Genomic DNA, 51,221 nt, shown 5'->3' with positions numbered 1-51,221 from the left:
AATCCTTAGTTTCAATTCCTCATAGGTAAGATAAAAACCCCAACAAACGCTAATATATCAAGGTTGGAGAATAATGGATATATAAAGTATACGCCAGTTTGAAAATTGCGTCAATATCAAAAAAGTGCTGATGGCTGTAGGAGAAAACGGGAAAATAAACATGTCGTCGATCCCCTGGGGTTTGTGCGCTATTAGGGATCGACGACAAAAGTATATGCCGCTATTCAATGAATTCGAACATGCCGAAACCTTGGGAATTTTTCGAACCGATACCGACGTCATACATAAATTTCACGTAAGGGAGTGGTGCTTGAATTTCATATATACCATTCCATGCGTTAATGCGGAATCCTTTGAACACGGTAATCACCTTATCCCTTTTCGTTACGTTGATTGGTCTTATTGCCACCTTCTTTGTCGGTGCTTGCTGAAAATATGCTTGAAATTTGTTATAAAAATTTTTTTCTATCAAATTAGAAAATACAACGTCAAATGGCGAAAAGAAATGCGTCCGCTTTTCTCCATATTGATTTTCGTAAGTGCTGTAAACCGTAAGCGGAGATAGCATTCGAATTTGATAAGAACGTTTTTCAGGAATTTCTAATCGTTTCACAGCAGTTTCTTCAATATGAATCGGCTGTCCATTTAACATAAATTGTTCTTGTAATAAATAATTTTGCGCTAAATTAACAATCAGCGAATCTAATACAGAAGAAATGTACCATGTTACTTGATCAAAAAATTCAATTTTTTTCTCGTAACGATAGATACGGTATGTTCCATACAAACGGCTAAAGGTAAACATCTTAAACCGCCGCTTTTCTTTCGTATATCCAACATCATGCAAAAAACGCGCCAGTTCAAAATCTTGAATCGAGCGGTATAAAAATCCTTGCAATACTTCTTCATAATTGATCGGCAGAAGAAGTGTACCGTTTTTCGGTCTGAACTGAATGGTCATCCTCATATATTGTGCTCTCCTAACTTTGTTTCTATTTAAAATGAACTTATAAGAAGTCATTGCTTTTGGCTCGATCTTTGGGACGTTCGACGATAATTTAAAATGAACTTATGAGAAGTTAACAGATGGCAGGTTGTTGCGGCATTTCCCTCGCGATCAACATTTAAAATTAACTACACCCTTCACGATGTTGACTCTGAAACCGCCCATCCGTGTATTAGGTGATTTCCAGTTCTATTCTTATAATACCTAAACATATCGAAAATTTACTTTTTCAATACTCACCACAAGATTAATATCCCAACCAAATATGTGATCACAAAATCGCGCATCTGACGATTGATTCTTTTATGCCTACCTACAAAATGTTATCTTCCCCGCCTTTGCGCAGTCCCATTTCTTCTCGCTTTGAATATTTTTGCGTGCGGAAAGTATAGAAAACAACAGAATCCACATCCGGATCCATAATACTGGCCAGTTCCATTTTCAATTTAACATAGTTTGCTTCAGAAATTTCCCCTTCAAACACCGAGTTTTGCACCCAGTATAAATATTTTCTGGCGATCTTTAACGCTTTCGCGACACGCTTTTTCTCAAAATCATAGACTAGGATCACAAACATAGCGACCACCTACCATAACGAGCGATATGGCTCATATTCTTTTTCGCCGAGAAGATGTTTTTGAATTTTATAAAGTTCAAGGCGTATGAGACGGCGGTAGGAAACGGACTTGCCAAGATGCCGGTGGTTTACTGTTGTTTTCATGCGCTTGTCCAATTCCCCGATAAATTTTTTCCGCCCCTCTTCTGATAGCAAAATCCCTTCCATATGTTTGTCAAAATCTTTTTTCGTAATCATCTTTTTATTTACAAGAGTAAAAATGAGACGATCGACCATAATTGGCTTAAATATTTCCGCAACATCCAAGTTCAACGAAAAACGCCGAAAATTCGTCGCATGCAAAAATCCGATGCGCGGGTCTAAATATGTTTTGTAAATTTCGCTTAAAACCATCGTATAGCAAATCTGGTTCCCAAAACTAATCATCGCATTTAGACGATTGAGCGGTGGCCGCTTCGAACGCTTCTCAAATAAAAAGTCTGGGTTATGGTTTAAAATGTCATCAAACATGCTGTAATATTTCTCGCGTACATGTCCTTCTGTCGACATCATTTCCTCGACGCTTGTCCATTGGTCCAGTTTCGCTCGGCTTGATTGGAAATCCAAAATCATTTCCTTAAACTTATCGTTATTGGTCTTTACACGATTTTGATAATATTTCAGCACTTGTATCATTTGCCCGATCGCACCTTCGACGAACTTCCTTGCTAAAGCAAGGCGTTTTTTCGGATCTAAATACGCTTCTGCCTGTTTTAAAATGACGTGCCCTGCGTTTAAATGCTCGCGCGGATAAAACGTACCCGTATAATAGCCATAATGATTGAAATAGTGAATACAAATATGTTTTTGCGCCATAAGTTCCAAAAACTTCTTCGTGACATTTACTTCGCCGAAAATGTAAATATCATTGACATCTTCAACAGGCAGTACCCTTTTTCGTTCTGCTGTCTCAAAACAAATGCTGTTGTCTTGGCGGACCAGCTCACCGCTTTGAAAAATATAGAGCGTTTTTTTCATGGTTATTCCTCCGCAAAGCAATATTCACGATAGGCGCAGCTTCGGCAAAACCCGTTTTTTTTCGGCTCTGGCGGGACAGGCATACGGGCAATGCGGCGGATGTCAGCAATCGCCTCTTCCAATACCCGTTTTCCTTCTTCTGTCCATTCCACTTTCGTTACTTTCTTTTCCTTTGGAAACAAAAGTTCCCCTTTGGCCTCAATTCCCATTTTCCGCAATGTATCAAGATAGTACAACAATTGATAATAAGCGCTTTTTTCGTATGTTGACGATTTCTTCACTTCGCCGACAACAAGCGTATCCCCTTCGCGACGAATCCGGTCCACTTTAATATTGCCGATAAGCATCTCTTTTTTCTGGCGCTGATAGCTTGTTTCCGAAATAAAACGTCCTATTTCGAGATTGTCATCCTCTTGGTCGGCGGCAATTTGATGGGCAATCAGCCAAACCTCACGCTTGCAGATGAAGTAGTACCAAATATGCGTTCCATTGACATCCATTACATAATCCATGCATCCACCATCTCGCTTGTGCGAATAAGTCCATATTCGCTGTTGTAATATTGGTTTAATATATCGTTGGATAAATGAATCATTCGCGTTTTTTCGTATAAATCCCTGCCCAAATTCTTTACAAGTTTGATCGGGGCGGAAATGACATATTGGCGCAGGTCTTTTTTCAAGCGCAAATAGTTCTCGAACCGAGTTTCGAAATCTTTTTCTTCGACCACTTTCTCAATATATTGCTGCCAAATGTCCATCGCGTGATCATCTACTTCGACAAATACATCCACCGCCTGATGCGCGTCTTCAATCAGCCGAAATTCGGATATATATTTCGGGTCGTTTTTGCTTCTCTGCTTATCTTTTGCATCAAATTTTAACTCCTCCATTGCTTTTATAATTCCATCGGAGGCCGTAAATGCTTTATTACTCTGTACACTCGTAAAATATTGAGTGATGATTTCAAAAAACTGATGCTCGGACACCGCTGTTTTCGGCAGTACTTCTTTCGCTATCTTTGTATGAACAGTCCCATATACATACTGTGACTCTAACTTTCCATCTCTTTCAATTGGTGTTATATACACCTTACCGAGTTCATGTAATTTTCCGTTGCGATTGCAGCGCCCCGCTGCTTGGACAATGGAATCAATTGGTCCTAGGTCACGATACACCACATCAAAATCAACATCGACTCCTGCTTCGACAACTTGTGTTGAAATAACAACGACTTTCTTCTTCTCTTTTAAAAGCTGCTGTCTGATTCGTTCAATGCGGCGTTTCCGCTCACAAGGCACAATGTTCGTTGAAAGGTAGATGACAGCATATCCGCGTTCTTTTAGCCATTCTTTGATTCCTTCATAAATTTCAATCGATGTTTTAATCGTGTTGAAAATTGCCAAATAAGTTCTTCCATCTTCAAAATGGTTTTGAAACAGTTCAATCCATTCTGCGGGGCTGTATGCGCCTTTATCCCCTCCTAGCCAATGAAGTTCGACTCGTTCCATTTCTTTAAAAAAGTCCATTGGCTTCACCAATTCTGACTCTAAAAGTTCCACCGTTTCCCCTTCCGGAAAAATAAGCGGTTGCGTCGCCGTTAACAGCAAAATTTTGCAGGAAAATAATTTTGCCATTTTGTACAAGACCGAACGCAACAATGGCCAATACTCCATCGGCACGTTTTGAATTTCGTCGAGAATGATAATGCTTCCGGCAATTTGATGAAATTTTTTTAACGCGCGGTTTTCATAGCCAATCAACGTATGAAACAATTGCACAAACGTCGTGACAATGAGCTCGGCCTCCCAGCTCTCCGTCAGCAACAGCGCTTGCCGCAAAGGCAATTCTTCGTTTTCCGTCCTGTACTGAAAAGCAGATAAATGATGGTGTTTCACTAAATACCGTTGTTCATTTGCGTGAAAATCATCCAACTGGCTTAACAAATCACGGATCACTTTTTCGTTTTGATCGATGACACTTGTAAACGGCAAAGCGTAAATAATTTTTGGCGAATAGCCATACTTCCTTTCCGCTTGTGCGCGCCATTTTAATGCAACAGAAAGAGACAGCAGCGTTTTTCCCGCTCCAGTCGGCGCCGTTAGTGTGAACAACCGCTGTTCTGGTTTTGTTTTAAAAAGTTCCTCTATTCGTTCCATTACTACGTTGTACATCCGATTGCGCCATCCGTTCGTCCCTTCTGTCGCTTTCACATCAAAATTCGCTTCGCGGTACTGGTCGACAAGATGTGCTGGAATGTGAATGCGCGGTTTTCGTTCGATGTTTGCCGCCGATAATTTGTCGGCATCAATAAGCACGGAATATAACAACAACGCATAATAGTAAAGCTCCCTCGTCAATTCCGGTTTTCTTCGTTTACTAATCAAGTAATATTGGCGATACACCTCATCAAATGCTTTTTCATAGTCTTGAAGAAAGTGATAAAGTTCATCAGAAAGTGACAACGGGATAGAAAGCTCGTTCCATAAAGAAGATAAATCGCTAATAATCGAAGAAGCATGTTGCTTTATATCTGTTATTTGATGCTTTAAAGTTTTGACTCGGTAATATAGTGAATCTTGTACGGTATTTTCCGCAATATGGCTCGATTTTGTTACATCCAAAGAAATATCGCGCAAATTCCCATGATGATGCATAACGACGAAATAGCCTAATAACGGGGCAAATTCAGACCACGACGCATTTAAGTTCGCTGGATGGCGCAAAAGATGGGCTGCAAATACGGCGGAAATAAAAGAGTGATGATGCAAGTCGCCATTTGTCTCTCCAGTCCGTAAATAATCCTGAAAGTATGATAAATATTTGCCGAAATCGTGCGCCACCGCAATGATTTTACTAATATACTCGAGCATATCCCGGTTTTCGTCAGACAGTGGCACATGCTGAAGCATATCTCGCGAATATTCATACACTTCCTTTAAATGCACTGTTAATTTCTTGTCTGGATTATTATGAGACAAATACATACTGCTTCACCCCCTAAAAAAAGCAGCGGTAAAACCGCCGCTGCCTACATCCATAAAATGTTTTCTTTTGCTTCACCATAAGCAACGGCTATATATGGTACAGCCGGAACAGCGATTAATTGCCGCGATTGCTCAAACAAGTAATAGTCTGTTTCTTGAATCATTCGCTCAATCGTAAACTGGCGTGTCATGAATTCCTTTAAAAAGCGAGTATCGCTCGTAAATTGAATAGATCGCTCGCGCAAATCAGAGATTCGCACAACAGAATGAATCGACACCAAATCATTACTTTCTTTTAACATTCCCTCTGCTTCGGCGACCCATTGCAACTGCCCGAGCAATTCAGAAAGCCCTAAATACGGCGGATAAACGTATCGATTCGATTGAATTCGCTGTTTCACATTTTCATAAACAGAGCGGTCGGAGTGGGAAAAATAAATGCGATACCGCAAATTGGCTTCTTCTCCTCCGGGAAACACAAATTCAAGCGGAATTTGCGTATGTCCTCCGCTATTGTTTAAATGGGCTTTTGATTTTACAAGCATATAGTTAACCGTTTGCATCACTTTGCGAATCGGCGTGCGCACAGATATCGCAATTTGGCATTGGTCCGGTGAAAATACTTCATAATAACTGTCGCGCTCCATTCCTAAAATGCCAGCGATCATTCCAACAATCGTCGTTCTCGGGGGAAAAGCATATGATAAGGAAGAGGAGTTCGTATCGATTTTCCGGAAATGCCCCATCTTCCCAATAAGGTCAAAAATAAGCATCTTCATAAACGTCACCCTTTTTACAATACAGGAACGAGTTTATCCGCCAGCTCGGATGGAAGAAGATCTGCCAATAAACCTTTTTGTCCTTCATAATTCAGCACTAAATTAGAATCTTGCCAGTAATGGATGCGGGCAATTTCACCGTTTACTTCCAGCAATTTATTTACAAGTGCATCAACATGCAAACTTACTTCGGAAATGCTGCGCAGTCCTTCTGTTTCTTCTAAACGAACTAAATCTCGCAAATCGCCGGCAATGAATTCAGGAGAGTGATATTCGACACGCATATACAAACGCGGATACTGCCCGACTTTGCTGCGGGTTGCGCTCAATGGAATCGCTTTAACAACCGCCTGATCAAACAAGCGAACATCTTCTTCCGTCAATCTCGTATGTGCCGCACGGTGACCGCTTATAACGCCATGAAACGCTAAAAATGAATAATATACGCGATAGTCTTTACCGATGTTGCCTCCCTCATTTTTATCATCGGAACCGAAATGCGATGTAATGCTTGCCGATTCAACAAGCGTTACTTTATTTAACGAATACCCCCAGTTAAACTGAATCGGACCGGTAAACGTCATGGAGCTTCCTTTATCTTCCGATTTAATCGGCATCGTCGCACCGAACATGCGAACATCGATAAACTGATCGAGCATCCAGTTTTGTTCCTCTTTGGATAATTTATTAAGATTCACTTTTCCATTATATTTTTTCTCAAATAAACGCTTAATGCGTTCTGTCGCATTCACTGTTTCTCCGTCAACTTTACCTACAAAAATTTCATTTCCGAGCTGTTCCAAATAATCACGAATGTATCGTTTTAAACGAACATCGCTCACTAAGTTTAACGAGCGTTCATAATCCATGCGCGGGCGGTTTTCTTCGTCAATATCGCCGTTTGGATTTGTCAACTTCGCATCGTAAAGAAATAAAATATCGCTATTATTCATTTTCATTCCCCCCATATAATGTTTTTTTAAAAATTTTACAGTTTATTTAGAAGGAAGAGTTCCCCTTATTATAATTTTTCATGATACTCCTTAAGCACAAATTTTGGGGAATCTCTTCTTCCTTTCCATTCGTCATGGTTTATTCTTCATTGTCAAAATCAGGATTATCCTTTTTGCTGCCGTTTAAAATCCGTTTTGTGCCATATGCATAGCCTGACAACAAATAAAAAACGCTTTCACGATCGGATAAATTCCATTTTTCCTGCAACGCCGAATCAAAGAGACGTTTATGTTCCGCATAAACAGCTTCATTTTGCAAAGAAGCGATTTTTAGTTGTCTCAGCTTGTCAAATACTTCGTTTGAAAGCAACACCAACTTTTGCCTATTCATGCCATGATAATTAATCTTTGATAAAATCGGCTTGTTTGCCGTTTTGCCGCTCCGGGCTTGTCCAAGCGCTTCTGCACGTTCTTTTGTTCGCCGAACTTGTTCAGCGCCAATTTTCGCAATTAAATAGCCAAGCAAAAATAAAGAACTTTGCGCGACATTATAATTCATTGTCTCCATATACTCGACCATATCGGCATCAAGCAAATCATACGTAACCTTTGCCATCTCCCTTTCCTCCCTGATTAAGTTAAGGTTTTGCAACAGTTTTAAGAATAGTTGCGCTTGCACCATCGCATTCACTAATTGAAAATCATTTTGAAAATCATTGTATTCTTTCTTGGCGCTACGATATTGATAAAGGCTATAGTGAGCATACATATGCACTTTGGCAAGCTGTACAAACTGCGTGATTAGCCATTGATATGAAAGCGGTTTATTTGTCAAAAGCGACTCGTATACTTGCAAAATTTTGCGTTTTTCAAAGTTTTCCCCGCGCTGAACGCGCATCGGAATTAAGTAGTAGATCGGTTCCAAGCCGAGATTGAATGTTTCGTTGCCAAAAAATCGTTGTCCGATTTCCCCTGCTTTCCTCATTTCTAAACTTAGTCTACGCAAATGAGTAAGTGGAACATCGGATAACAACTTATTCACCTTTAAAGCAGACTGCGCTTTTGTGTAAAAAAGAAAATGCAACGAAATATGGTTGTCCATTTGATTATCGAATTCTTTGTAATCTTCAATTTCCCGATGCAAATCTTCCGCTGTTTCAACCGTTTTGACAGTGCGGACAAACTGGTGGATGCGCTCGCTAATATCGTGAAGCGGAACATTTTCAAACGGCACGTCGTATAGAAAGTCTGGGATGATATAACAAGGAAGGCCGCTAAAACGAGTATTGAAGTTGCGGAGAACGTATGCTTCTCCGGCCATAATGGCTTGATAGGCTTCTTTGCTGATGGATAAGTTTTTGACAAACGATTTTTTCTCGAGGTCGCTCGCAAAGCTGATTTTGTCGTTAATATAATAATTGAACTTCAATTTTGTTGTTTCTCCAGTAACTAAATCGCGTTTGTTTGTAAGAGCGCATACTCCCATTTTCGCATCCTCAAACACGCTTAGCTTTTCAGCAATGACTAACCGTTCATACTCCGGCTGAGCCACGACAAGTTTTCCATCAATGGCGAGGGAATACAAAAGGACATCTTTTATATTGACATTCGCTTCTTTTTCAATAAAAGCTTGAAATTGTTTTGCTACTTCCTTAACAGCTTTTTTCGCATCTGTTTCTGTCAGCTCACCGTCGACATATGACGGATTGAAAACATAACGGTATCGTTCATCCGATTTTTTTGCCGCACCTAGATCCAGAAAAAAAACATCGCGTGCTTCCTTAAGGAGGGAATAGTAGGAATCTTCCTGATCCCAGCGTTCTAGGAGATTTGGAATTGTTTGACTAAGCAAATATTCGACATTGCTCACCGTTCCATACCATTGTGGACTCGCGGCTCCATCCGCCGTACCAATCCATAACAACTCCAAAGATGTTGACTCACCTATTTCTTTCGGTGTTAGCCTTACTCTTTTCTCTGCAATAGAAAAATCAATAATAATCACATATTTAACTGCATCATCTGACCTTGCGATCGGCAAGGTGATCGCTTGAATCACAGATGGGTTTTCCTCTGTTAAATATTTATTGCCAAGAGTGTAGATTGTTTTAATCACCGCTTGCACCTCCTTTACAAAAGGAAAAAGCATAAGTTGTCCAACTTTGCTGCAATCGTAAAAACTCCACATCCACAGATTCAATTTCACTTTTGGGTAAATAGATGAAAAGAACCGCAAAATCATCGATTTAGTTCTTGCTCTAATATTCGCCACATATTTAAATTCATTTTATCAAAATTAACTGATATTTCAATATTTTACACATAATTAACACTTTGTTCAAAAATACAACTTTTGTCATCACATTATCTTCTAAAAAGCTAACGCTTCTTGTTACGCAATATTTCTTCACCATACCATTCCCCTTTTGTCATCGTTGTGATGATTTCTAAACATTTTCGCACCTCCCTTTCCAAAAATGCCAATTTTATAATAACATTATTAATTAATTTAATTCAATAAAAAACAAAAAATTTTTAATTTTTTTACTTAATCCTCAATAGGTAAGATAATAATCACATTATTAATGTTTCAATTCTTTAATAAGTAAGATATGTTCCGATAATCCATATTAAACATTATAAAAGATACATGCAAAATTGGACAAGCAGAATGCGTTTCCTGATTAACATGTTTCGACCATAGGTAGAATAAAAATTCACATTGATGGTAATATCGCGTTCGTGTCCCGATGGGTTCAATCCCTCATAGGTAAGATAAAAACATATTTTTCGCCAATGACATCGATGTCGATCATCGGCGTTTCAATCCCTCATAGGTAAGATGAAAACATATTGTCCCGGCGCTAAATCTTTTGCAAAGTGTTGTTTCAATTCCTCATAGGTAAGATAAAAACTTTAGACAGACGCTGGCGCTTAGCTTCGAATCTCTCCAGTTTCAATTCCTCATAGGTAAGATAAAAACGGAGGTTCCGGTGATAATGGAATTGGTGGAGATTCTGAGTTTCAATTCCTCATAGGTAAGATAAAAACATGATAGCATTTCTAATATGAAAAGGATTTGTTGTGTAGTTTCAATTCCTCATAGGTAAGATAAAAACGTGTCTTTTTATTTTTTGAAAAAATCGCAAAAAATTTGTTTCAATTCCTCATAGGTAAGATAAAAACAGAAGAAGAGGGCTTCGTGTCGATTCTACCTGCCGAGTTTCAATTCCTCATAGGTAAGATAAAAACGCAAAACAAAAGTTCACGCCAAAGAAATACCGTCAAGTTTCAATTCCTCATAGGTAAGATAAAAACCGCAATCCGATCCCAAAAGAGGATTTATTCGCAAAGATGTTTCAATTCCTCATAGGTAAGATAAAAACGTCATGGCATCGGCTTTCGCTCCGCGTACATCGCGCCGGTTTCAATTCCTCATAGGTAAGATAAAAACGGATCAAGCTGGACGTTGACCACTTTTTTCAATCCTTGTTTCAATTCCTCATAGGTAAGATAAAAACTCCTTATGGAGGGCGGCAAAAACTCCTCTTAAAATGTTTCAATTCCTCATAGGTAAGATAAAAACTTTTGTAGAAAGGTATTCCTCGCAGTCTTTCCAGTCTTTGTTTCAATTCCTCATAGGTAAGATAAAAACTGTTGCCTTTTGGTTTTTGAGACGTGAATATCGTCTCGTTTCAATTCCTCATAGGTAAGATAAAAACCGCGCGCATCAAACCCTAGACGATGAACGAATCGAGTTTCAATTCCTCATAGGTAAGATAAAAACTTTGCATAAATCACATCGTCTCCCATGTTCAAACCAGCAGTTTCAATTCCTCATAGGTAAGATAAAAACGTGTTGGAGAAACACGGATTATCTTGATAGGAGGGTGAGTTTCAATTCCTCATAGGTAAGATAAAAACTTTGCATAAATCACATCGTCTCCCATGTTCAAACCAGCAGTTTCAATTCCTCATAGGTAAGATAAAAACGTGTTGGAGAAACACGGATTATCTTGATAGGAGGGTGAGTTTCAATTCCTCATAGGTAAGATAAAAACCCCAAAAAACGCTGATAAATCAATATTTTTAAAAATGATTAAGTACAGTATAAAACATGTTATAAAATTCTGTCAATAAAACAAATCCATGTTGGCTGTAATAGAGATCAAAAAAAAGAACCTGTCGTCGATCCCCCGGACTTTTTGCACGATTGGAGGTCGACGACAGGTTTCGCCATGGATAGCAATACGATCGCGTTATCGGCCATATTTCCATGTTGATGATCTGGAAACGTGAAAACATGAAAATATATTCATCTTTTTACCTGCAGCAACTTCGGAGATACGGAAACGAGAATCAATATTACAACCGCACATAATAGAAATGAGCCAAGCCAAGCTGGACCGTTGACAGTTAAGGAATAATAGGCTGGGGACATTCCTTTTGGCGCATAACTGCCCCAAAACACAATTCCTGCAATATAATGCCATATATAGCGGGCGAAACTGCCGACAAATATGGCAATGACAATGTACACCATGCCTTTTCCTTTTTGACCGTTTTGGAAACTGTTTTGAATTTGCCGGACGAACAGCCCCGCTAAGCCAACACAAGCAAAGGCAATAAAATATTCGACAATAAATTGGATCATTTGCAAGTAGTAAAAGTCACCTGTGATTACTTGCAATAATCCCCATAAAAATCCTGACAACAATCCCGCTTTCACTCCCCAGCGAAACGCGACCAAAAACACCGGCACCATCGCGAACGAAATCGAAATCCATGGACCGAGTCGAATCGAAGGCAGCAAATCCAAAATAAGGGCAAGCGCAGCTAAAATTGCGGCTTCGATCCATGGCTGAAGCCGTCTAGAACTCATGAAAAATCCCCCCTATGTGCGTGCACAAGAACACGTTCCATCAAAAAGGATCGTCAGCAAGTCACCCTAATTGACCCGCGTTTATAAGGATGGCAACCCTACGTCAACTACCCAACGGCTAAAGCCGTGGGCTTCCGGCGGATGTTCTCGTGAACAGAATCACCCGCAATTGCTGCACTAGATTAATAAACTTGTTTTCTCTCGATGGCAACGCTTCCATTACAGATCCATTTTTGATCATTATAAACTACAATATTAAAAAAATCTATCATTTTCCAATGTTGCGACTCTGTCCTAGCTAACCGCTTATTTTCGCGGTGCTTTTCTTATATCTTCCTGAAGTTTTGGCAATATTGCCTGTTGATCCCCCACCTTCTTGCATCACTCGATCTCCTATTGTAGCTTGAAGATGAAGACCGATTGCAGTTTTGCCAGCCGCTCCGCAAGCAGCAACACGGTTAGATTGGAGACAAGATAATCTTCGTAATCCATCCACCAAAGGGATAGCTTTTCCCCATACCTTTCAGCAAACCGATCTCCATTTTAATTCTTTCTGAAATCAAATTTTCCTGAGTATAAAGACAGACTCCTGACTTCACCGCAAATCAAAAAACTATCGTAGTCAATCTCAAACTATTACTCCACAAAAAGTTTGCTCCATTCGACATGGCATTTGTCGGAATGTTTAATGTATAATGAAGAATATAAAGGAGGTGAACGCATGGTAGAGGCGCTGCTGCAAGAAATTCTCCAAGAGGTAAAACTCACGCGCAACGATATCCAAACGTTAAGCAATCGTGTCGACAAATTGGAAAAGCGGATAACCCGTGTCGAAGAGCGGTTGACTGCCGTCGAAGAGCGGACGGCTGCCGTTGAAGAACGGTTGACCACTGTTGAAGAGCGGATGGTTGCCGTTGAAGAACGGCTGACCACTGTTGAAGAGCGGATGGTTGCCGTTGAAGAACGGTTGATCACCGTTGAAAAGCGGGTGACTGCCGTTGAAGAACGGTTGATCACCGTTGAAAAGCGGGTATCTACCGTTGAAGAACGACTGTCTTCCTTGGAAGAAGACATGGCCAGTGTGAAAGAACGCTTAAAAAACGTAGAAAACTCCATCGTTGTCCTCGATGAAAAAGTCAATGAAACAAAAGCAATCAGCGAAGCTGTCCGCCATGGTCAGGAAGTCCTCATCGCAAAGTATGACTCACTCTCACTTGATGTCCACGAATTGAAAGGAAAAGTCACTCACCTCACTAACGTGCTCGAAAACAAAGTTCTGCCTCTCCTCCATGACCATGAATCCGGCATTCAAGTTCTCAACAACCGCGTTTTTAAAGTCGAAAGCACGTTGCAACGGTTAGTCAGCCCATAAACGTTGTAAGCGGTATGACGCTGCTAGGCGCCATACCGCTTGATTTTACATAAATGTGCGTCAATCTTTAGCTTGATTGGATTGTTGTCATGATAATAACTTGCCGGCGTTAATAATGTAAGAATTTATTTAAAAAACGACTTGATTTCTGCTCTTCTAAAAGCCAAGGAACAATGACTTCAACTGTTGCCAAAGGCATTTCACAAAACGACACGGATTGATCAACAAGCGCAAGACTTTGTTAGCCAACGCTCTAGCGACACCTTCAATCGTATAGAAGAATACTGGAAAATGTTATTAAAAGACAAATAGTATTCTTTACAGAAGAGGGTGTCCTAAAAGCGGATCACTTTTGGGACACCCTCTCAAGATACATATATTAATTACAGAAAAGTTTACTTCACAATCGAAGTGACAGTTTGGCTAGCTTTGATTGCTTGTTTTAGATCATATAGAATATCATCAATTGCTTCTGTACCAACAGATAAACGAATAAGTCCTGGCGTAACGCCAGCAGCTAATTGTTCCTCACTGCTTAATTGCTGATGCGTAGTGCTAGCAGGATGAATAATTAATGATTTGGAATCGCCAATATTGGCTAAGTGAGAGAATAGTTGAACAGAATTAATTAATTTTTTCCCTGCTTCAACGCCGCCTTTTATTTCAAAGGTTACGATGGCACCTTGCCCTTTTGGCAAATACTTTTTCGCTAACTCATAAGAAGGATGGCTTTCTAAACCAGGATAGCTTACGGATTCAACAGCTGCCTCTTTTTCTAAGAACTTCGCTACCTCTAAAGCGTTTTGGCTATGACGTTCTAAACGTAAATGTAAAGTTTCAAGCCCCTGTAAAAATAAAAATGAATTGAATGGCGACAATGCCGCACCAAGATCTCGAAGCAGTTGAACGCGTGCTTTCGTAATGTAGGCAGCTTCCCCGGCAGCTTCTGTATAAATGAGGCCATGATAGCTTGGATCTGGTTCGGTGAATTCTGGGAACTTTCCGCTCTTCTCCCAGTCAAACTTTCCGCTGTCGACAATAATTCCACCGATCGAATTGCCATGCCCTCCGATAAACTTTGTTGCAGAATGTACAACAATATCCGCGCCAAAATCAATTGGACGAAGTAAATACGGGCTAGGAATGGTGTTATCAACAATTAGTGGAATAGAGTGATGATGAGCAATTTCCGCAACGGCTTCAATATCTAATACGTCACATTTTGGATTCCCGATCGCTTCAGCAAACAAAGCTTTTGTTTTGCTTGTAATCGCCCGTTCAAAGTTTTTCGGATCGGTGGAATCCACAAATTTAACGGTAATTCCGAATTTAGGCAGCGTATGAGCAAACAAATTATACGTTCCGCCATAAATGCTTGACGAAGAAACAATTTCATCTCCAGCTGAAGCAATATTGATGATGGAATAAAACACAGCTGCTTGGCCGGATGAAAGCGCAAGCGCCCCGACACCGCCTTCAAGAGCAGCAACCCGTTTTTCAAACACATCGTTCGTTGGATTAATGATTCTCGAATAAATATAGCCTTCTTCTTTTAAGCTAAACAAATCGGCAGCATGTTGGCTATCATTAAATACAAACGAACTCGTTTGATAGATTGGTACTGCCCTCGACAAAGTTGTAGGATCTGGCACTTGCCCTGCGTGCACTGCTAACGTTTCAGGCTGAAGCTTTCTTTCATTTGTCATAATTATTTTTCTCCTTTCGAATTTAATCTTGATAAAAACTTCAAAAAATACTTATCTCCTTGTCATAAGAGAAAAAGATAACTTTCATTGATTAATATGTAAGTTTTTACAGTAAAAAATTTAATTTAACCAATTAAATATATCTGTTTAGTTTTATATACAAAAATTTACTCCTAAAATCTATAAATGTCAATTTTCTTTTCTAAATTTTCTAAAATATAAAATTAAACACATGTTGGAATTTCAAACGAAATTCAAAATAAAAGCTGGCTTGATGTAGCCAGCTTTTACTTGTTTATCGTTTATTGATTTCTTCTACGAGCAACTTATTGACAAGCGGCGGATTTGCTTGTCCTTTTGTCGCTTTCATCACTTGTCCGACTAAGAAGCCAAGCGCGCGGTCTTTTCCGTTTTTATAGTCTTCGACCGATTGCGGATTGGCGTCAAGCACTTCGAGAACGATTTTGCGCAATGTCGCCTCATCGGAAATTTGCACAAGCCCTTTTTCTTTGACGATTTTCTCTGGATCTCCGCCTTTTTCGACGAGTTCTTTAAACACTTTTTTCGCGATTTTCGACGAAATCGTGCCATTTTGAATAAGTTTAATCATGCCTGCCAAGCTTTCTGGCGTCAAGGCGATCTCATGCAGCTCTTTTTGTTCGGCGTTTAAATAGCCGGACACTTCGACCATGAGCCAGTTGGACGCCAATTTTGGATCGGCTCCGTTGGCGACCGTCGCTTCGAAGAAATCGGCCATTTCTTTTGTCAGTGTCAACACTTTCGCGTCATATTCCGGCAAGCCAAGCTCTTCGACGTAGCGTTTTTTGCGCGCGTCTGGAAGTTCTGGAATCGAAGCGCGGACGCGTTCTTTCCATTCATCGTCAATATATAGCATAACAAGGTCTGGTTCCGGGAAGTAGCGGTAGTCTTCCGAACCTTCTTTGACGCGCATGAGCACCGTTGTTTTCGTCGCTTCGTCAAAGCGCCGCGTTTCTTGCCGGATGACGCCACCGGAAAGCAAAATTTTCTCTTGCCGCTTCGCTTCGTATTCTAATCCCATACGCACGAAGTTAAACGAGTTTAAGTTTTTCAGTTCCGTCTTTGTACCAAACTCGGTCGAACCGATCGGGCGAAGGGAAATGTTCGCGTCACAGCGAAGCGAACCTTCTTCCATTTTGCAATCGGAGACGCCCGTATATTGGATGATCGATTTTAATTTTTCTAAATACGCATACGCTTCTTCCGGAGAGCGAATGTCCGGTTCTGATACAATCTCGATTAACGGAGTGCCTTGGCGGTTAAAATCAACAAGTGAGTGGCCGTCGCCAGTATGCATCAGTTTTCCTGCGTCTTCTTCCAAATGAATGCGAGTGATGCCGATTTTTTTCTTTTTGCCGTTCACTTCGATTTCAACCCAGCCGTTTCGGCCGAGCGGCTGATCGTATTGCGAGATTTGGTACGCTTTTGGGTTGTCCGGATAAAAATAGTTTTTTCGGTCAAATTTCGTTTCTGTCGCGATTTCGCAGTTTAGCGCCATCGCCGCTTTCATCGCGAATTCAACCGCTTGTCTGTTCAACACCGGAAGAACTCCCGGATAGCCTAAATCGATCACGTTCGTCTGCGTGTTTGGGGGCGCTCCGAACGCATTTGGGCTACTCGAGAAAATTTTTGATTTTGTCTTTAGCTCGACGTGAACTTCAAGACCGATGACCGTTTCAAAATTCATCATGTTTCCCCCCTTATAGCGCTGGTTTTTGTTTATGGTAGTCTGTCGCTTGCTCGAACGCGTGGGCAACGCGGTAAATCGTGCTCTCATCAAAATGTTTACCGATGATTTGCAAGCCGACCGGCAAGCCGTTCACAAAACCGCACGGCACGGAAATGCCAGGAACGCCGGCAAGGTTGACCGGAATCGTTAAAATGTCGTTTGCGTACATCGTTAACGGATCGTGTGTTTTTTCACCGATTTTAAACGCTGGCGTCGGTGTCGTCGGTCCAACAATGACATCGTATTTTTCAAATACTTTTTCGAAGTCTTGTTTGATTAATGTCCGCACTTTTTGCGCTTTTTTGTAATACGCATCATAATATCCGGCACTTAACGCGAACGTACCAAGCATGATGCGGCGTTTTACTTCGTTGCCGAAGCCTTCGCTGCGCGTTTGTTTATACATATCGATTAAGTTTTTCGCGTTATCCGCACGATAGCCGTAACGCACTCCGTCAAAACGGGCAAGGTTCGCCGACGCTTCCGAAGAAGAAAGCAAATAGTAAGTCGCTAGCGCATACTTCGAGTGCGGAAGCGATACTTCTTCCCATGCCGCTCCTAGTTTTTCCAACACTTTTAATGCATCAAGCACAGATTGGCGAACTTCTTTCGCTACGCCTTCGCCTAAATATTCTTTCGGCACGGCAATTTTTAATCCTTTAATATCGCCGGTAAGCGCCGCAACATAATTTGGCACTTCCACGTTTGCCGATGTCGAATCCATTGGATCTAAACCAGCGATCACCTGCAATAAATAGGCGTTGTCTTCAACAGTACGCGTAATTGGTCCGATTTGATCAAGCGAAGAGGCAAACGCGACAAGCCCGAAGCGCGATACGCGTCCATACGTTGGCTTCAAGCCAACAACGCCGCAGAACGCCGCTGGCTGGCGAATCGAACCCCCTGTATCCGAACCTAAGGCAAACGGCACTTCTCCTGCCGCTACCGCCGCAGCGGAACCGCCGCTCGAGCCACCTGGTACGCGCTCCAAATCCCAAGGGTTGCGAGTGAGTCGAAAACCGGAGTTTTCCGTGGAAGACCCCATCGCAAACTCGTCCATGTTCAATTTTCCAACTGTAATCGTGCCAGCTTCGTTCAAGCGCTCCATGACTGTTGCGTCATAAATCGGGTCAAAGTTGTACAAAATTTTGCTTGCGCATGTCGTGCGAAGTCCTTTCGTGACAATGTTGTCTTTAATGCCGATCGGTATGCCAAAAAGCATCCCAAAATCGTTTTCTTCCTTCGCCAGCTTGTCATCTAACTCTTTCGCTTTCGCGCGCGCGTTTTCTTCATTTAGCGTCAAAAACGCTTGCACTTTGTCTTCCACTTCGCCAATGCGGCGGAACGATTCATCGACTAAATCTGATACCGAAATTTCTTTTTTTTGTAAAAGGGTATGTAATTCGGAAATTTTATGGTCAAATAATGACATTGCTTCCCCCTCCTTACTCTAAAATCGCTGGTACGCGGAATTGCCCGCCTTGGTGGTCCGGAGCGTTTTTCAACACTTCTTCGCGCGGAAGCCCCGGTGTCGGCACATCTTCGCGCATGACGTTTTTCATATCCAAGACGTGCGAGGTTGGCGGAACGTTTTCTGTATCGAGCTCATTTAATTGTTCAGCAAACGTAATAATCGCGTCTAACTGTTTTGTAAACATTTCCGCTTCTTCGTCGGTAATCGCCAAACGCGCCAAATGCGCCACATGTTTGACTTGTTCGATGGAAATTCTCGACATCTTTTTCACCTCCAATGAGTTCGACCTATCACAATACTATGATGATACCAAACTTTCATTGAATGAAGCAACATTTGCCGTATGTTCTGTACAAGATATAAAATTGGCTTTCGTCTATATTATTGATAAAAACGAACATATGTGCTATGATTACTTCAAATAGCTAAATCAGGCGTGAAATGGAGGATTTTTATGAACGAAGCGATTCTCCTGCAAGTGCTTGACAGGCTTGGCAATATCGAAGGCACGCTGCATTATCTTGTCGAAGGGCAAAAACGGTTAGAGGAAGAACAGCTGACTATCCGAAAAGAACAAGAATCTATCCGAAAAGAACAACAAACAATTCGGCAAGAGCAGCAAGCTATCCGGCAAGAACAACAAACAATTCGCCAAGAACAGCAGGCTATCCGGCAAGAACAGCAAACAATTCGCCAAGAACAGCAAGCTATCCGACAAGAACAGCAAACAATTCGTCAAGAACAACAAGCTATCCGACAAGAACAACGAATGTTGCTCCAAGGGCAAAAACGATTAGAAGAAGAACAAACTTATTTGAAATCCGGACTAAAGGAACTGAACGAACTAATGACGGCACTTCTTCACCGCCAAGATGAAACAGATGCCAAACTCGAAGCCCTCGCAACGGACGTACACAGCATCCACGGTGAAATCGCTTCTCTCAAACAAAGCCTTCATGAACTCGAGGAAAAAGTAGATTCCCATTACCAGCAACTGAACGAACGGTTAGACAACATTCAGCTTGATGTCGATTTTGCCGTTCATAAAACGGCGGCGAACGAGCGAGAGCTATATAAAATAAAAAACAGGCTGTTTTAAGATTTTTGTTAAAAAGGTGAAACAAACATGAATGTCACATTTGATCATATCGTTCACTATACGGAAAAACCAGAAGAAGCGAAAACCGCGTTTCAGCTTATTGGATTTCATGCTATAAACGGAGGAAATCATCCTTCTTGGGGGACGTATAACTGTCTAAACCACTTTACCGGACTGCGGTACATTGAATGGATCGGCTTTACGGACTTTGATAAAGCGAAAGCTTCCGACAACGTATTAATCCAACAAATCGTCGCGGACTCCCATAAAGGAGAAGGCTTTTCGCAATTGGCATTCCGCACGGACGATATCGATGCTGCCATCGCCCACATTCAGGCAAAAGGACTAAAGCCGATTGGGCCGTTTTCCGGAAGCCGAAAACGTGAGGATGGCAAAATATTAAGCTGGTCGATGCTGTTTATCGAGGACGAACAAGATAACACATGCCGCTATCCGTTTTTTATCCAATGGAGCGAACCGGAAGAAGTCCGCGCTAACGAAATCGCCCCTCTCATGCAACACAGCATCGGAACCCCGTCCCTTTCATATATTGGGATGAATGCAAGCGACCTTGACAAGTCACTGCAAAAATATCGCCATTTATTCGATATACCCCGCCATGTTATAACGGAAAGTAGCGATGAATTTGGCACCTATTCCGAACTTCCGATCGGAAACATAGCGATCCGCTTGTATGAGGAAAAAAGCCTCACCGCCGTCGACAGCGCGCTCATCAACCGTCCGTTTTTATGTGGAATCACCGGAATGCCGGAAAATAAAATTGTCCATATAAAAAACGCGATCTATCACTTTGTATAACATTTCATTAATCAAAACGGCTTCCATGTTTGACAAAAGCGAATATTACATCACATGAAAGGAAAAATGATAAGCCTCGATATGATTAAGAAAATAATAAGCGGATTCATTGCAACGATGCTAATGACGAGGTACTTCGCGATTTGCTTTACGCTGATGCAGCGGTTTTCTGCTAACAACCAAAGGAAATATACCATATAAGGAATCATCAGCAGCACCGCAGAAATCAACCCCGGGACATAACTGCTATATAAGAAAAACTGGCCGACATGGACTATTCCGTTTACAAGAAGCAAACATGCGCAAAATACAGTGCAATGAAGCGTGATGCGATGGCGTTTCTTATATTCCATCCAGACGACAATGCTGACCGTCAATGTAAGCAAAAGCATGGCAACCGCTAAATTAGGAAGCTCGTACAACCTCACAAAAAACTTCCATGAACGGCCAGCGAACACCTCTTTTGCCCATTCCTCAAGAAAAAGGAGTTTCTCCATATTATGAATGGCAAATACGATTGGAAGGAAACATAAAATTTTGTAAATATTTACTTTGCTGTTTCCTTTTTTTGCGTCATCATTTCCTTTGTGTCTATCGTGTACTATCTCTTTTTCATTCATTTACATATTCCTCCATATTTTTATGCACATCGCGCAGCATGGAAAAACAATATCGCTAAACGAATGAAAAGGAGAACATTATATTTCCTATTACCAATTTCATCTTCAATGTTTTTATGGAAAACTTCTTTAGTTTAGATTGATGTACTTTGGAGAAGATGTTTTCGCACAAACGACAAGCCCGTCATAACAAGCGCTAGGTTTGATAAGACTTAATTGCTTTCCTTCATGCATTGTGTAAGTATGCTTGAAAAGCCAACGGTTTTGGGGCACTTTTCTTTGCTGCGAGATATCTAAAAAGCCAATTTCATGTCCTACTTGCTTGATTCGAAACTCGATGCTGTCTTGATCAGGTTGCTGTACTTCATATACACTGCGATTATTTTCCGCTGCTTGTCCACTATACATAAAGAAGCCAATGGTATAGGAGAATTCCTTGATTTCGGGAGGTAAATAAGAAAATGTCGATAGAAACCCTAGTAATCTCCTAGATTGCTTCATTATATGCCCATTGTGCGCCCATATTATTATCTTTTCATTAGGAAACATCTCTTGTGCCAGCCACAAAATATTTTCAGCCATTGCCTTATTTCGGATTTTTATCGCTTTCATGAAGTGGGAAGAGATCATCTGCATGAGGGACATTCGGTTTTGCAAAATTCTGTTCACAAGCAAAAAAACGTCTTTTCCAAACTTATTTTGTAATTCAAGACTGTTTTCATCCAATAAAAGAAGGAATTCTTGATAAAGCTTCATCAATTCTTTGCATTTTCGCTTACGTTCCTTTTTGGAAATTGACGGATTACGGGAATTTACATATTGGTAAAGCATTTCTTGTTCCAACTCTACTATTTTCTCTCCAAAGGCCTTATCCATATTTGAAAACATTTTTGACAAAAACTTGCCAGTAATATGATCGTTCGAGGTGGGCTGAATATCCAATCCTGTTAGGATGAGAGGTTGATCAGATAATTGTGTTTCCTTCATATAATGAAAGAGCGTCTCTACTTCCACCGTATGCCAGACTTTAAACAACGAATGTTTCATCCATTGCCTTATATCCAGTTGATCTTGTTGATAAAAGCATAAGCTGCAGTCACTGAAGCTGCTTTCGAATGCTAAAACTCGAAACCCCAATTCTTTATGTAAGTACTTAATCATCTTTGTTTTAATCTGGCTATGCTCTGCCACACCGTGGCCATTCTCTCCCAAAAAAACGATCCGTTTATTCTGCAGTAAAGTTTTTAAAAAATTCAAATCGGAATGATCATCGAATTCATGCAATTGTATACTGTACGTGTGATCTTTTAGCCAATCGATTTCAGAAGAAATATTATTTTTACGGTGAAACATGTGTTTATCCCCCTGCTTTCATAATATTCCGCAGCATTACTACCCCAAAGCCTGTAAAACGGTCAGACAAACATTTTAAACATTTTTTCATTTGTCACCGTCCCTCTCGCTTTTTTAACGGAAGACCCGTTACCAAAATCAAACTGTACGCCCATAATAACCAAGAACCAAAATACCGATCGGATTGCACAGGTAAATTCGTAAACACATCTGGAAAGATAACTAACACAACCGTATCAATGAACATGCCGGGAAGCACAATAAACATAGCGGCTTTTAAACGTTCCTCTTTTGTCAAGTCTTTAAGCTTGTATAGCGGATAGGTTAATAAAAAAATAAACGGAACAACAAGCAGATAGGACAGAAGAAGAAGTAAAGCGTTTTCCGGATGGAAGAAAAAATGTCCAAAAAACCGGAAAATGAGGGTTGCTCCTAACCAGACAAGAAAGCCCCAAATAAGAAAATACACGATCAACACTCCCTATACTCAATTATATTTATGATCCCTTGTTCCTTCACCGCCAACATCGTGTCGGAACCCCGCCATTTTTTGACGGAGTATCGACACGAAATGACAGGATATTGTAAATCAAATCACAATAATTGTTGCTCCGCTAAAATAGAGGGGCTTTAAAAAATAAATACCCTCCCTACGTATTGTGGGAAGAATTCAAATTATCTTTCACGTTGTTGAACTTCTTCAAAAAAGAGATGAAGTCTCGATTTTGCCATTTCATGCACTTCATTGCGATCTCTCGGTCCGATCGCGATAATCTGCATTTCTACAATCCCGTCTTTTTCAACCGGACGATAAATGTTTCGTAAACTCATCGCGAAGTCGCACCCGTCACGCCCCAAAAAAATTTATTTTTTGTTTACTCTGACATTGTTTGTAGTTGTTGTTCGGCCAGTTCTCTGTAGAGCGGATGGGTTTGCAGCAATTCGCTGTGTGTTCCAATCCCAGTGACGGTCCCATTCTCTAATACAACGATTTGGTCTGCGTTAACAACGGTCGAAAGCCGATGAGCAATGACAAGTGTTGTTCTTCCTTCCATTAGCCGCTGCAAGGCCTTTTGAACAAGAACTTCCGATGAGCTGTCTAGGTTTGAGGTTGCTTCATCAAGGAGAAGAATTTTTGGATTGCGGATAAGAGCGCGGGCAATGGCGATTCTCTGCCGCTGTCCGCCTGACAATTTGATTCCCCGTTCCCCGACTTCCGTCAAATATCGGTTTGGAAGCCGCTCGATAAATTCCGCTGCATTTGCCAGTTTGGCTGCCCGTTCTATCTCTTCATCGGACACGTCTCTATTTAGCCCATAGCAAATGTTGTCGCGTATCGTTCCTGACATCATTGGGCTTTCTTGGGAGACATAACCGATTTGACTGCGCCACGAATGTAAATGAAAATCTTCAATATTAGTTTCCCCAAACAATATTTCGCCTTCATCGGGAGTGTAAAATCGCTCTAGCAAAGCAAACAATGTCGTTTTTCCACTGCCGCTCGGACCAACGATAGCTGTAGTTTTTCCGGAAGGGATAGTGAGCGTTATTTGTTTGAGGACAGGTTCTCCCTTTTTATAAGAAAAGGAAACATTGCGAAAATGGATGTCTTGCTTATAGTTTGGCACCGCAGGCAAACTGCCGCTTGGTTCTCTCTCTAAGGACAAAATGCGCTGGATTCGCTCTGTTGCGCCCATCGCTTTTTGAAATGAAGTGAAAAATGCAGCCATCTGACTAAACGGAACAACAATTTGAACCATGTAAATAATGATGGCGACAAGAGAGCCGGATGAAAGCGTACCTGAGGCCACACGAACGCCGCCATACCCCATTAAAATGACTAAAACGAGCATCATCACAAATGTCATAAACGGGGAAATGACAGCTTGGATTCTCGCTTCTTTCAGCCCAAATTGAAACAAATGAAAAATCCCTAGTTCCCCGTTTTTTTGCTCCTCTTTTTCCGCGCAATAAGCTTTAACAAGACGAATATCGGATAACACTCTGCCAAGATTCGCTGAAAAACTGGCCATTTCATCTTGGGTGGCTTTTGAAATTTTGTACATTTTTTGCCCAAGCGGCCAGAGAATCAGGATGGAAACTGGGACAGCCGTCACCATCATAAGGGTCATTTTCCAGTCGATAATAAGCAGGATGCTAACAGCCCCTGCAACTGAAATAAATCCGGTCAGAAATGTAACTAAATGTTGAGTGATCAGCATTTTCACCGTGTTGGTATCCTGAATGATCCGGCTCATCGTCTCTCCAGATTGGTGCTTATCAAAAAAAGGGACAGGCAATAATAAAACTTGATTCCAAAGCTTTTTACGAATCGCCGCCACCACATATTCCCCAATATAAGTGAGGAAGTAGTAAGAAAAGCCGGAAGTGATCGTTTGCGCAATAAATGAAGCAGCAAGTAAAATAATGATGGATGGTTCTATCGCAGATGCAGCAATCTGGTCAACAAGAGATTTCGTAAACCATGGTACAATGAGCCCAACCCCTGTCTCAATCAAACTAAGAATAATAGCAGTAACAAAAATCCATTTTGGCGGATTCGTGCTCTTGATTAACTCCCAGAAAGGCTTCCAATTGTCTAAAGGCATGCTATGATTCTTCTTCACGCAAATCTACTCCTTCTTTCTCTAGAAATATTTCCACCGCTTTTGCCACCCATTCCTCTTCTTCTTTGAAAAGCAAGCGATTCTTTTAAATCCCATTTCTCTTCTTGCATAAAACGTTTAATTTCTTCAAGGGAAAAGCCAAGAAACTTCAAGGCCACAATCTTTTGTAATGTAATGATCTCATCTTCGCTATAAAATCGGCGTCCAGAACTCGATACATGCGACGGCTTCAAAATCCCTATTTCGTCATAATAGTGAAGCGTCCGTATTGTTTGGCCCGTTTTTTTCGCAAACTCGCCGATTGAATATACCTTTTTCATTGTTCTCACCCCCTTCTGGCACTATCATAAAACTTCACGTAACGTTAGAATCAATAAAAATGTGGAAGCGGTTATCATTTTTTTATAACAAATCCCCGCAACATTTTATCGCTCCCCCAATATTTATGATAATCAACCGGAAAATCCAAGAAAACTTGCCAACAAAAAACCCTCCCTGCCAGCACAGAGAGGGTTTTCCATTTAAAACATTTCCGATACCGTTTTCGCTTGCATATGCAAAATTAAGTAGTCAGGGCCGCCCGCCTTCGAATCGGTGCCGGACATGTTGAAGCCGCCGAACGGCTGATAGCCGACGATCGCGCCTGTGCAGCCGCGGTTGAAGTAAAGGTTTCCGACATGGAATTCTTCCCGCGCTTTTTCGAGGTTGGCGCGGTTGCGGGAGATGACGGCGCCGGTTAAGCCGTATTCCGTGTTGTTGGCGATTTCCAGCGCATGATCGAAATCCTTTGCTTTCGCAAACGCCAAAACTGGACCGAAAATTTCTTCCTGCATGATGCGCGCGTTTGCATCAACATCGGCAAACACCGTCGGTTGAATGAAGAAGCCTTTCGAATCGTCTCCTGCGCCGCCGGTCATGAGACGACCTTCTTGTTTGCCGATTTCGATATACTCCATAATTTTGTTATACGCTGATTGGTCGATGACTGGCCCCATAAACGTGCTTTGTTCCGCTGGATCGCCAACTTTTAATTGCTTTGTCAGTTCGACGACGCGGTTTAATACTTGGTCGTACACATCTTCTAGCACAATCGCGCGCGAGCAAGCCGAACATTTTTGCCCAGAGAAGCCGAATGCGGACGCGACGATCGATTGCGCGGCTAATTCTAAATCGGCTTCTTTGTCGACGACAATCGCGTCTTTTCCTCCCATCTCGGCGATGACACGTTTGAGCCAAATTTGCCCAGGATGCACTTTTGCCGCGCGCTCATAAATGCGGATGCCGACATCGCGCGAACCAGTAAAGCTGATAAAGCGGGTGCGCGGATGGTCAACGAGGTAGTCTCCCACTTCCGAACCGCTTCCCGGGATGTAGTTTAATACTCCAGCCGGAAGTCCTGCTTCTTCCAATACTTCCGCGAATTTATATGCAACCACTGGTGTAGCGCTTGCTGGCTTTAGCAGCACCGTATTGCCGGTAACAAGCGATGCGACCGTTGTTCCTGCCATGATCGCAAACGGGAAGTTCCATGGCGAAATGACGACGCCGACGCCGAGCGGAATATAGAAGAACCGGTTCGTTTCACCCGGTCTGCTTTCAACCGGAATGCCGTCTTTTAATTTCAGCATTTGCCGCGCGTAATATTCCATAAAATCAATCGCTTCCGCCGTATCCGCATCCGCTTCTTTCCACGGCTTTCCTGCTTCTTTTACCATCCATGCGGAAAATTCATGTTTGCGGCGGCGCACAATCGCAGCGGCGCGCAACAAAATATCGGCGCGCGCCTCTGGTCTTGTTTTGCTCCACCATCGAAACGCTTCGTCGGCAACTTTCATCGCCTTTTCCGCAATGTCTTTATTCGCTTTCGACACGCGGCCGATGACTTCCGTTTTGTTTGCCGGGTTAATCGAGACGATTTTTTCTTCCGTCGAAACCCTTTCGCCGCCGATTGTTAAAGGGTAGTCTTTACCAAACTCTGCTTCCACTTTTTTTAACGCATCTTCAAACGCTTTTTTATTCGCTTCTACGGTAAAGTCCGTCAGCGGTTCATGTTTATAGGGTGGCACCATCAGTGATCTTCCCTTCTTCATCAAATTACAGAAAAAGCGTTTACATTCTATACCTATCATTCTAACAGATAAAGCAATGTTATTCAATTTTTTACAAAAGCAAAAAAATTATTGATAAATATGAACGAACGGTTTATCCGCTTTCGCTTGGCGGACAATAATGCTTTCCGGCCCTCCCGTGGAAGAAATATAGACATTTACATTAATATAATCCGGAAACTTTTCCATCACCAAACCGGTGACATATTGCGTAAATCCAACCACTTCCGCTTTTCCATAAAAAGGCAATGAAATGTTGATCGTTAACTGTTGCAGTTGGTCATCGCGGTATAAAGCTTTGCCAACAACTCCTGTGTAGTTTGGGAAAAACTCCTCAATATCCGACTTAAAATTGTTAAACTTTAACCAGTCGTCCCGATGGTTTTTTTGTGCTTCGTCTGACGGAAATAAATAGTACTCTTCATTAACGGATTGCCATTCGTCAATCGTATTGCTTCCTTCATCGACATGCGTAATAGCGAAAAAGTTGCCCGGAATCACTGAAGATTTTGGCGCTTGTTTGAATAGCGCGATCGTAATTGGAACATCTTTCAGCTTCTTCATATCGCGGATACGAGAAAGCACTTCAGCGGCAATTCGCTTTCCTTCCCTTTCGATTACTTTATCTGAAATTTTCACTTCGCGCGGGTAGCCTTGTTCCGTTTCATAATAATGAACCGAATTCAGCGCCAACCCTAGCACTACCCCGCCTAATTTCACTTTGTTGTCACTTGTTTTCACTAGATAATCATGCTCTAAAATGCTCGCTAAATAAATCGGGCTTTTTTTATTTTTTTCTTCATTCGTTCCGTTGTCGCTAATAGGCGGATTTAAGCCGACGTTTTCGGACGGTTTCATCTTTTCTTTTTTTAGTTGGCTAGGAGTCCGTTTTCTTTCAAGCCAACGTTTCACCGTTTTTTTATCTAAATATTGCCCTTCTTGGAATAAATATTCTTCCGGAGAAAAGCGGTCTTGCGCTAACCGCATCAGTCCAGTTTCAAATTCGTCCACATCTAGGCGCGTATTTAAGTCTTCCACTACTTCGCCGCGAGCGCCCGATACTTTAAACGGCAGCACAATGCGGTAATAAGAATCGGAAATATTGTATTTCGGGATCACCGCTTTTTGCTCTTTATTATCTTTCTCCTGTACTACTTCTTCCCCGCCAAAATTCGGCGCGCAGGAAGAAAGGAAAAGGAGAAGTGCAGCGAATAGGATCATTTTTCTTTTCATTGTTCCAACACCTACTTACTTTGTTCAATTTCTTGAAGAAATCTCGCTTCGTCCCAAATCTCGATGTTGAGTTGTTGCGCTTTTGCGAGTTTCGAGCCTGCATCTGCCCCAGCGATGACTAAATCCGTATTTTTGCTCACGCTGCCGGTCACTTTTCCGCCAAGCTGTTCAATTTTTTCTTTTGCCTCATTGCGCGATAATGATTCGAGTTTTCCCGTTAATACAACGGTTTTCCCGGCAAAATATGAATGGACATCGCCTAGTTTCGGCGTCTTTGGCCCCTTGTATTCCATGTTAACGCCGTAAGCGCGCAGTTCGTTTAAAAGCTCTTTTACTTCCGGTTTGGCAAAATACGTGACAATCGAATCGGCCATTTTTTCGCCGACCTCGTGAATCTCCATTAGCTCTTCTTTTGTCGCTGCTTGCAGGCGATCCATCGTTTCGAAATGTTCCGCCAATACTTTGGCTGCTTTTGCGCCGACATGGCGGATGCCAAGGCCGAAGAGAAGGCGCTCTAACGAGTTTTGCTTCGATGCTTCAATGGCATTCAACAAATTGGTCGCCGATTTTTCTCCCATTCGTTCTAAACCGATAAGCTGCTCCTTCGTCAAGCGATAAATGTCGGCAACATCATGGATGAGCCCTTCGCGGAACAGCTGGGAAATAACCTTTTCGCCAAGCCCCTCGATGTTCATCGCTTGGCGCGATACGAAGTGGATCAATCCTTCGCGGATTTGCGCCGGACATTTTGGATTAATGCAGCGAAGCGCCACTTCGCCTTCTAGCCGGACTAATTCGCTGCCGCATTCCGGGCAATGCGTCGGCATGACAAACGGCACTTCTTCTCCCGTCCGCCGGTCCGGCACGACATTTACGACTTCCGGAATAATGTCTCCCGCCTTTTTGATGATGACCGAGTCGCCAATGCGGATATCTTTCTCACGAATAAAATCCTCGTTATGAAGGGTGGCGCGTTGTACCGTTGTCCCCGCCACACGCACCGGCTCCAAAATCGCTGTCGGCGTCACGACTCCTGTGCGCCCGACGTTTAATTCGATGTCAATCAGCTTCGTTACCACTTCTTCGGCTGGGAATTTATAGGCGATGGCCCAACGTGGGCTTTTCGCGGTCGCGCCTAGTCGTTCTTGTTGCGTAAACGAGTCGACTTTTATGACAATCCCGTCAATTTCATAAGGAAGATGTGGGCGTTTCTCGTGCCATTCTTTCACAAATTGCATCACTTCGTCGATATTAGCGCAGCGGCGGCGCTCCGGATTTACTTTAAATCCAAGCCGCTGCAAATAATCGAGCGCCGCGCTATGGGAAGTGATCCCTAATTCTTCCGCGTTCGCAAGACCATAAACAAATAAATCAAGATGGCGCGATGCCGCGATTTTCGGATCAAGCTGGCGCAAAGAGCCCGCGGCAGCGTTGCGCGGATTGGCAAACAGCTCTTCCCCGCGCTCGCGTCGCTGTTCGTTCAACCGTTCAAACGACGCTTTCGGCATGTACGCTTCGCCGCGCGCTTCTAGCGTCACCGGTTCATTCAGGCGAAGCGGCAAAGAGCGGATCGTTTTTAAGTTTTCGGTAATGTCCTCCCCGGTCACCCCGTCGCCGCGCGTCGCCCCTTGAACGAAATAGCCGTCTTCGTAGCGGACAGAAACAGCAAGCCCGTCGATTTTTAGCTCGCAAACATAAGCGACATCATCGCCGACTTCTTGGCGCACGCGGCGGTCAAAATCGCGCAAATCCCCTTCGTTAAACGCGTTTGCGAGACTTAGCATCGGCGTGCGATGCTCCACTTTTCGAAACGCGTCTAACGCCTCGCCGCCAACGCGTTGCGACGGCGAATCTTTCGTTTTTAAATCCGGATATTGTTCTTCTAGCGCGATAAGTTCCTGCATAAGCCGGTCGTATTCCGCATCCGGCACAGACGGACGGTCAAGCACATAATATTCATAATTGTATTTATTCAAAAGCTCGCGAAGCTCTTCGATTCGCTTTATCGCAGCTTGTCGGTCCATATTCGTTTCTCCTTTCTTCACACCTTTGTAATTGGAGCGAATTTCGCAAGCAGCCGTTTAATTCCGATCGGGCTTGGAAACGCGATATCCAGCTCTTTGTCATCCCCTTCTCCGCGAACGCTAACGACGGTGCCGATTCCCCATTTTTTATGTTCGACTTTATCGCCGACTTTCCAAACAATCGCTTCTCCGCCAGTAGAAGAAGCAACCGTGATTTTACGGACCGTCGTTTGTTTTCCTGCCGCGGCTGATGCCCATGCCGTTCGTTTGCTCACTCGTTCCACCAGCTCTTCCGGAATTTCGCGGATAAAACGGGATACCGCGTTCATATTCGTATATCCGAACAACGTCCGCATTTGCGCGCTTGTTAAAAACAGTTCTTCTTCCGCGCGGGTAATCCCGACGTAAGCGAGGCGGCGCTCTTCTTCCATCTCGTCTTCATCGTCCAGTGAGCGGCTATGCGGAAAAATTCCTTCTTCCATCCCGATTAAAAAGACGACTGGAAATTCCAATCCTTTGGCCGAATGGAGCGTCATTAGCACGACCGCGTCCCCGTCTTCGCCGTTCGCGTCATTTAGCTGGTCAATGTCGGAAATTAATGCCAAGTCGGTTAAAAACGCAATTAATGACTTATCTTCGCTTACGTTTTCAAAATGCTTCGTCACCGATAAAAACTCATCGATGTTTTCCAAACGGCTTTGCGCCTCCAGCGTGTTTTCCGCTTTCAACATCTCGCGGTAGCCAGACTTGTCCAACACTTCTTCCACTAATTCCGTTACGGAAACGTATTCTTGCAGCTGTCCCCATTGTTCCAGCAGGCGGCGGAATTCGAGCAAAGAAGCGGCAATTCGCGCAGAAAGCCCGATATGTTCGAGTTCGCCGAGCGCTTCGAACACCGATAATTCGTTTTCGGAAGCATAGCTTACGATTTTATCGAGCGAAGAAGCGCCGATGCCACGTTTCGGCACGTTAATGATGCGCAGCAAACTAATGTCATCATTCGGGTTTGCGATTACCCGCAAATATGCCAAAATATCTTTAATTTCTTTGCGGTCATAGAACTTCAGTCCACCGACGATTTGGTAAGGAATGTTCGACTTGAGCAGCACTTCTTCCATCACCCGCGATTGGGCGTTCGTGCGGTATAAAATCGCAAAATCGGAATATCGGCGTTTTCCGCTTTCCACATATTCTTTGATTTTGCCGGCGACAAATTGCGCTTCATCTGCTTCGTTCATCGCTTCATAATATACGATTTTTTGTCCTTCTGGGTTTTCCGTCCATAGTTTTTTCGGCTTGCGGTTGACGTTGTTTTCAATGACTTCGTTTGCCGCTTGCAAAATCCGCTTCGTTGAGCGATAGTTTTGCTCAAGCAGGATCACTTTCGCGTTCGGGTAATCTTTTTCAAACGATAAAATGTTTTGGATATCCGCCCCGCGCCAGCGATAAATCGACTGATCGGCATCGCCGACAACGCATATGTTTTGAAAACGCGACGCCAGCATCTTTACAAGCATATATTGCGCCCGGTTTGTATCTTGATACTCGTCAATATGAATGTATTGAAATTTATATTGATAATGTTCGAGCACTTCCGGCACACGCTCAAACAATTGAATCGTCGTCATAATTAAGTCGTCAAAATCAAGCGCATGGTTGCGCAAAAGCCGCTTTTGATATTCTTCATATACGTCGCTGACGATTTTTTCGTAGTAGTTTCCGGCTTTTTTCGCGAACTTTTCAGGGGAGAGCAATTCGTTTTTCGCGCTGCTGATCGTACCGAGTATCGAGCGAGGGTCAAACTTTTTCGGATCGATGTTTTTTTCTTTTAAAATGTTTTTTAAAACAGAAAGTTGGTCGGTCGTGTCTAAAATGGAAAAATTGCGGTCAATGCCGATGCGATCAATATCGCGGCGCAAAATGCGAACACACATGGAGTGAAACGTGGAAATCCAAATTTCCTCGGCCGCTCCGCCAAGAAGCGCTTGCACGCGTTCCTTCATTTCACGCGCCGCCTTATTGGTAAACGTAATCGCTAAAATGTTCCACGGCGCAACATGCTTTTCCGCCAGCAAATAGGCGATTCGGTGCGTTAACACGCGCGTTTTTCCGCTTCCCGCCCCCGCCATGATGAGAAGCGGTCCTTCCGTCGTTTTAACGGCCGCTTGCTGCTGTTCATTTAAGTTAGCGAGTAATTTTTCCGACAAAAAATTCACATTGATCACCACCATAAAACATATGTTCTATTTTACACCACTTTTTTGGCGCCGACAAATTATCGTTTCGCTGCTTTTACAGTAGCGAGCGCCTTGTGGATATCTTCGTAAATGACATTGCCCACGACGATTGTATCAGCGCATTGCGCCATTTCTGCCGCTTGCGCTTCCGTTGCGATTCCACCGCCGTAAAACAGCTGCGTCTGTTTTAACGCTTGCTTTACGCGCTGGACGAGCCGAGGATTTCCGTATGAACCGCTATATTCTAAATAAAAAATTGGCAGCCGGTACATATGCTCCGCTATGAGCGCGTACGCAACGACATCATCCTCTTCTAGCTCCGTATTCGCATCCGTAAGCATTGCCGCTTTGCAATCTTTATGTAAAATGCAATACCCTTCCATGCAAATCTCATCCCAATTCATCATGTCGCCAAATTGCTTTATCGCTCCATGATGCAAGTCGATGATCCATTTTTTATCGCGGCTGTTTAATACCGTAGGGATAAAATAAAAATCAAATCCCGGCGTGACTGACTCAAGATTCGATATTTCAAGGACGCACGGAACTTGGAAGCGGCGGATCCGCGCCAAAAGTTCGAGGACGTTCTCCAATGTGACGCCGTCCGTTCCGCCGACGATGACCGCGTCCGTCCCTGATTCACAAATGAGTTCCAAGTGCTCGTCGCTGATTTCTTTGTTCGGGTCTAACTTAAACACATGGCGCCATTGGCGAATATCGTACATATCGAAAAACCTCCATGAATTTATCCATTTTTTCATTATAACAAATCGCCAAAAAGAAAAGGAGTTCCTTTTCTTTGAAAGGAATCTCCTTTTTCCGTTATGCGTTACGCGCCTCTTTCGCATGTTGCTTTTCTTCTTCTTTAATGCGATCCAGCGCCATCGCATAAGCGTCGTTTCCATAGTTTAAACAGCGTTTCACGCGTGAAATCGTCGCGGTGCTCGCTCCCGTTTCCGTCTCGATTTTATGATACGTATATCCTTCGCGGAGCATGCGCGCTACTTCTAGGCGCTGCGCCAGCGATTGAATTTCATTGACCGTGCATAAATCGTCAAAAAAGCGATAACACTCTTCTAAATCGCGCAGGGAAAGAATCGCTTTAAACAGCTGATCTACTTGCCTGCCGCGCAATTTATCGATTTGCATGTGTTCCTTTCCTCCTTCACCATTGTACTATGTTTAAATCCGGAACGACATTGATCCACGTTTTCCCCGGCATCAAGCCGGCCGGTGCCCCATTTTCATATGGCAAAATGCGTCCGTCTACATTTTTCCATTCGACTTGCTTTACGATTCCATTTTGAAACAAATATCCGCTTCCGGAAGAAGATAGATCAATGCTGCGGCGCCCAGCCGAATCGATAACAAGATGCTTCGCAGCAATGACCAACACGTTTTGAATTTTAACAGGTTCACGCGTGTCATAATCCACTGTTTGTTCCCCTGCGCTATAGCGGAAATAGCTTTTTTGATCCGCTACATATTTGTACCGCACTTGAGCATAGCTGCGGTGCGAATAAATAATGTCTATTTGGTCCGCTCGTTCTCCTTTCGGGGCATCAGCACGGAACGGAAGCGGAGCCACGTTGTCTTGAAGCGAATAGCCTTCCATGGCCGCCCCTTTTTCGATATTCGCAAACGTAATATACGAATTATGCGGCGCTTTTCGAAAAGACACGCGCTTAAACAACGTGCCATCGTAAAACAAACCGTTTAAGTAATCGGACATTCCTGTTTCCAACATCGCTTTTGCCTCTGGACTCCAGCCGTGGCAAACGTAAAGCGCATGATAACCATTGCTTAACTCGATGTAATAGTCGCGCGCGCTGCGCACGGGACCTACTTTTTCTGGAAATTCGCTTTGATATAGCGCTAAAAAGCGCGTAATATCTCCTTCCGCGAGCACCTCATAAACGATATCTGCTTTTTGCAATCCGGACTGTGGCCGCGCTTTTGGATGATTGTTCACCATTACCGCAATAACGCGACGATTCACCGCTCCTTCCGCCGGCAGCCCCGTCAGTGGAAAAACTTGCCTCTGCTTTGGGGCTTCCTGTTGTTTTGGCGTTTCCACTGAGATCGATTTCGGCTCGGGTGCTTGTTGCTTATTTTCATGCATGCAACCGGCGATGAAAAGACATACTGCGCTCATTGCAATAAGACACCGTTTCAATGATCACACAACCTTTTTTCTTTTCTATTTTAACGCATTATCGATGGAAAGAGTACTGTTTTGTTCATCACATCATAAATTCCGCGTTGTGTAATACGTACATATGGTAAATGAGTCGATTGCAAAAATAATAAAGAATAAATTGGATCGATAAAATGATATCCCCTTTGTTTCAATAGTTCCACAAGTCTTTTTTCTTGACGAATAAGTTCTTCTACGCTTTCTTCCGACATCATGCCGTTAAGCGGTAGAGGAATTTCGTGAACGATTTTCCCGTTTTCTGTCAACACGATCCCCCCGCCGATTTCGCACATTCGCTCGAACGCAAGAAGCATGTCCCGCTTGCTTTTGCCAATTAAAACAATATCCCCCGTCGTCGAATAGGAGCTAACGAGCCCGCGGACACCAGTGGAAAATCCTTTTAATATCGTATTGACACGCCATTTTCCATGGCGATCCAGCAACACTAAAAAGCTTTCATCATGATCAACAGGCAATTCGTCGCGAGAAGTATCAATCGAGATAGAGTACGGCTTCATAATCACCGAGTTTTCCATATACATTCCCATCGGCATTGAAAATTGCAAATCATCCATCGATAAACTCCACGATAGACGAAGCGGTCCGATTCCATAGTCGCTCCACGAAATCGATGGCCACGCGATCGATTGATCTCCCTCTCGTCTTACCCATTGTCCTTTCGCAATCACTCGCACAGGAGTTGGGTCTTCTTTCGCGCGTAAAAAGTTAATGTTCGCCACTCTTCCTGTCGCAATGCTGCCGTGCAGGTGCTCTATTCCGTAATGGCGGGCGACGTTCACCGTAGCCATATTGTAAGCGTCAATAATCGGGACGCCGTGCTCTAACGCAATGCGAATCAAGCGGTCAATGATACCATTTTCATAAAACGATGGCGGCGAACCGTCTGTTGTGAAAAGGAACCGATCATACTGGTGAATGCCAAATTCCTTTATTTCTCGAAGAAGCGCCGGCAAATCCGGGCGAATGGACGAATGGCGCAATGACACAGTATATCCATGCAAAAGGCGCATATATACTTCTTTTCCTGTCATCGCTTCATGATCGCAATCTGCGCCAAGAAGCATCATTTTTGCAAGCGTTTTCTCAGAAGCCCCGGGAAAATGGCCTTCAATTTTTCGTTTCATCCGCTTTGCTTCTTGAATCCAATGAAGGATCAGATCGTCCCCAGCAAGAAGCTTCGGCCAACTCGTTAGCTCCCCGCCCTGCAGCACCGTTTCTTGTTCGAGCCACCGCTTTACCCGAGCGTTCGATAATTGTTCTTCTTCCCTCTCCAGCTCTGTCTGCCCATCAAACCGGCACCACCAGTACATCGACGATGGAAGCGCATTCATTTTCTTTAAAAAAGAAAACGCTTTATCATCCGACAAATGCAAAACAAAAATTAAATTGTCATTGATCAATGTCGTTGTCCCACATTTGGCCGCATAGTGTGCGAGCGAATGGGGATTATATAACTGAAACGGATGCGCATGTGGTTCAATATAACCAGGCACTAACACATAGCCGCTGCAATCAATGATTTCGCATTGCTCATCGACTTGATCAGGGAACCGTTCTCCAACGTACACGATCCGGTCATGATATATCCAAATGTTTCCTTGCAACCATTCGCGCAAATACGAATGCAAATATGTCGCATTTGTTAACACTTTTGTCGGCGATTTTTTTCCATCGATAACCGCCGCATGTTCTCGCAGTTCGTAGCTTTTCCAGCGATAACGTTGTTCGCTCATATACACCCCGTCCTCTTTTTCACAATGTGACACATAATCATTTTACCGCATTAAAGTCATTTTCACAATGAAAAAGGAGGGAAAAAATGGTGATGGCTAATATTAACATCATCAATGCGCTTATTCGCATTACTTTTGGCCTTACAGCGCTTGCATGGGCGACGGCAAACATGGCAAGAAAGCCTTGGTGCACTTCTTATCTTATTGTAGCGGTGCTTGCCGCCATGAAAGTGGGAGAAGGGATTACACGCTTTTGTCCAATGACCGCTTTATTTGCCAATTACCGCCGCGAGCAAGCGATGCGCATAAAAGACGAGACGACGATCAATCCTACTTAAAAAAAAATGGACTGGCGCTTGGTGCGCCAGCCTTTTCGAAGGAGTACCAAAATCATGCTACTCGAATATGCAACAGATATGTCATTTGTACTTGCATCTTTGATTGGCGGCATTATTGCACTTATATTTGTGTACGTGCGGAAAAAGCGCGCTCGATAGCTTTATTGCCAATATCGCGGCGATAAAATAGCTGGTCGCATGCAATATGGGAAATTTGCTCATATGCGATTTGTTGCGCCTGCTTTAGCGTCTCGCCTTTCGCGGCAACAAGCAGGACGCGCCCCCCATTTGTACACAACGTTCCATCTTTCATCATCGTTCCGGCATGAAACAAAAGCGTGTTTTCACCTAATCGATCCCATCCGCTAATGACCGCTCCGCGTTCGTATGTTCCCGGGTAGCCTTTCGCCGCCAACACCACACCGATGACAGCCTCATTGGACCATGTCAGTTTTACATCGCGCCCCTCTAGCAAATCAACGATCACTTGCACAAGATCGCTTTCTAATCGCGGCAGGACAACCTGCGCTTCTGGGTCGCCAAAGCGCGCGTTAAACTCAATTACTTTCGGTCCTTGTTTCGTCGCCATTAGCCCAGCGTACAGCACGCCGGTAAACGGCCTGCCTTCCGCCGCCAGCGCTCTCGCCATCGGCTCGATAATTTGCGAAAGCGCCGCATCGATCGTTTTGGCTGAAATTTGCGGCACTGGAGAGTATGCTCCCATTCCGCCCGTGTTTGGCCCTTGATCATTGTCGTATGCCCGCTTATGATCTTGCGCGATCACCATCGGACAAACGCGCTCTCCATGGACAAACGCCATAAATGAAAATTCTTCACCTTCCAAATATTCTTCAATCACTACCCGTTCGCTCGCTTCGCCGAATCGCTTTTCGACCATCATCGCACGCAGCGCCTCCATTGCTTCCGGCAGCGTCGCAGCAACGGTAACCCCTTTTCCCGCCGCCAATCCGTCGGCTTTAATGACAATCGGCGCTCCTTTTTTCTCGACATACGCTTTTGCTTCTTCATATGAAGTGAAAGTGGCGTGCTCCGCCGTTGGAATGCCGTACTTTTTCATCATTTCTTTGGCAAACGCCTTGCTTCCTTCGATCAATGCCGCTTCTTTTCGTGGACCGAAAATGCGCAATCCTTCCTCAGTAAAACGGTCGACAATGCCGGCAAGCAACGGCGCTTCCGGTCCGACGATAGTCAGATCGATTTTCTCTTGCTTCGCAAACTGAACGAGCGCTTCGATGTCCTGTTCATCGATCGAAACGAGTTCGGCGACTTGCGCGATTCCCGGATTGCCCGGGGCGGCATATAGCTTAGTAACGAGCGGGCTTTGCGCGACTTTCCACGCAATCGCATGCTCCCTGCCGCCGCGGCCGATAATAAGCACTTTCATGGCGTTCCCTCCAGCTTAATGTTTAAAATGGCGAATCCCTGTAAAGACCATGGCGATTCCGTATTCATCCGCTTTTTTAATCGAATCAGCGTCGCGAATCGAGCCGCCTGGCTGGATAATTGCCGTGATGCCTGCTTTCGCTGCCGCCTCCACCGTATCGTCCATCGGGAAAAACGCATCAGAGGCAAGCACGGCTCCTTTTGCTTTTTCTCCCGCTTGTTCGATCGCGATTTTCGCCGCGCCGACGCGATTCATTTGGCCGGCGCCGACACCGATCGTCATTCCATCTTTCGCAAGCACGATCGCGTTCGATTTCACATGTTTTACGACTTTCCACGCAAACCGCAGCGCTTCCCATTCTTGCTCTGTCGGCTCTCGTTTTGTCACGACTTTTAACTCCGCATCATCAAGTGTACGCGTATCCGCTTCTTGAACGAGCAACCCGCCTTGCACGGAAACAAGCAGCTTCTCTTTCGTGTTTGGCGCCGCAAAATCAACGGTAAGAAGGCGAATGTTTTTCTTTTGCGTTAAAATATCGAGCGCTTCTTTGCAAAACGATGGAGCGATGACGATTTCCAAAAAGATTTCATGCATTTTTTCGGCTGTTTCTTTGTCGACTTCGCGGTTTAAAGCGATAATGCCGCCAAAAATCGACGTCGGATCCGCTTCGTACGCTTTCGTGAACGCTTCGTAAATCGTCGCGCCAGTGCCGACGCCGCACGGATTCATATGCTTCACCGCCACCGCAGCCGGTTCGGCAAATTCTTTGACGATTTGCAGCGCCGCATTCGCGTCGTTGATGTTGTTATACGACAACTCTTTGCCGTGTAGCTGCGTCGCTTTGGCGATCGAGAACGAAGATCCGAGCGGTTTTTTATAGAATGCTGCGGTTTGATGCGGATTCTCCCCATAACGCAGCGCTTGCTTTTTCTCGAAAGTGATTGTCAATGATTCCGGATACTCTTCGCCGGTTTTATTCGTCAAATATTCGGCGATCATCGCATCATACGCTGCCGTATGGCGAAATACTTTCGCCGCCAACTTTAATTTCGTTTCCGCCGAGACGTCTCCATGCTCTTTTAATTCTTGCACTACCGTGTCATAATCGACCGGGTCAACGACGACGGTTACATATTGATGGTTTTTCGCCGCAGCCCTTAGCATCGTCGGACCGCCGATATCAATATTTTCGATCGCTTCGGCGAACGTCACATCGCTTTTGGCGATCGTTTGCTGAAATGGATACAAATTGACGACGACAAGATCGATTGGAGTAATATGATGTTCGCGAAGCTCGTTTTGATGCCGTTCATTGTCGCGAATCGCGAGAAGCCCTCCGTGGATGATCGGATGCAACGTTTTGACACGTCCATCTAAAATTTCCGGAAATCCGGTAACATCGGAAATGCCTATGACAGGAACTCCCGCTTCTGCTAACACTTTTTTCGTTCCACCTGTTGAAATAATTTCCACACCAAGTTCTACTAACTGCTTCGCTAATGATACGATTCCTTCTTTGTTCGATACGCTTAATAACGCTCGTTTTACTGCCATTGTTCTCGATCCTTTCTATTGATGTTCGAGTAATGTTTTTAATACAGCAGGATATAGCTCATGTTCCACTTCATGAATGCGCGCCTCTAGCTGCGCTAGCGACTCGCCTTCATAAATCGGAACCGCGCGTTGGGCAATGATCGGCCCCGTATCCATTCCTTCATCAACATAGTGGATCGTCACGCCGGTTATTTTTACTCCTGCGCGGTACGCTTGGCCAATCGCATCTTTCCCCGGAAACGCTGGCAGCAGCGAAGGATGGATATTGACGATTTTCCCTTCGTACGCATGAAGCAGTGTCGGGCCAATGAGCCGCATATAACCGGCAAGGGCGATAAATTCAATCTCGCGCTTTCGCAGTTCGGCCAAAATCGCTTGTTCAAATTCGGCTTTGGAGGCGTAGTTTTTCGGGGAAAAAACGAACGCAGGGATATGTTCCCGCTCCGCCCGTTCGATCACTTTCGCCCCGGGCTTGTCGCATACTAATAACGCTACACGTGCTGGCACGATTCCGCTTTTCGTCGCGTCGACAATCGCTTGAAAATTCGTCCCGCTGCCCGAAGCAAAAATGGCGATATTTTTCATGACATCGCCCCTCCGGAAAACGAAACGCCTTCTCCACGTTTCACGCGGCCGATGAAATACGCTTTTTCGCCAAGTTCTTCTAAGCTTGCGATCACCGGGCGAACCATTTCGCTATCTACCGCCAGCACCATGCCAATGCCCATATTAAAAACAGAAAACATCTCGCGGCGAAGAAGGTTCCCTTTTTCTTGCAGCAAGTCAAAAATCGGCGGAACCGGCCACGAACCGTAATCAATTTCCGCACCTAACCCTTCCGGAAGCATGCGCGGAATGTTTTCGATAAAACCGCCGCCGGTAATATGCGCCATTCCTTTGATTTCGAATTGTTTCATCACGTGAAGAAGCGGCTTTACGTAAATGCGCGTCGGCTTTAACAGCTCTTCCCCCAATGGAACGCTAAGCGGCTCATAGACGCGGTCAAGGGCAAGTTTTGCTTGCTCGAATACGATGCGGCGAACGAGCGAATAGCCGTTGCTATGAAGGCCGTTGGACGCAAGCCCGATCAACGCATCTCCCTCGCGAATGGCGCCGCCGGTGACAAGCTTCGACTTTTCCGCAATACCGACCGCAAAGCCCGCGACATCATATTCGTTTTCGTCATACATTCCCGGCATCTCCGCCGTTTCTCCCCCAATAAGTGCACAACCAGCCTCGACGCAGCCGTCTGCGATTCCTTTGACAATTTCTGCGATTTTTTCCGGCACCGCTTTGCCGCATGCGATATAGTCAAGGAAAAAGAGCGGCTCCGCTCCTTGCACGACGATATCGTTGACACACATCGCCACGCAATCTATTCCAATTGTATCATGGCAGTCCATCATAAACGCGATTTTTAGCTTCGTTCCCACTCCGTCCGTTCCGGAAACGAGCACCGGCTCGCGATAGCCGAGCGAAGATAAATCGAACATGCCGCCAAATCCGCCCAATCCGCCGAGCACTTCAGGACGCGCTGTTTTTCGCACATGCTCTTTCATCAAGGAGACCGCCCTATATCCTGCTTCAATATCGACACCCGCTTGTTTATATGCTTCTGCCACGTCGAGTCCTCCTTTTACTTTGTTGACATTAACGACGACCGTGCTTTGCCAATATTTGTCGGATAATTTCCGGTGAAACATGCCATGCATTGTCCGCGCAATGGCAGATGAGGAGAGCGTCCGATCGCTTCCAATAATCCTTCTTGACTTAAAAACGCCAAAGAATCTGCTCCGATAATCTGGCGGATTTCCTCTACCGTATGCTTAGACGCAATCAATTCTTCTCTCGTCGATGTATCAATTCCGTAAAAACAAGGGTGCGTAATCGGCGGAGAGCTGATGCGGACGTGCACTTCCGTCGCCCCCGCCTCGCGGAGCATCGCAACAATTCGTTTGCTTGTCGTGCCGCGCACGATCGAATCATCGACCATGACGACGCGTTTCCCCGCGACAACGCCGCGGACCGGGGACAGTTTCATTTTTACTCCTTGTTCGCGAAGCGACTGGGACGGCTGAATAAACGTACGTCCGACATACCGGTTTTTAATGAGACCAAGCTCATATGGAATTCCCGTTGCCTCCGCATAGCCAATCGCGACGGAAATGCTGGAATCGGGCACGCCGGTGACGATGTCCGCTTCCACGGGAGCCTCCAGCGCCAAGCGTTTCCCTAAATTTTTTCGCGCCGTATGAATGTTGATGCCGTCGACATTGCTGTCAGGGCGGGCAAAATAAATATATTCCATGCTGCAAATTGAGCGGGCTTGCGCCGGTGCAAATCGTTCAGAATGCATTCCTTCCGCGCTAATGATGATAAGTTCTCCCGGTTCCACTTCCCTCTCGTACGCCGCGCCGACAACATCAAACGCGCACGTTTCGGAGGCGACGACATAAGCGCTGCCAAGCCGCCCGATGGAAAGCGGGCGGAATCCATGCGGATCGAGCGCAACGTACAGCTCCGTTTCTGTCAATAACAGGAAAGCGAACGCTCCTTCGACATACGTAAGCGCCTCTTTAATTTGCTCTTTCAACGTCGGTGCATGGCTGCGGCGAATAAGATGGGCGAATACTTCCGTATCGGATGTCGTCTGAAAAATGCTTCCTTGTTCCTCCAGCTGCATCTTTAAGTCCAGCGCATTGACAAGATTTCCGTTATGCGCAAGCGCAATGCTCCCCGTTTGTGAGCGAAACAGAAGCGGCTGGACGTTTTCGTAGCCGCCCCCTCCCGCCGTCGAATAACGAACATGGCCAATGGCGGCCGCTCCTTTCAACGACTGAAGCTCGCCGTTGCTGAACACTTCGGTGACAAGCCCCAATCCTTTATGCCCTTGCAGCATTCCCTGATGGGCGACGACAATTCCCGCGCCCTCTTGGCCGCGATGCTGAAGGCTGTGCAAGCCGTAATACGTGATTTGCGCTGCTTCCTCATGCCCCCAAATCCCAAAAATTCCACACTCTTCGTTCAATCCTTTGATTTCAGCAAGCATGGGATAGCTCCTTTCCAGACATTTCTCATTTGCGCGACGGAAAGCCGGATGACGGCTTCTCCGCCCGCCCGCTCGACAAGAAGCGTGCCGTCGTTTGTTACTTCGCCGATGAGTTTTGCGTCCGCCACCAATTGCTCAAATGTTTCGCGATCCTCTTTTCTTACGGAAACGATAAAGCGGGATTGCGTTTCACTAAACAATTGCGCCGTCATATCCCCGTCCACCGTTACTTTCGCACCGAGACCGTCCGCGCTCATAACGCATTCCGCCAGCGCGACCGCGAAGCCGCCCTCGGCGATATCGTGTGCCGATGCGACGACACCTGCTTGAATCGCCGCCAGCAATTCGCGCTGCCGCTTCGCTTCTATTTCCAGATTAATCGCCGGCGCTTTTCCGAAAATGCGGCCTTCCAATAATTTTTGCAGTTCGCTTCCGCCAAACTCCTGCTTCGCCTCTCCAATGACATAAATAAGATCGCCCGCTTGTTGAAACGCTTGTGTCGTAATATGTTGAATATCCTCCACGAGTCCAACCATGCCGACGACAGGTGTCGGATAAATGGCTTCTCCGTTTGTTTCGTTATATAAAGAAACATTTCCGCTGATCACCGGTGTTCCTAACGCACGGCAAGCTTCGCTCATTCCGTCCACCGCTTTTTCGAGCTGCCAAAAAATCTCCGGTTTTTCTGGATTGCCAAAATTTAAGCAGTCTGTAATCGCCAACGGTTTCGCACCTGAACAGATGACGTTCCGCGCCGCTTCCGCCACGGCAATTTTGCCACCTGTCTCCGGATCTAAATAAATGTAGCGCGAGTTGCAATCGGTCGTCATCGCCAGCGCTTTGTTCGTGCCGCGGATGCGCACGACCGCAGCGTCCGACCCCGGCGCGACAACGGTATTTGTCCGCACCATGTAATCGTATTGTTGATACACCCATTCTTTGCTCGCAATCGTCGGCTGGGCTAATAACGCAAGCAGCGTTTCTTCGTAATTGGCGACGTCCGGAATATATGGTTCCATCGCTTGAAACTCGCGGTAATACGCCGGCTCTTTCGATGGTTTAAAGTATACTGGCGCATCTTTGGCTAAGGCATCAACCGGGATTTCGGCGACGACTTCCCCGCGGAAATAAAGGCGGAGCATTTTGTCATCGGTCACTTTGCCGATCGCTTTCGCTTCAAGCCCGTATTTCGCAAACAAATCATAAATTTCTTGCTCGCGTCCTTGTTTGACGACAAGCAACATCCGTTCCTGCGACTCCGAGAGCATCATCTCATACGGCGTCATGCCTGTTTCACGCTGTGGAACAAGATCTAAGTTCATCTCAATGCCAAAACCGCCTTTGCTCGCCATTTCCGCCGAGGAGCTCGTCAAGCCAGCCGCCCCCATGTCTTGCATGCCGACAAGCGCATCGGATTTTACTACTTCCAAGCACGCTTCAAGCAACAATTTTTCCATAAACGGGTCGCCGACTTGAACGGCAGGCCGTTTTTCTTCCGATTGTTCTGTCAACTCCTCTGAAGCGAATGTCGCGCCGTGAATGCCGTCTCTTCCCGTTTTCGCCCCAACGTACATCACCGTATTGCCTACACCGGATGCGATGCCGCGCTGGATATCTTCATGGCGGATAATGCCGACGCACATCGCATTGACAAGCGGATTCCCTTCATATGCAGGATCAAACTGCACTTCGCCGCCGACGGTTGGAATGCCGACGCAATTGCCATATCCGGCGATCCCTGCAACGACATGCTCAAATAAATATTTGACGCGCGGAGAAGTTAATTCCCCAAACCGCAGCGAGTTTAATAAAGCGATCGGGCGCGCGCCCATCGAAAACACATCGCGGATGATTCCGCCGACGCCGGTCGCAGCGCCTTGATACGGCTCAATCGCGGACGGATGGTTATGGCTTTCGATTTTAAACGCTACCGCCAAACCATCACCGATATCAATGATGCCCGCTCCTTCCCCCGGACCTTGAAGCACATGTTTCCCTTCAGTCGGAAACTTTTTTAATACCGGTTTAGAATTTTTGTAGCTGCAATGCTCCGACCACATGACTGAAAAAATTCCCGTTTCCGTATAGTTTGGCAGACGGCCAAGAATTTTTTCGATCATTGCGAATTCTTCGTCCGTTAATCCCATTTCCCGATACAATTTTTCTTCTTTAATCGTTGTTGGGCTTGGCTCAAGCAGTAACGACATGTGTTTCCCTCCAATATTTCACGATCGATTGAAACAATCTTAATCCGTCCGCGCTGCCAAGAAGCGGATCAACGGCGCGCTCCGGATGCGGCATCATACCAAGCACATTTCCTTTTTCATTCATAATTCCAGCGATATCTTCCAAACTTCCATTTGGATTTTCTCCATGATAGCGAAAGACGATTTGCCGATTTTCGATCAGCCGCTTTAATGTTTGTTCATCACAGTAATAGTTGCCTTCGCCGTGGGCGATTGGAATCGTAATCACTTCCCCTTGTTTGTAAGCGGACGTAAACATTGTTTCATTATTTTCGACTCTCAGCGAAACCGGACGGCAAATAAATTTCAAACTGTTATTGCGGCGCATCGCTCCCGGAAGCAGCCCTGCTTCGAGCAAAATTTGAAACCCGTTGCATACGCCTAATATCGGTTTTCCTTCCTCCGCCGCTTTTTGAACCGCCTTCATCACGTTGGAAAAGCGGGCGATCGCTCCAGAGCGTAGGTAATCGCCGTACGAAAACCCTCCCGGCAGCAAAATCGCGTCAAAACGGTCAAGGTTTTCCGCGTCATGCCATACGTATTCGGCCTCTTCACCCAATTCATCAGCAATCGCATGATACATATCGACATCACAGTTGGAACCCGGAAACACAATGACGGCAAATTTCATTGTACGACTACCTCCTCAATTTCGTAGCGGTAGTCTTCAATCACCGTATTGGCTAGCAGCTTTTCGCACATTTCGCGGACAAGTTCGTTGATATCACGCTCGCTTTTTTCGACGATAAGTTCCATAAACTTTCCGATTCGCACATCTTGCACTTCGCTGTAAGACAAGCTATGAAGCGCCCCTTTCACCGCCGTTCCTTGCGGGTCTAGCACACTTTCTCGTAACGTAACGTACACTTTTACTTTATACATTTCGTTTCTCCCCCTAATCGTCGCAAAATCGTTTCATAGGCGTCCGTCAAATTCCCTAGATCGCGGCGGAATACGTCTTTATCAAGCTTTTCGTCCGTTTCCATATCCCACAGCCGGCAAGTATCCGGGGAAATTTCATCGGCAAGTAAAATTGCGCCTTCCGAATCGATGCCAAATTCTAATTTAAAATCAATTAATTTCACGCGCCGTTCTGCGAAATGCTTCGTCAATACGTCATCGGCTTTTAAAGCTAGTTCCTTCAAAACAGCAATTTGTTCTGAGGTAGCCAGCTTTAAAATCGCGATGTGGTCTTCCAATAAGAGAGGGTCACCGAGGTCATCGTTTTTGTAATAAAACTCAACGAGCGGCTTTTCCAAGCGGGTTCCTTCCGGGATGCCAAGCCGTTTTGCCAAACTCCCGGCGACAACATTGCGGACAACTACTTCTAGAGGAATAATCGTTACTTTTTTGACAAGCTGCTCCGTATCGGATAATTTTTGGATAAAATGATTTGGGATTCCTGCTTCGTGAAGCTTTGAAAATAATAAACTGGTAATCTCATTATTAAGGCGCCCTTTCCCGGCAATCGTCGCTTTTTTCTCGCCGTTAAACGCTGTCGCGCTGTCTTTATATTCGATCCATAATATGTTCGCATCATCCGTCGTATATACTTTTTTCGCTTTTCCTTCATATAGCAAAGCCAGCTTTTTGACCATCAAAAAGGCCTCCTAATCCAGAATATTGGCAATTTTTCTATTACGCATCGGCAAAGGATTTTGCCGATGCACCATTATGACAATCCAAGCCGTTTGAAAATCGTGTCGACATGTTTTAAGTGATAGCGGTAATCAAAACAATCGTCGATTTGTTCTTTCGTTAAGCGGCTTGTAATTCGTTCATCCGCTTCGATGAGCGAACGAAACGGCACTTGTTTTTCCCACGCTTCCATCGCCTTTGGCTGCACTAAATCGTATGCTTCTTCCCGCGTCATGCCCGCATCGATTAACGAGAGCAATACGCGCTGCGAATAAATAAGTCCTAATGTGCGGTCCATGTTTTTCTTCATGTTTTCTGGGTAGACTTTCAAGTTTTTCACGATGTTCGTAAAGCGGTTTAACATATAGTTCAACGCGATCGTCGCGTCTGGCAAAATGATGCGCTCAGCAGAAGAATGGGAAATATCGCGCTCATGCCAAAGCGGAACATTTTCGTACGCCGTCAGCATATAACCGCGGACGACGCGTGCCATTCCCGTCATATTTTCCGAACCGATCGGATTGCGCTTGTGCGGCATCGCCGATGATCCTTTTTGCCCTTTCGCAAAAAACTCTTCCACTTCCCGCACTTCGCTCTTTTGCAACCCGCGAATTTCGACGGCAAATTTTTCGATCGATGTCGCGATGAGCGCCAGTGTCGCCATATAATACGCGTGGCGGTCGCGCTGCAGCGTTTGCGTCGAAATCGGCGCCGGTTTTAACCCGAGTTTTTCGCACACGTATTGTTCGACAAACGGATCGATATTCGCATATGTCCCGACCGCGCCGGAAATTTTCCCGACGCGCACCGTTTCCGCCGCTTGTTTAAACCGTTCTAAATTGCGCTGCATTTCCGCGTACCAAAGTGCCATCTTAAGGCCGAATGTTGTCGGTTCCGCATGAACGCCGTGCGTGCGCCCCATCATGACCGTATATTTATGCTCCAACGCTTTTTCTTTTAATACTTGAATGAAATTTTCTAAATCTCTTAATAAAATTTCGTTCGCTTGTTTTAATAAATAAGACAGGGCGGTATCCACCACATCGGTGGACGTTAAACCGTAATGCACCCATTTTCGTTCTTCGCCTAACGTTTCCGAAACCGCGCGCGTAAAAGCGACGACATCATGGCGCGTTTCTTCTTCAATTTCTTTAATGCGCGCAATATCAAACGAAGCGTTTTGACGGATGCGTTCGACGTCTTCTTTTGGAATGACGCCAAGCTCCGCCCACGCCTCGCAAGCTAAAATTTCCACTTCTAGCCACGCTTTAAAGCGGTTCTCTTCTGTCCAAATCGCTCCCATTTCCGGTCTTGTGTAACGTTCAATCATACGTATTCTTTCCTCCGATCATTCCAAATTTGCCATGAATCGATCGTTTTCAGCGCTGCGTCGACATGTTCCGCAAGCACCGTTACATGCCCCATTTTTCGTTTCGGTTTTGCCTCTTTTTTTCCGTAAAGATGAAGGTGGGCATCACGAAGTCTTGCAATATTTTGAATGATTGGCTCGACATGCTCGCCTAAAATGTTTACCATCACGGCCGGTTTTAGCAGCTCCGTGCTTCCTAACGGCCAGTTGCAGACGGCGCGGACATGCTGCTCAAATTGAGACGTCGCACAAGCATTGATGGTATAATGACCTGAGTTGTGCGGTCTAGGGGCAAGTTCATTAATATAAATATCCCCTTCTTTTGTTAAAAACATTTCCACGGCTAACGTTCCGACGAGTCCAAAATAATCGGCGAGCGTTTCCGCATAACGGACCGCTTTTGTTGCTATATGCTCGGGAATTCGCGCTGGAACAATCGTTTCGTGTAAAATATTGTCGATATGAATATTTTCCGCAACAGGAAATACGGCCATCGCGCCATATCCGTTTCGTGTCACGATGACAGAAATCTCTTTTTCGAACGAAATCCAACGCTCTAATACGCAAGGTCCGATTTTTAATAAGGAAAGTGCCTGCGCGCTATCTTCTTTGCTGCGGATGACAAATTGCCCTTTGCCGTCATAACCGCCGCGGCACGTTTTTAATACACATGGTAAGCCAACAGTTTCGATTCCGGAAAACAAATCCTCTTTTGATTGAACTTCGACGTACGGTGCAACAGGAAGCCCGGCGTCCGTAATCGCCTTTTTCTCCGACGCGCGGTCCTGCGTAATGGCAAGCAGCTTGCTTCCTTGCGGCACGTATGCGTGTTCCACAAGCCAATTTAAAGCATCTGCATCAATATTTTCAAATTCATACGTGATTACATCACTCACCGCAGCGAGTTTGCGAATCGCTGCAAAATCGTTATATTCCGCAGTGATCTCGATATCCGCCACTTGACCGCATGGAGAATCTGGAGTTGGATCGAGCACAGCGACGCGAAATCCCATTTCTTTCGCAGCGATCGCCATCATCCGCCCAAGCTGCCCGCCACCAATAATGCCAATCGTCTGACTAGGGACAATTTGTTTATGCAAGATGATCACTACTTTCCATTACGCTTTTTCTCATCGTTTCTCTTCGTTTTTTCAGCGCTTCCATATACTGCGGGTAATGAATCCCTAACATCGCCGCTGCTAAAAGTCCCGCGTTTGTAGCTCCCGCTTTGCCGATGGCGACCGTCGCCACTGGCACACCGCCTGGCATTTGCACAATCGACAAAAGCGAATCTAATCCGTTTAACGCTTTTGACTGCACTGGCACTCCAATGACGGGAAGCGTCGTTTTAGCGGCAACCATTCCTGGTAAATGCGCCGCTCCCCCAGCACCGGCAATAATGACTTTAATGCCTCTTTTTTCCGCCGTTTCCGCGTATTCAAACATGTAATCTGGCGTACGATGGGCAGAAACTACTTTTTTTTCAAACGGAATTTGCAATTCTTCCAATATATCGCAAGCATGTTTCATCGTCTCCCAATCCGATTGACTTCCCATAATCACTCCAACGAGCGGCTGCATGCGGTATTCACCTCTTTGTTTCTCTTCATATAAAAACCAGAACGAATGTTCCCTGTATTTATAAGGGAAAGCATCGTTCTGGCCGTACCTCGCTACGATATGACGAAAAAAGCCAATACGATCCTTTCCCTCATAGTCCAATAATTTACGGTTATTGGGTAGAGACTTTTGGGCCATATTCCCAAAATTATATGAGGGTAATCCGCTTTATGAAGTTATTATTATCTTACCAACCTTTTTCAGAAGATGTCAATATAAAATCGAACATTTATTTTTTTATATCAAAAAATGTTCGTGTTTTCCGTTCATTCTCACCAAACATTCTAGAAAACATATGATGAAATAACGGAGGAGGGGGTTGTCGTGAAATCAAATCCATTTGACCCGTTTTTCGACTGGGCAAAACATTTGGAGCAGTTTTTTCAAGGAGATTTTTGGAGTAGTTTTCAACCGTTCCTGCCGGCAGTAAAAAAGCAATCTGGCATCAATATATACAAAAAAGACAACGAGTTATTAGTCGTTGTCAGTTTGCCAGGATTAGAAAAAATGGAAGACGTCGAGCTTTATGCGTACTATAAAACGTTAGAAATTAAAGCGAATATTAATTTACAGTTTAAAGGGTTCGAATTAATAGAAGAAGGAATTTTTCAGGGAACATGGGAAAAAACGATCCCGATTCCTTTTGCGATAAAGGAAGACCGGATTGAAGCGACATATCATAACGGCCTATTGTTTATTCATCTTCATCGTCTAATCCCTGATGGAACAAAAAAGAAAATCGAAATAAAAAAAGGAGAATAGTCTTTTACACGCCACCTTACCTTCTGAAAAAGCGCTGTTTGACAGCATAAGGCAAATTCATTGGAAATAAAATAAGGAATTTATTACACCTCTTTCTTTCCAAAAAGTCGCCTCCTTCAAACATAAAAAAAGGAGGGTGTCCAAAACGTTTGTGGACACCCTCATTCCACAGCTTCCGTTTCCTAATACTAAATCAAAAAGGGGGTCTAGGAAACGATGATAACAATTCTAGTTTTTGGGGGAGAGGATTTAAATGGCGTCATTAAAAAACTCAATGACCTTACAAGCTGGGCAAAAAAATTAGAGAACTTGCCAGCTCTCTAATTTTTGCCTGCCTAGCGACGACCTACTCTCGCAGGGGCGCTGGCCCCAACTACCATCGGCGCTGGAGAGCTTAACTTCCGTGTTCGGAATGGGAACGGGTGTTTCCTCTCCGCTATTGTCACTAGGCAAGCATCTCAATTGGACATATTTTATTATATTCCAATAATGATTTTTGTCAAGGGGAATTTCATTCCCTCAAAACTAGATAACCGTCCGTTCGGAAGAAACCGTTTCGCTAGGCGATTTCCGTTTTTCCGCTTGGTTAAGTCCTCGATCGATTAGTATCCGTCAGCTCCACGTGTCGCCACGCTTCCACCTCGGACCT

The 51,221-nt window shown here is 44.5% G+C and carries 45 protein-coding genes, 1 rRNA gene, 1 CRISPR repeat array and 1 riboswitch; of the genes, 6 read left to right on the top strand and 40 right to left on the bottom strand.

What is annotated here, in order from left to right; genetic code table 11:
- Positions 1 to 220 precede the first annotated feature (220 nt).
- From cas6 to thiT, 9 genes are all read right to left on the bottom strand, one after another.
- A complete protein-coding gene (gene cas6, locus BM278_RS07490) occupies positions 221 to 967 on the bottom strand; it encodes a CRISPR-associated endoribonuclease Cas6 (RefSeq protein WP_090948736.1) in 747 nt (248 codons plus the stop codon).
- Between the two features lie 352 nt (positions 968 to 1,319).
- Positions 1,320 to 1,583 carry a CRISPR-associated endonuclease Cas2 gene (gene cas2, locus BM278_RS07485; RefSeq protein ID WP_090948735.1) on the bottom strand — a complete coding sequence of 88 codons (264 nt, stop codon included), beginning with the start codon at positions 1,581 to 1,583 and terminating at the stop codon, positions 1,320 to 1,322.
- Between the two features lie 9 nt (positions 1,584 to 1,592).
- Positions 1,593 to 2,600, bottom strand: coding sequence for a type I-B CRISPR-associated endonuclease Cas1b (gene cas1b, locus BM278_RS07480; protein WP_090948734.1), 1,008 nt, complete (start codon positions 2,598 to 2,600; stop codon positions 1,593 to 1,595).
- A gap of 2 nt (positions 2,601 to 2,602) precedes the next feature.
- Entirely contained in the window at positions 2,603 to 3,112 is a 510-nt protein-coding gene (gene cas4 / locus BM278_RS07475) for a CRISPR-associated protein Cas4 (protein ID WP_244151117.1), read from the bottom strand.
- Positions 3,100 to 5,586, bottom strand: coding sequence for a CRISPR-associated helicase/endonuclease Cas3 (locus BM278_RS07470; protein WP_090948733.1), 2,487 nt, complete (start codon positions 5,584 to 5,586; stop codon positions 3,100 to 3,102). Before BM278_RS07470 ends, cas4 begins: the two co-directional genes overlap by 13 nt.
- 44 nt (positions 5,587 to 5,630) lie before the next feature.
- Positions 5,631 to 6,365: a type I-B CRISPR-associated protein Cas5b gene (cas5b, locus tag BM278_RS07465; protein WP_090948732.1), complete on the bottom strand. Its 735-nt coding sequence runs from the start codon at positions 6,363 to 6,365 to the stop codon at positions 5,631 to 5,633.
- A gap of 14 nt (positions 6,366 to 6,379) precedes the next feature.
- Positions 6,380 to 7,318, bottom strand: coding sequence for a type I-B CRISPR-associated protein Cas7/Csh2 (cas7b, locus tag BM278_RS07460; RefSeq protein ID WP_090948731.1), 939 nt, complete (start codon positions 7,316 to 7,318; stop codon positions 6,380 to 6,382).
- Between the two features lie 139 nt (positions 7,319 to 7,457).
- On the bottom strand, positions 7,458 to 9,434 hold the full coding sequence (locus BM278_RS07455) for a TIGR02556 family CRISPR-associated protein (RefSeq protein ID WP_090948730.1): 1,977 nt from the start codon (positions 9,432 to 9,434) through the stop codon (positions 7,458 to 7,460).
- A gap of 637 nt (positions 9,435 to 10,071) precedes the next feature.
- Positions 10,072 to 11,379: direct repeats of the CRISPR family, unit length 30 nt; unit sequence GTTTCAATTCCTCATAGGTAAGATAAAAAC.
- A gap of 254 nt (positions 11,380 to 11,633) precedes the next feature.
- Positions 11,634 to 12,200: an energy-coupled thiamine transporter ThiT gene (gene thiT, locus BM278_RS07450; RefSeq protein WP_090948729.1), complete on the bottom strand. Its 567-nt coding sequence runs from the start codon at positions 12,198 to 12,200 to the stop codon at positions 11,634 to 11,636.
- 721 nt (positions 12,201 to 12,921) lie between these two features.
- On the opposite strand from thiT, the gene BM278_RS07445 reads away from it, so the two are divergent.
- Entirely contained in the window at positions 12,922 to 13,572 is a 651-nt protein-coding gene (locus tag BM278_RS07445; protein ID WP_244151116.1) for a hypothetical protein, read from the top strand.
- Between the two features lie 395 nt (positions 13,573 to 13,967).
- Here BM278_RS07445 and BM278_RS07440 read toward each other — a convergent pair whose 3' ends face one another.
- The 4 genes from BM278_RS07440 to gatC form a co-directional block, all read right to left on the bottom strand.
- A complete protein-coding gene (locus BM278_RS07440) occupies positions 13,968 to 15,278 on the bottom strand; it encodes a homocysteine synthase (protein WP_090948728.1) in 1,311 nt (436 codons plus the stop codon).
- A gap of 295 nt (positions 15,279 to 15,573) precedes the next feature.
- Positions 15,574 to 17,004 (bottom strand): Asp-tRNA(Asn)/Glu-tRNA(Gln) amidotransferase subunit GatB, encoded by a 1,431-nt coding sequence (gene gatB / locus BM278_RS07435; protein WP_090948727.1) that lies wholly within the window; start codon positions 17,002 to 17,004, stop codon positions 15,574 to 15,576.
- A 13-nt stretch (positions 17,005 to 17,017) separates the two neighbouring features.
- The gene (gene gatA, locus BM278_RS07430) at positions 17,018 to 18,478 is read right to left on the bottom strand and encodes an Asp-tRNA(Asn)/Glu-tRNA(Gln) amidotransferase subunit GatA (protein WP_090948726.1); all 1,461 of its coding nucleotides are present in this window, start codon (positions 18,476 to 18,478) and stop codon (positions 17,018 to 17,020) included.
- 13 nt (positions 18,479 to 18,491) lie between these two features.
- On the bottom strand, positions 18,492 to 18,782 hold the full coding sequence (gene gatC / locus BM278_RS07425; protein WP_090948725.1) for an Asp-tRNA(Asn)/Glu-tRNA(Gln) amidotransferase subunit GatC: 291 nt from the start codon (positions 18,780 to 18,782) through the stop codon (positions 18,492 to 18,494).
- A gap of 192 nt (positions 18,783 to 18,974) precedes the next feature.
- Here gatC and BM278_RS07420 point away from each other — a divergent pair, with 192 nt between their 5' ends.
- Positions 18,975 to 19,619: a hypothetical protein gene (locus tag BM278_RS07420; protein ID WP_090948724.1), complete on the top strand. Its 645-nt coding sequence runs from the start codon at positions 18,975 to 18,977 to the stop codon at positions 19,617 to 19,619.
- A 27-nt stretch (positions 19,620 to 19,646) separates the two neighbouring features.
- Positions 19,647 to 20,438 (top strand): VOC family protein, encoded by a 792-nt coding sequence (locus tag BM278_RS07415; RefSeq protein WP_090948723.1) that lies wholly within the window; start codon positions 19,647 to 19,649, stop codon positions 20,436 to 20,438.
- Positions 20,439 to 20,488: 50 nt separating this feature from the next.
- Here the strand turns inward: BM278_RS07415 and BM278_RS07410 are convergent, their stop codons facing one another.
- From BM278_RS07410 to BM278_RS07350, 14 genes are all read right to left on the bottom strand, one after another.
- Positions 20,489 to 21,058: an HXXEE domain-containing protein gene (locus BM278_RS07410; RefSeq protein WP_090948722.1), complete on the bottom strand. Its 570-nt coding sequence runs from the start codon at positions 21,056 to 21,058 to the stop codon at positions 20,489 to 20,491.
- A 129-nt stretch (positions 21,059 to 21,187) separates the two neighbouring features.
- On the bottom strand, positions 21,188 to 22,411 hold the full coding sequence (locus BM278_RS07405) for an erythromycin esterase family protein (protein ID WP_090948721.1): 1,224 nt from the start codon (positions 22,409 to 22,411) through the stop codon (positions 21,188 to 21,190).
- 94 nt (positions 22,412 to 22,505) lie between these two features.
- Positions 22,506 to 22,880 carry a DUF5367 family protein gene (locus BM278_RS07400; protein ID WP_090948720.1) on the bottom strand — a complete coding sequence of 125 codons (375 nt, stop codon included), beginning with the start codon at positions 22,878 to 22,880 and terminating at the stop codon, positions 22,506 to 22,508.
- A gap of 206 nt (positions 22,881 to 23,086) precedes the next feature.
- Positions 23,087 to 23,242, bottom strand: a complete 156-nt coding sequence (locus BM278_RS18715; protein ID WP_167359595.1) for a hypothetical protein — start codon at positions 23,240 to 23,242, stop codon at positions 23,087 to 23,089.
- A 44-nt stretch (positions 23,243 to 23,286) separates the two neighbouring features.
- Positions 23,287 to 25,038 (bottom strand): ABC transporter ATP-binding protein, encoded by a 1,752-nt coding sequence (locus tag BM278_RS07395; protein WP_090948719.1) that lies wholly within the window; start codon positions 25,036 to 25,038, stop codon positions 23,287 to 23,289.
- Positions 25,035 to 25,358: a MerR family transcriptional regulator gene (locus BM278_RS07390; protein ID WP_244151115.1), complete on the bottom strand. Its 324-nt coding sequence runs from the start codon at positions 25,356 to 25,358 to the stop codon at positions 25,035 to 25,037. The genes BM278_RS07395 and BM278_RS07390 overlap by 4 nt, the downstream gene beginning before the upstream one ends.
- Positions 25,359 to 25,559: 201 nt before the next feature.
- Complete coding sequence (pruA, locus tag BM278_RS07385; RefSeq protein ID WP_090948718.1) at positions 25,560 to 27,107, bottom strand: L-glutamate gamma-semialdehyde dehydrogenase; 1,548 nt, start codon at positions 27,105 to 27,107, stop codon at positions 25,560 to 25,562.
- A gap of 108 nt (positions 27,108 to 27,215) precedes the next feature.
- Positions 27,216 to 28,379, bottom strand: a complete 1,164-nt coding sequence (locus tag BM278_RS07380; protein WP_090948717.1) for a CamS family sex pheromone protein — start codon at positions 28,377 to 28,379, stop codon at positions 27,216 to 27,218.
- A gap of 11 nt (positions 28,380 to 28,390) precedes the next feature.
- Positions 28,391 to 30,403, bottom strand: coding sequence for an NAD-dependent DNA ligase LigA (ligA, locus tag BM278_RS07375; protein ID WP_090948716.1), 2,013 nt, complete (start codon positions 30,401 to 30,403; stop codon positions 28,391 to 28,393).
- 17 nt (positions 30,404 to 30,420) lie between these two features.
- Positions 30,421 to 32,619, bottom strand: a complete 2,199-nt coding sequence (pcrA, locus tag BM278_RS07370; protein ID WP_090948715.1) for a DNA helicase PcrA — start codon at positions 32,617 to 32,619, stop codon at positions 30,421 to 30,423.
- 59 nt (positions 32,620 to 32,678) lie between these two features.
- Positions 32,679 to 33,365: a heptaprenylglyceryl phosphate synthase gene (gene pcrB / locus BM278_RS07365; RefSeq protein WP_090948714.1), complete on the bottom strand. Its 687-nt coding sequence runs from the start codon at positions 33,363 to 33,365 to the stop codon at positions 32,679 to 32,681.
- 97 nt (positions 33,366 to 33,462) lie between these two features.
- Positions 33,463 to 33,789, bottom strand: a complete 327-nt coding sequence (locus tag BM278_RS07360; RefSeq protein WP_090948713.1) for a YerC/YecD family TrpR-related protein — start codon at positions 33,787 to 33,789, stop codon at positions 33,463 to 33,465.
- A gap of 16 nt (positions 33,790 to 33,805) precedes the next feature.
- The gene (locus tag BM278_RS07355; protein WP_090948712.1) at positions 33,806 to 34,816 is read right to left on the bottom strand and encodes a DUF3048 domain-containing protein; all 1,011 of its coding nucleotides are present in this window, start codon (positions 34,814 to 34,816) and stop codon (positions 33,806 to 33,808) included.
- 29 nt (positions 34,817 to 34,845) lie between these two features.
- Positions 34,846 to 36,591, bottom strand: coding sequence for an adenine deaminase C-terminal domain-containing protein (locus BM278_RS07350; protein WP_090948711.1), 1,746 nt, complete (start codon positions 36,589 to 36,591; stop codon positions 34,846 to 34,848).
- A gap of 92 nt (positions 36,592 to 36,683) precedes the next feature.
- Here BM278_RS07350 and BM278_RS07345 point away from each other — a divergent pair, with 92 nt between their 5' ends.
- Both BM278_RS07345 and BM278_RS19580 read left to right on the top strand, forming a co-directional pair.
- Positions 36,684 to 36,929 (top strand): YgaP family membrane protein, encoded by a 246-nt coding sequence (locus tag BM278_RS07345; protein WP_167359596.1) that lies wholly within the window; start codon positions 36,684 to 36,686, stop codon positions 36,927 to 36,929.
- A 6-nt stretch (positions 36,930 to 36,935) separates the two neighbouring features.
- Positions 36,936 to 37,088 (top strand): EYxxD motif small membrane protein, encoded by a 153-nt coding sequence (locus BM278_RS19580; protein WP_341871183.1) that lies wholly within the window; start codon positions 36,936 to 36,938, stop codon positions 37,086 to 37,088.
- Here BM278_RS19580 and purD read toward each other — a convergent pair.
- The 12 genes from purD to purE all read right to left on the bottom strand — a co-directional run bounded on the left by purD (position 37,051) and on the right by purE (position 49,771).
- The gene (purD, locus tag BM278_RS07340; RefSeq protein WP_090948709.1) at positions 37,051 to 38,334 is read right to left on the bottom strand and encodes a phosphoribosylamine--glycine ligase; all 1,284 of its coding nucleotides are present in this window, start codon (positions 38,332 to 38,334) and stop codon (positions 37,051 to 37,053) included. The genes BM278_RS19580 and purD overlap by 38 nt on opposite strands.
- A gap of 15 nt (positions 38,335 to 38,349) precedes the next feature.
- Positions 38,350 to 39,888, bottom strand: a complete 1,539-nt coding sequence (purH, locus tag BM278_RS07335) for a bifunctional phosphoribosylaminoimidazolecarboxamide formyltransferase/IMP cyclohydrolase (RefSeq protein WP_090948708.1) — start codon at positions 39,886 to 39,888, stop codon at positions 38,350 to 38,352.
- Between the two features lie 15 nt (positions 39,889 to 39,903).
- A complete protein-coding gene (purN, locus tag BM278_RS07330; RefSeq protein ID WP_090948707.1) occupies positions 39,904 to 40,473 on the bottom strand; it encodes a phosphoribosylglycinamide formyltransferase in 570 nt (189 codons plus the stop codon).
- Positions 40,470 to 41,510 carry a phosphoribosylformylglycinamidine cyclo-ligase gene (gene purM / locus BM278_RS07325; protein WP_090948706.1) on the bottom strand — a complete coding sequence of 347 codons (1,041 nt, stop codon included), beginning with the start codon at positions 41,508 to 41,510 and terminating at the stop codon, positions 40,470 to 40,472. The genes purN and purM overlap by 4 nt, the downstream gene beginning before the upstream one ends.
- A 14-nt stretch (positions 41,511 to 41,524) precedes the next feature.
- Positions 41,525 to 42,937, bottom strand: a complete 1,413-nt coding sequence (gene purF, locus BM278_RS07320) for an amidophosphoribosyltransferase (protein ID WP_090948705.1) — start codon at positions 42,935 to 42,937, stop codon at positions 41,525 to 41,527.
- Positions 42,913 to 45,144 carry a phosphoribosylformylglycinamidine synthase subunit PurL gene (gene purL / locus BM278_RS07315; RefSeq protein ID WP_090948704.1) on the bottom strand — a complete coding sequence of 744 codons (2,232 nt, stop codon included), beginning with the start codon at positions 45,142 to 45,144 and terminating at the stop codon, positions 42,913 to 42,915. Before purL ends, purF begins: the two co-directional genes overlap by 25 nt.
- Positions 45,128 to 45,814, bottom strand: coding sequence for a phosphoribosylformylglycinamidine synthase subunit PurQ (gene purQ, locus BM278_RS07310; RefSeq protein ID WP_090948703.1), 687 nt, complete (start codon positions 45,812 to 45,814; stop codon positions 45,128 to 45,130). Before purQ ends, purL begins: the two co-directional genes overlap by 17 nt.
- Positions 45,811 to 46,065: a phosphoribosylformylglycinamidine synthase subunit PurS gene (gene purS, locus BM278_RS07305; RefSeq protein ID WP_090948702.1), complete on the bottom strand. Its 255-nt coding sequence runs from the start codon at positions 46,063 to 46,065 to the stop codon at positions 45,811 to 45,813. The genes purQ and purS overlap by 4 nt, the downstream gene beginning before the upstream one ends.
- Positions 46,053 to 46,781 (bottom strand): phosphoribosylaminoimidazolesuccinocarboxamide synthase, encoded by a 729-nt coding sequence (purC, locus tag BM278_RS07300; protein WP_090948701.1) that lies wholly within the window; start codon positions 46,779 to 46,781, stop codon positions 46,053 to 46,055. Before purC ends, purS begins: the two co-directional genes overlap by 13 nt.
- Before the next feature lie 74 nt (positions 46,782 to 46,855).
- Positions 46,856 to 48,151, bottom strand: a complete 1,296-nt coding sequence (purB, locus tag BM278_RS07295; protein WP_090948700.1) for an adenylosuccinate lyase — start codon at positions 48,149 to 48,151, stop codon at positions 46,856 to 46,858.
- Positions 48,148 to 49,299: a 5-(carboxyamino)imidazole ribonucleotide synthase gene (purK, locus tag BM278_RS07290; protein WP_090948699.1), complete on the bottom strand. Its 1,152-nt coding sequence runs from the start codon at positions 49,297 to 49,299 to the stop codon at positions 48,148 to 48,150. The genes purB and purK overlap by 4 nt, the downstream gene beginning before the upstream one ends.
- Positions 49,283 to 49,771 (bottom strand): 5-(carboxyamino)imidazole ribonucleotide mutase, encoded by a 489-nt coding sequence (purE, locus tag BM278_RS07285; RefSeq protein WP_090948698.1) that lies wholly within the window; start codon positions 49,769 to 49,771, stop codon positions 49,283 to 49,285. The genes purK and purE overlap by 17 nt, the downstream gene beginning before the upstream one ends.
- A 113-nt stretch (positions 49,772 to 49,884) precedes the next feature.
- A riboswitch (purine riboswitch) is annotated at positions 49,885 to 49,986 on the bottom strand.
- A 148-nt stretch (positions 49,987 to 50,134) separates the two neighbouring features.
- Between purE and BM278_RS07280 the strand changes: the two genes are divergently transcribed.
- The gene (locus BM278_RS07280) at positions 50,135 to 50,572 is read left to right on the top strand and encodes an Hsp20/alpha crystallin family protein (protein WP_090948697.1); all 438 of its coding nucleotides are present in this window, start codon (positions 50,135 to 50,137) and stop codon (positions 50,570 to 50,572) included.
- A 333-nt stretch (positions 50,573 to 50,905) separates the two neighbouring features.
- Here BM278_RS07280 and rrf read toward each other — a convergent pair.
- Positions 50,906 to 51,022 (bottom strand): 5S ribosomal RNA (gene rrf, locus BM278_RS07275).
- Between the last annotated feature and the right edge of the window lie 199 nt (positions 51,023 to 51,221).

The organism is Parageobacillus thermantarcticus, from assembly GCF_900111865.1.
Classification (GTDB): domain Bacteria; phylum Bacillota; class Bacilli; order Bacillales; family Anoxybacillaceae; genus Parageobacillus; species Parageobacillus thermantarcticus.
Note: the sequence above shows the minus strand (reverse complement) of the source record. Positions and strands in the feature narration are given on the sequence as shown.

Coding starts and splice junctions, on each gene's coding strand:
- BM278_RS07410 (WP_090948722.1), bottom strand. CDS start 21,058: ATGAATGAAAAAGAGATAGTACACGATAGACACAAAGGAAATGATGAC.
- BM278_RS07380 (WP_090948717.1), bottom strand. CDS start 28,379: ATGAAAAGAAAAATGATCCTATTCGCTGCACTTCTCCTTTTCCTTTCT.
- cas7b (WP_090948731.1), bottom strand. CDS start 7,318: ATGAATAATAGCGATATTTTATTTCTTTACGATGCGAAGTTGACAAAT.
- BM278_RS07445 (WP_244151116.1), top strand. CDS start 12,922: ATGGTAGAGGCGCTGCTGCAAGAAATTCTCCAAGAGGTAAAACTCACG.
- BM278_RS07440 (WP_090948728.1), bottom strand. CDS start 15,278: ATGACAAATGAAAGAAAGCTTCAGCCTGAAACGTTAGCAGTGCACGCA.
- BM278_RS19580 (WP_341871183.1), top strand. CDS start 36,936: ATGGACTGGCGCTTGGTGCGCCAGCCTTTTCGAAGGAGTACCAAAATC.
- purN (WP_090948707.1), bottom strand. CDS start 40,473: ATGAAAAATATCGCCATTTTTGCTTCGGGCAGCGGGACGAATTTTCAA.
- BM278_RS07345 (WP_167359596.1), top strand. CDS start 36,684: ATGGCTAATATTAACATCATCAATGCGCTTATTCGCATTACTTTTGGC.
- BM278_RS18715 (WP_167359595.1), bottom strand. CDS start 23,242: ATGAGTTTACGAAACATTTATCGTCCGGTTGAAAAAGACGGGATTGTA.
- BM278_RS07420 (WP_090948724.1), top strand. CDS start 18,975: ATGAACGAAGCGATTCTCCTGCAAGTGCTTGACAGGCTTGGCAATATC.
- purB (WP_090948700.1), bottom strand. CDS start 48,151: ATGATTGAACGTTACACAAGACCGGAAATGGGAGCGATTTGGACAGAA.
- BM278_RS07360 (WP_090948713.1), bottom strand. CDS start 33,789: ATGCAAATCGATAAATTGCGCGGCAGGCAAGTAGATCAGCTGTTTAAA.
- gatA (WP_090948726.1), bottom strand. CDS start 18,478: ATGTCATTATTTGACCATAAAATTTCCGAATTACATACCCTTTTACAA.
- gatC (WP_090948725.1), bottom strand. CDS start 18,782: ATGTCGAGAATTTCCATCGAACAAGTCAAACATGTGGCGCATTTGGCG.
- BM278_RS07405 (WP_090948721.1), bottom strand. CDS start 22,411: ATGTTTCACCGTAAAAATAATATTTCTTCTGAAATCGATTGGCTAAAA.
- pruA (WP_090948718.1), bottom strand. CDS start 27,107: ATGGTGCCACCCTATAAACATGAACCGCTGACGGACTTTACCGTAGAA.
- purC (WP_090948701.1), bottom strand. CDS start 46,781: ATGGTCAAAAAGCTGGCTTTGCTATATGAAGGAAAAGCGAAAAAAGTA.
- cas6 (WP_090948736.1), bottom strand. CDS start 967: ATGAGGATGACCATTCAGTTCAGACCGAAAAACGGTACACTTCTTCTG.
- BM278_RS07390 (WP_244151115.1), bottom strand. CDS start 25,358: ATGAAAAAGGTATATTCAATCGGCGAGTTTGCGAAAAAAACGGGCCAA.
- purQ (WP_090948703.1), bottom strand. CDS start 45,814: ATGAAATTTGCCGTCATTGTGTTTCCGGGTTCCAACTGTGATGTCGAT.
- purE (WP_090948698.1), bottom strand. CDS start 49,771: ATGCAGCCGCTCGTTGGAGTGATTATGGGAAGTCAATCGGATTGGGAG.
- purS (WP_090948702.1), bottom strand. CDS start 46,065: ATGTATAAAGTAAAAGTGTACGTTACGTTACGAGAAAGTGTGCTAGAC.
- BM278_RS07350 (WP_090948711.1), bottom strand. CDS start 36,591: ATGAGCGAACAACGTTATCGCTGGAAAAGCTACGAACTGCGAGAACAT.
- purL (WP_090948704.1), bottom strand. CDS start 45,144: ATGTCGTTACTGCTTGAGCCAAGCCCAACAACGATTAAAGAAGAAAAA.
- ligA (WP_090948716.1), bottom strand. CDS start 30,403: ATGGACCGACAAGCTGCGATAAAGCGAATCGAAGAGCTTCGCGAGCTT.
- purD (WP_090948709.1), bottom strand. CDS start 38,334: ATGAAAGTGCTTATTATCGGCCGCGGCGGCAGGGAGCATGCGATTGCG.
- BM278_RS07415 (WP_090948723.1), top strand. CDS start 19,647: ATGAATGTCACATTTGATCATATCGTTCACTATACGGAAAAACCAGAA.
- cas4 (WP_244151117.1), bottom strand. CDS start 3,112: ATGGATTATGTAATGGATGTCAATGGAACGCATATTTGGTACTACTTC.
- pcrB (WP_090948714.1), bottom strand. CDS start 33,365: ATGTACGATATTCGCCAATGGCGCCATGTGTTTAAGTTAGACCCGAAC.
- thiT (WP_090948729.1), bottom strand. CDS start 12,200: ATGAGTTCTAGACGGCTTCAGCCATGGATCGAAGCCGCAATTTTAGCT.
- BM278_RS07470 (WP_090948733.1), bottom strand. CDS start 5,586: ATGTATTTGTCTCATAATAATCCAGACAAGAAATTAACAGTGCATTTA.
- gatB (WP_090948727.1), bottom strand. CDS start 17,004: ATGAATTTTGAAACGGTCATCGGTCTTGAAGTTCACGTCGAGCTAAAG.
- cas2 (WP_090948735.1), bottom strand. CDS start 1,583: ATGTTTGTGATCCTAGTCTATGATTTTGAGAAAAAGCGTGTCGCGAAA.
- cas5b (WP_090948732.1), bottom strand. CDS start 6,365: ATGAAGATGCTTATTTTTGACCTTATTGGGAAGATGGGGCATTTCCGG.
- purH (WP_090948708.1), bottom strand. CDS start 39,888: ATGGCAGTAAAACGAGCGTTATTAAGCGTATCGAACAAAGAAGGAATC.
- purF (WP_090948705.1), bottom strand. CDS start 42,937: ATGCTTGCTGAAATCAAAGGATTGAACGAAGAGTGTGGAATTTTTGGG.
- cas1b (WP_090948734.1), bottom strand. CDS start 2,600: ATGAAAAAAACGCTCTATATTTTTCAAAGCGGTGAGCTGGTCCGCCAA.